Source organism: Muricoccus pecuniae (assembly GCF_014199205.1).
Lineage (GTDB): Bacteria > Pseudomonadota > Alphaproteobacteria > Acetobacterales > Acetobacteraceae > Roseomonas > Roseomonas pecuniae.
The window spans coordinates 1-56,783 of the sequence record NZ_JACIJD010000001.1 but is presented as its reverse complement, the minus strand read 5'-3'; the positions used below and the strand labels follow the sequence as shown (position 1 = coordinate 56,783).

Sequence of the window (56,783 nt, the reverse complement as noted above, 5' to 3'; positions counted from 1 at the left end):
CGGCCACTTCGTGATCTCCGAGCAGGCATCGATGAGGGACTGCACCATGGGGTGGTAGCCGGCGAAGGCCTCGCGCATCTCGTCCTGGCTGCTCTCCACCCAGGCGCGGCTCATGTCCCACTCGGCCTGGGGAACGCCGGTGACGTAGTAGTACTCGTCCTGCCTCTCGGTGACGTAGTAGACCATCATGTGCCGGTCCTCGGACCACCACTTCACGCACTGGTCGAACCTGAAGCCGTACTTCGCCAGCCGCTCGGCCGGGAAGACGGCGCGGTGGGCCACCCAGCCGGTGTAGCGCGGCGCCTCCGCGCCCAGCATGTGCTCGCGGATGACGGAGTTCACGCCATCGGCGCCGATCACGATGTCGGCCTCCGCCACCGTGCCGTCGGCGAAGGTGAGCACCACCTCGCGGCCGCGATCCTCGATCGCCGTCAGGCGCTTGTCGTAAAGGATGGAGCCAGTGGGCACCGCATCGACCATCAGCTGGTGGAAGTCGCCGCGGTGGACGGTGAGATAGGCGGCGCCATAGGCCTTGCGCGCGTAGTCGCCCAGCGGGATCTGCGAGAGGATCGCCGCGTCGCTCCCGTTGCGGCTGTACCAGTAGTCCGGATGCGAGCCCATCGCCTCCATCGCCGGCTCCAGCCCGAGGCGGCGCATGATCTTCATCACGTTCGGCCCGACATGGATTCCGGCGCCCAGGCGCGAGAAGGCGGGCGCCTGCTCGTAGAGCACGGCGTCGAACCCTTCCTGCCGCAGCAGCAGCGCGGCGGAAATCCCGCCCAGCCCGGCTCCCACGATCGCGATGCGCGGCTTGCTCATGATGCGGTCCTCTCGGCGGCTCGCGTTATTTAACTGCACGTTCAGTTAGAAGGAAGCGCTATCGCTCGTTGTCCGCGAGCGCGCGATGGCTCGCGGAAGGTCGGCCCAGGGCGCGCGGCCCGGCGCGAAGTTGGCGCGGATGAAGCGCAGGAGTTCCTCGACCTGCCGGTCGCTCAGGCTCTCGCGGAAGCCGGGCATCTCCCCATGGCCGGGCAGCGACGGGCGGATGCCGTCCAGCACCACGCGGAGCAGGTTGTCCGGCCGGTCGCTGTGGATGCTGCTGTTCAGCGCGAGCGCCACCTCCGGCCCCTCCTGCGCGCCGCCGCCGTGGCAGGCGCCGCAGGCGCCGGCGAAGAGGCGCGCACCCTCGCTCAGCCCGCCGCGCGGCGCGGTCGAGGCAACGAGCGCCGCCGCGTCCCCTGCTTCGGAAACGGGGTTCAGCGAGGCGAGGTAATTCGCCATGGCGCGGATATCCGCCTCCGGCAGCGCCCGGAGTTCCGCCACGACGGGCGCCATGGACCCCGCCGCCACGCCGTGCCGCGCCGAATGGCCGTTGCGGAGGTATTCGTAGAAGTCCCCCTCGGTCCAGGGCAGCGGCGCCTGGGAGAGCGCGTTCAGCGCGGGCGCCTCCCACCCCTCCACCATCGCGCCCGCGAATGCCGCGGAGGCCCGCTCCGCCCCCAGCGCGTTGCGCGGCGTGTGGCAGGCCCCGCAATGGCCGAGCGCGTTGACGAGGTAGTTGCCGCGGTTCCACTCCGCCGTGCGAAGGGGGTCCGGCTCCATCGACCCGGGACGGTGGAAGAGCAGGTTCCACCCCGCCATCAGCGGGCGGAGGTTGTAGGGAAAGGCGAGCCTCGTCTCCGGCACCTCGGAACGCATGGGCGCCTGCGCCATGAGCCAGGCGTAGAGGGCCAGCAGGTCCTCATCCGTCATCTTCGTGTAGGCGGTGTAGGGAAAGGCGGGATAGAGATGCCGCCCGTCCCGCGCGATGCCCTCGCGCATGGCGCGCTGGAACGCGGCGAAGGACCAGGCGCCGATCCCGGTCGCGGCATCCGGCGTGATGTTGGTGGACCAGATCCGGCCGAAGGGCGTGTCCAGCGCGACGCCGCCGGCATTCGTCGCGCCTCCCGGCGCGGTGTGGCAGCCCGCGCAATTGCCCGCCGCCGCCAGCAGCCGCCCACGCTCGATCTGCGCGGCGGAGAACACGTCCGCACCGGGCGGCCTGACCGGTGCGATGGATGAGGCCCAGCCCACCGCCGCGCCCGCCGCCACGACAAGCCCGCCCGCCAGCGCGCCGAGGCCCCCGAACCACCGGCGCCGCTTGCGCCCTTTCTCCGCCTGCACCACCGGCTGCAGCCCGGCGCGGATCACCTCCGGCGTGAAGGGCGCGCTGCGGAAGCGCACGCCCGTCGCGTCGAAGATCGCGTTGGCGATGGCGGCCGCGCCCGGGACCGAGGCGGATTCTCCCGCGCCTAGCGGCGGCTCCTCCGGCCGCGGCATGAGCAGCACCTCGACCTCCGGCACCTCCCGGAAGTCGAGGATGGGGTAGCCGCCCCACTCCTTCGCCGCCACCAGCCCGTCCTCGATCGGTACGCGCTCCTTCAGCGCGCGGCTGGTGGTCTGGATGACGTTGCCATGCACCTGGTGGCGCACGCCGGCCGGGTTGATCATCAGCCCGGCATCGTGGCCGGTGACGATGCGCGTGGCCGTGACCTCGCCCGTGCGGCGGTTCACCTCCACCTCGGCCACCCAGGCCGCCCAGGCCGCGCCGACGCCCGGGAACTTGCCGTGGACGTAGAGGGCGTAGGCGAAGCCCTGCCCGCGCAGGATATCGCCCTCCCCCCGCATGCGCGGCCCCGTGCGCGGCTCCCATCCCGCGCGTTCGGCCACGGCGCGCACCAGCTCGGCCGCCCGGGGGTCCTTGAGGTAGCGCAGCCGGTACTCCACGGGGTCCACCCGCGCTTCCGCCGCGCACTCGTCGATCCAGGACTCGTGGGCGAAGGTGCTGGGCAGGGCGGAGACGCCGCGGAACCAGGAGGCCCGGAGGATCGGCGGCATGTCCTCCACCGCGATCCGCATGGCGGGATAGTCGTAGGGTGGGATCGCCGTGCGGTCCCCCATCTGGAGAACGGCGGGCTCCGGCTTCACCTTTCCCGTCAGCAGCAGGCCGAGAAGCGGCGCGTCGTTCGAGGGATAGCGCGAGACGAAGTCATAGGCCGAGACGCCGCCCGAAGCGTCCAGCCCGCCATCGACGTCGATGAGCTGCGCCGCGCCCTTGGGCTCCCACAGATGCTCCTGCTCGCGCGTCAGCTGCACGCGCACCGGCCGCCCCACGGCGCGGGAGAGGAGCGCGGCGTCCCCGCACACGTCGTCGGCGCAGTTGCGGCCGTAGCAGCCGGCCGCCTCCATGCGCGTGACCTCGATCCGCGCTTCCGGCATGTCCATCAGCTGTGCCAGCGCGCCGCGCAGCATGTGCGGGTTCTGCGTGCCCGACCACAGCCGCAGCCGCCCCTCCGCGAAATCCGCCACGGCGCAGGACGGGCCGATGGAGGCGTGCATCTGATAGGGCCAGGAATAGCTGCGCGTCATGCGCTTCGCCGCGCCCTGGAGCGCCGTGTCCACCTCGCCCGTGTTCTTCAACTCGCGGCGGGTGGAGGGGTTCAGGCGCAGCGCCGTCTCCACATCCTCCAGCCCGGCCGGGGCGGAGAAGGCCTTCCAGGCCAGTCGCAGCTCGCGGGCGGCGCGCGCCGCCTCCTCCTCCCGCTCCGCGACCACGCCGACGAAGTCGCCGGCCACCACGACTTCCACGAGGCCGGGGATGTGGGAGACGGAGGAGCGGTCCACCGAGAGAAGGCTGCTGCCCACGAAGGCGCCGCCGTCCAGCCCGGCATAGGGCGGGCGCACCACGCGGCCATGCAGCATCCCGGGCACGCGCATGTCGTGCACGAAGACGAGGCCGCCCGTCGCCTTGGCCGGGATGTCCACCCGCGGCGCCGGCTGGCCGACGATGCGGTAGTCCTCGGCCCGCTTCAGCGGCGCCGCCCCGCTCAGCGGCACCACCTCCCGCGCGCCGCGCAGCAGCTCGGCATAGGAAAGAAGCCGGCCGTCCGGTGCCGAGACGACGCCCCCGGAGACGGACAGCCCCTCCGTGCCCAGCCGCGCGGCGGCCAGCGCCAGCAGGGCCCGGCGCGCCTCCGCCGCCGCCGCGCGGAGCGGCAGGGCGGAGACCTGGATCGTCTCGCTGGCGATGGTGGGCCCCTGGTCCGGCGCGCGATCCGTATCGCCCAGCACCATCGTCACCGCATCGAGCGGGACGTCCAGCTCCTCCGCCACGATCTGCGCCAGCGCGGTGCGGATCCCCGTGCCGAGATCGACATGGCCGTTGAAGGCGGCCACGCTGCCGTCGTCGAAGACGGCGATGAAGACGTCCCTCTCGTCCCGCTCGTTCGCGCCCGGCGGCGTGCCCGGCAGGGGCGCGCGCGGGCGCGTGATGGCGAGAACCCCCTCTTCCCGCAGCACCTCCTGGCGCGTCAGGCCACGCCCGGCGCGGGGGGTCACGCGGCCCGCTCCGCAACGGCGCGGCGCACGGCGGCCAGGATCTCCAGATGCGTGCCGCAGCGGCAAAGATTATGGGCCAGCGCCTCCCGGATCTGCGCCTCGCTCGGCGCGGGATCCCGCTCCAGCAGCGCGACCGTCGTCATGATCATCCCGTTCAGGCAGTAGCCGCACTGCGCGCCCTGCTCGGCGATGAAGGCGGCCTGCACGGGATGCGGCGCCTCGATGCTTCCCAGCCCCTCCAGCGTCACCACGCGCCGCCCCTCGGCGCGGGACAGCGGCAGCACGCAGGAGCGCACCGCGCGCCCGTCCAGCAGCACGGTGCAGGCGCCGCACTCGCCCAGGCCGCAGCCGTATTTCGGCCCGTTCAGCGACAGGTCGTTCCGCAGCACGTTCAGCAGCGGGGCGGAGGGGTCCAGATGCAGCGCCTCGCGCCGCCCGTTCACCTCCAGCACGATCTCCCGCGCGGCCGGCATCACACCGCCAGGTACTGCGTGCGCGCGGCCTCGTCGGCACGCAATTCGGCCATGCTGCCGGACCAGACGACCCGGCCTTTCTCCACCACCGTCGCGCTGTCGGCCACGCCGCCGGCGAAGTGGAGGTTCTGCTCGGCCAGGAGGATGGTCAGCCCCTCCCCCTTCAGCGCGAGGATGGCGTTCGCCATGCCCTCCACGATCACGGGGGCGAGCCCCTCGCTCGGCTCGTCCAGCAGGATCAGGCGCGGGTTGCCCATCAGCGTGCGCGCGATGGCGAGCATCTGCTGCTCGCCCCCGCTCATCCGCCCGCCCGGCCGGTCCCGCATGCGGCCGAGATTGGGGAAGAGCTCGAAGAGCCGCTCGGGAGTCCAGGGCCGCACGCCGTCGCGCGCGGGCTGGCGCCCGACCTCCAGGTTCTCCATCACCGTCAGGTCGGCGAAGACGCGGCGGTCCTCCGGCACGTAGCCCAGGCCGCGGCGGGCGATGCGGTGCGGCTCCTCCCCCGCGATCTCATGACCGCCGAACAGGATGTGCCCGCTCGTCGGGCGGACGAGCCCGATGACGGATTTCATCGTCGTGCTCTTGCCCGCGCCGTTCCGGCCGAGCAGCACGCGCACCTCCCCCGCGCCGATCTCCAGCCCCATGTCCTGCAGGATGTGGGCGCGGCCGTAATACGTGTTCAGCCCCTCGACCCGCAGCATCCTAGTGCCCCCCGCTCGTCGCGCCGGTGCCGAGATAGATTTCGCGCACCGCCGGGTTGGCGCGGATGGAGGCGCCGTCTCCCTCCGCGATCAGCGTGCCGCGGTTGAGCACGAGGATGCGGTCGGACACGTCGAAGACCACGTCCATGTCGTGCTCGGTGAAGAGCACGGCGACGCCCCGCTCGGTGGCGAGACGGCGGGTGAGCTGCATCAGCGCCACGCGCTCCGCGGGCGCCATGCCGGCGGTGGGCTCGTCCATCAGCAGGAGGCGCGGCTCGTTGCCGAGGGCGATCGCCAGCTCCAGCCGCTTCAGGTCGCCATAGGCGAGTACGCCCGTCGCGCGCTCCGCCTGCGCCGCCAGTCCCACTCCGGCGAGGAGGGCATCGGCCTCCGCCGCGTGGCGCCCGGCCACGGGGCGCCAGAAGGACCAGACCTCCCCTTTGTGGGAGAGCAGCGCCATCTGCACGTTCTCCCGCACCGTCATGGAACCGAAGGTGGCGGTGATCTGAAAGGTGCGGCCGACGCCGTGCCGCGCGATGGCGCGCGGGCCGAGGCCGGTGATCGGGACGCCGCCCAGCAGCACGGACCCCGCATCGGGCACGAGCTGCCCGCCCACCATGTTGAAGAGGGTGGACTTGCCAGCCCCGTTCGGCCCGATGAGCGCCAGCATCTCGCCCGGCGCGACGGCGAAGGAGACGTCCCCCACCGCCCGCACGCCGCCGAAGGACTTGCTCAGCCCCTGCACGACGAGGACGCTCATGCCTCCCGCCCCCGCAGCCAGAGGCGGCGCGCGGCGCCCGCGATACCCTCGGGGAAGGCGGTGACGAGCAGCACGATCACCGCTCCGAGCACCAGCCGCCAGAGATCGGTGGAGCGCACGAGGATGTCGGCCAGCCCGGTATAGACCAGCGCGCCGATGATCGGCCCCGCCACGGTCTGCAACCCGCCGAGCAGCACCATCAGCAGCGCCTCCACCGAGTGCGGGATGGAGATGTAGGTCGGGAAGATGCCGCCCTTGCCGTAGGAGAAGAGCGCCCCCGACAACCCACAGGCGGCGCCGGCGATCACCAGCGCGACCATGCGCAGCCGCGCCACGTCCAGCCCGATGGCGCGCGCGCGCGTGGCCGAATCCCGCGCCGCCCGCAGCGCGTAGCCGTAGGGCGCGTAGAGCGCGCGCCGCAGCAGCAGTGCCACCGCGACCGCCAGGGCCAGCGCGATCCAGTAGAAGACGCGCGGGCTGCGCGCCCAGTCCGGCGGCCAGAGGCCGAGCAGCCCGTTGTCGCCCCCCGTCACCTCCACCCACTGGAAGGACACGGCCCAGACGATCTGCGCGAAGGCGAGGGTGAGCATGGAGAGATAGACGCCGGAGAGCCGCACCACGAACCAGCCGAACAGCGCCGCGACGATCCCCGCGGCAAGCGGCGCCGCCAGCAGCCCGACGGGCATGGGCGCGCCCAGCCACTGCATCAGCAGCCCCGCCGCATAGGCGCCGATGCCGAACCAGGCGGCGTGGCCGAAGCTCGCCATCCCGCCCGGCCCCATCATGAAGTGCAGCGATGTGGCGAAGATGACGGCGACGCAGGCATCCGTCAGCACGGTGAGGTAGTAGTCGCCGACAACAAAGGGCGCGACGGCCGCGACCAGCAGCGCCAACGCGCCGAGCAGGCGCAGCTCGCGCGGTGCGGCGCGCACGACGGGCGCGGCCACCGTCGCCTCCCGCGCCTCGGCCTGGGGCCGGCCGAGCAGCCCGTTGGGCCGGAAGACGAGCACCACCGCCATCACGAGGAAGATCAGCACGAGGGTGATCTTCGGCACGAGCACGATGCCGAAGGCCTGGATGACGCCGATCAGCAGGCTCGCCAGGAAGGCGCCCGTCAGGCTCCCCAGCCCGCCGACGACCACGACCACGAAGGCATCGGTGATGACGGAGAGATCAATGTTGAGGTTGGCCGAGGCGTTCGGCAGGGAGAGCGCGCCGCCCAGCCCGGCCAGCCCCGCGCCGAGCGCGAAGACGGAGGTGAAGAGCGTGCGCTGGTTCACGCCCAGCGCCGCCACCATCTCCCGGTCGAGCGTCGCCGCGCGCACCAGCGTGCCCCAGCGCGTGCGGTTCATCAGCAGCCAGAGCAGGCCGAGCACCACGGGCCCGACGAGGATGAGGAAGAGGTCGTAGGCGGGGAAGCGGTTGCCCATGATCTCGACGAAGCCACGCAGCCAGCGCGGCCGCGGCAGGGGCAGCTCCACCGCGCCCCATATCCACAGCGTCACGTCCTGCAGCACCAGCACCACGCCGAAGGTGGCGAGGAGCTGGAACAGCTCCGGCGCGCGGTAGACGCGGCGGAGCACCGCGACCTCCAGCACCACCCCGATCAGCGCGGTGGCGAGGACCGTCAGGAGGATGCCGAGGACGAACCACTCGGGCTCCCGCGGCAGCCGCGTGATGATGCTCCAGCCGATATAGGCGCCGAGCATCATCAGCGAGCCGTGGGAGAAGTTCACGATCCGGGTGACGCCGAAGATGATCGTCAGCCCGGAGGCGACGAGGAAGAGCGACGAGGCCCCGGCGAGGCCCGTCAGCAGCTGCGGGACGATGCTGTCCATGAACTCGCCGGGGTCTCTCTCAGGTCGCGCTGGCGGGGCGCATGCCGCGCACCACTTCGTCTGCGGGCAGCAGGTCCTTCCCGTCGATGTAGCGCCAGTCCACCATCACGCCCTCGTTCCGGCGCAGCGCGGTCTTGCCGACATAGACGCCGAGCGTGCCCTGGTGGTCGATGGCACGGTAGGTCGCCCCCCCCGCGGGCGTCTCGAAGACGGCGCCGCGGAAGCCGTCCACCATCCTCTCGGTCTCGGTCGATCCCGCCTTGGCGATGCCGGCCGCGATGGAGTTGATGAGGGAGTAGCCGACCAGTGAGCCGCACATCGGTTTCGCGTTGAACTTCGCGCGGTAGGCGGCGGCATAGGCCTTGTGCGCCGGCGTGTCGATCGCCTCGCCCGGATAGCCGGTGACAGTCCATCCCTCCGGCGCCTCGTCGCCCAGGGGATCGAGGTATTCGGGCTCGCCCGTCAGCATGGAGACCACGGCGCGGCGCTCGAACAGCCCGCGCGTGTTGCCCTGGCGCACGAAGTTCGTCAGGTCCGGCCCGAAGAGCACGTTGAAGATTGCCTCCGGCCGCGCGCCCTCCAGCGCCTGCACCGTCGCGCCCGCATCCACGCGGCCGAGGGCCGGCCACTGCTCCGCCACGAACTGCACGTCTGGCCGCTTGGCCGAGAGGATCTGCCGGAACCACTTCACCGCGGACTGGCCGTACTCGTAGTTCGGCGAGACGGTGACCCAGCGCTTCGCCGGTAGCTTCGCCGCCTCCTCCGCCAGGATCGAGGCCTGCATGTAGGTGGAGGGACGCAGGCGGAAGGTGTAGCGGTTGCCCTTGTCCCACACCATCGCGTCCGTCAGCGGCTCCCCGCCGATGTAGAGGCGCTTGTTCTGCGCGGCATACTCGCTCAGCGCGAGCCCGACATTGGAGAGGAAGGCACCGGCGAGGACGTCTACCTTCTGGTCGTTGAACAGCTCGCCCGCGAGCCTCACCGCGTCCTGCGGGCGCCCGGCATCGTCGCGCGTGATCAGCTCCAGCGGCCGCCCGAGGACGCCGCCCTTGGAATTGATCGTCTCCACCGCGAGCTGCATCGCGTTGCGGTAAGGCAGGGTGAAGGCGGGCTGCGAGGTGTAGCTGTTGATCTCGCCGATGCGGATCGGCGCGTTCCCCTGGGCGCTCCCCTGGGCCCGCAGGAGGCCGGGCAGGGCGAGGGCACCGGACGCGCCGAGGATGAGGCGCCGTGTCACTTCCATGTTGCTACTCCTGGTGGGATGTCAGGGAAGCCCGGCCCGCATCACTCGGCGGCGAGCGAGAACTGGTCGAGCACCTTGCCGTCCATCGTCACGTGCTCGCCATCCAGCCGCACGGTGCAGCGGCGCAGCGGGATGTCGATGTGGCAGGGCGTGTTGCGCGTGCCGCCGGCCTCGGTGTTCGGGCCGAGCGAGAAGAGAAAGTTGCCGGCGAAGGCGCGGGCATCCATGCCGATGGTCTGCTCGCGGTCGTAGAGGGAGAGCACGGACCAGCGCGCGCGGTCCTGCAGCCCCCAGCCGATATGCGAGATGGCGTAGGCCTCGGGATCCTTGAAGCTCTCGATGTAGTCGAGCAGCAGCTCGGCATCGAGCCCGCCCTCGATCTTCACGGCGTAGCCGTCCCTCACCGTGAGGGTGATCTTCTCGGAGGCATAGGACTTCTGCGGCAGCAGGATGTCGCCGCGGTCGATCACGATGGTGCCGTTGGACTTGCCCTCGTTCGGCCAGGTCGCGAGGAAGCCGCTGGGCCAGTGGTCCCAGCGCCCGGGGGCATCGACGAAGCCGTACTCCTCCAGCAGCGGGTAGTCGCCCAGCGCGCAGCGGAGGTCGGTGCCGGCGGCGGAGGTGACGTGCATCTCCTTCGCGGCCTTCAGCTTCTCGGCCGCCGCCTTCACGCGCAGCTTGTCCTCCATTGTCGGCACCAGCCGCGCCAGCACCTCCGGCGGCTCGACGGCGAGCAGCATGCGCGTGCCGGATTCCAGGATCTCGCCCTGCTCCGGCGAGAAGAGCAGCAGCATGAGGTCGAGCACGAGGTCGCTCGCCTTCAGCGCGGCCATGCCCGCGGGATTCCCCGTCAGCGGCGTGTCGCCGACGAAGGCGAGCGCGTCGCGGCTGAGCGAGGCCTCGCCGTTCATCGCCGGCAGGTCTAGGCGGTTGACGATCGCGCCCATGCCGCTCGCGGCCACCATGGCGGTGGAAAGGGTCTGCGGATGCGTGCTCGGCCCCGTCAGCACCGTCACCACCTCGCCCCGCTTCAGCTGCGAGAGGGTGAGGACCTTCTTCCAGGCCTCGATCATGTCCGCGTCGCTGATGGCCATGGCCAACCCCTTCCGCTTGCTTCTCGCCCGAACTAACTGAGCGTACAGTTACGAACGGCGCGGCCGAAAGCGGAAATCCGCCTCACGAACCGGCGATCCTGTCGCACCCGCACCGCCCCTCGCCCATGCCGCATGCATCTGGCAGAGGTGGTGACCATTTCCTGCACAATTCCGGAAGGCCCGATGGACCAGCACTTCTACGAACCCCGCCTCGGCCACGGACTTCCCCATGATCCTTTCAAGGCGATCGTCGCGCCGCGGCCCATCGGCTGGATCAGTACGGTGGATGCGGAGGGGCGCGTGAACCTCGCGCCCTACAGCTTCTTCAACGCCTTCAACTCCAACCCGCCGATCGTCGGCTTCGCGAGCGAGGGGCGCAAGGACAGCCTGCGGAACGTGGAGGCCACGGGCGAGTTCGTCTGCAACCTCGCCACGCGCCCGCTGGCCGAGGTGATGAACCGCAGCAGCGCGCCGCTGCCGTACGGCGAGTCCGAGATGACCTTCGCCGGCATCGAGGCCGCGCCCTCGCGCCTCGTGAGGCCGCCGCGCGTCGCGAACACGCCGGCCGCGCTGGAATGCAGGCTGCTCCAGGTCGTGCCGTTGAAGAACCTCGATGGCGCGGCGCTGGAGACGCATCTCGTGCTCGGGCAGGTCGTCGGCGTGCATATCGACCGCGCCTATCTCCGCGACGGCATCTTCGACACCAAGGCCGCCCGCCCCATCGGCCGCTGCGGCTATCGCGGCGACTATGCCGAGATAGGCGAGATGTTCGAGATGATCCGCCCGACCCTCGGCTGAGCGCCGGGGGGACTCCCTCCCCGCCTCATGCCACGCCGAGCAGCCGGATCAGCGCCAGGCTGATCGTCCCGAGCACGAGCAGCGAGGCCACCGCCGCCGCGATCACCCGACCGCCCGAGCGCGCCACCGTGCGCACGTCCACGCCCAGGCCGAGGGCGGCCATGGAGAGAAGGGTGAGCGCCGTGGCCAGCGCCGCCGCCGGCGCCAGCGCCGCCTCCGGCACCATGCCGGCCGACCGCAGCAGGGCGAGGCCGAGGAAGCCGAGGATGAACCAGGGCACCAGCCGCGCGACCGAGGGACGCGGCGAGGGCCGCCCCGCCTCTCCCCGCAGCCGTGGCGCCAGCAGGGAGAGCACCACCACGACCGGCCCGAGCATGAGCACGCGCACCAGCTTCACCAGCGTCCCGACCTGCACGCTGAGCGCCGAGACGGGCGCGGTCGCCGCCAGCACCTGCGGCACGGCATAGACGGTGAGCCCCGCGAGCACCCCGTACTGCCCGGGGCTGAGGCCGAGGACGGGCACGAGGAGCGGCAGGCTCAGCACCACCGCGACGCCGAGCACGGCGGTGAAGGCGATGGAGGCCGCGACGTCCCGCCCGTCCGCCCCCACCACCGGCGCCACGGCCGCGATGGCCGAGTTGCCGCAGATCGAGTTGCCGCAGGCCACCAGCACCGCCATGCGCCAGGGCAGGCCGAAGAACCGGCACAGCCCGTAGCTCGAGAGAATCCCGACGGCGACCACCAGCGCGATCCCCGCCAGCATCGCCGGCCCGACCGCGAGAACCGTGGCCGTGCTCAGCGAGGCGCCTAGCAGCACCACAGCCGCCTCCAGCAGCACCTTCGCCGAGAAGTCGATCCCCGGCTTCCAGCGCGGCCCGGGCTGCCAGGCCGTGCGGATGGCGGCGCCGAGCAGGATGGCGAGCACCAGCGCCTCCACCCAGGCGCGGCCGAACAGCGCCGCCTCCAGCCGGGCCAGCCCGAGCGCCGCGAGGGTGACGAGGGCGCAGAGCAGGACCCCCGGCAGGAGCTGGGCGGCGCGGCGGGCGATCGGCATGGGGTCTCCTTCAACCGCCGCGAGGCTGGAGCGCGGCGGAAGGATGATCAAGCGGGCCGGGGACGGCGGGGCTTCCCGGCTCTATTTCGTGCCGAAGAGCCGGTCCCCGGCATCGCCGAGGCCGGGGCGGATATAGGCGTGCTCGTCCAGCGCGCGGTCCACGGCGCAGGCGAAGACGGGCACGTCCGGATGGGCGGCGGCGAGGACCTTCAGCCCCTCCGGCACCGCCAGCAGGCAGGCGAAGCGCAGGTTGGCGCAGCCCGCCGCCTTCAGCTTGCCGAGCGCCGCGGCCGCGGAATGGCCGGTGGCCAGCATCGGGTCCACCACGATCACCAGCCGCTCGGCCACGTCCTCGGGCAGCTTCAGGTAGTACTCCACCGGGCGCTGCGTCACGGGATCGCGGTAGAGGCCGATATGCCCCACCCGCGCGGAGGGAACGAGGTCCAGCATCCCCGAGGCGATGCCGTCGCCTGCCCGCAGGATGGAGACGATGCAGAGCTTCTTCCCCGCGATGGAGGGCGCCATCATCGGCTCCAGCGGGGTGTCGATGGGCACGCGCTCGATTGGCAGGTCGCGCGTCAGCTCATAGGCCATCAGCAGGCTGACCTCGCGGGCGAGGGAGCGGAACTCGCCCGTGGAGGTCTCCCGCCGCCGCATGATGGTCAGCTTGTGCTGCACCAGCGGATGGGAGAGCAGGGTGAGCCGGGGGTGGATCGCCTGGTCCATGGTCGCGCCGGATCTCCTCTGCCCGCCGCGCCCCGCAACGGGAGCGCCGCATCCCCATAGCGCGAAGCCCGGCCGGGGCGAAGGCCGCCAGGGTGCCAGCTCCGGGACGCCGGCCTCAGGCCGCTCCCGCCTCGGCCAGCTCCACCGCCCGGCCGAGATCCACCGAGAGCAGCCGCGACACGCCCCGCTCCTGCATCGTCACGCCGTAGAGCCGGTGCATCCGCGCCATGGTCAGGGGGTGGTGGGTGACGACGAGGAAGCGCGTCCCGCCCTCCGTCATCGCCTCCAGCAGGTTGCACAGGCGCTCGACATTGGCGTCGTCCAGCGGCGCGTCCACCTCGTCCAGCACGCAGACCGGGGCGGGCTGGCAGCGAAACACGGCGAAGATGAGGGAGAGCGCCGTCAGCGCCTGCTCCCCGCCGGAGAGAAGGGAGAGGGAGGAGAGCTTCTTCCCCGGCGGCTCCGCATAGATTTCCAGCCCGGCCTCCAGCACGTCGTCCGAGCCGACGAGGGCGAGATGCGCCCGCCCGCCGCCGAAGAGGCGGGTGAAGAGGGCACGGAACTCGCCGTCCACCCGCTCGAACACCGCGCGCAGCCGCTCCCGCCCCTCGCGGTTCAGGTGGCCGATGGAGCCGCGGAGCTTGGCGATGGCATGGCCGATCTCCTCCCGCTCGCGCTCCAGGTTAAGGAGGCGCTCCTCCACCTCGGCCATCTCCACCTCGGCGCGGAGGTTCACGGGGCCCATCTCCTCGCGCTCCCGGGCCAGGCGCTCGGCCTTGCGACGCGCCCTCTCCTCGGCGGCGTCGGAGAGATCCTCGGGCGGCTCGGGCAGCTCGGCATCGGGGCCGAGGCGCTCCATGATGCGGGTGGCCACCGCGCGGCCCTCGTCCTCCGCGCGGGCGGCGTTGCCGTCGGCCCGGGCCTGGGCCTCGCGCGCGGCGGCGAAGGCGGCGTCCGCTAGGCGCCGGGCCTCCGCGGCCTCCCGCGCCTCGGTCTCGGCGGCGAGCAGGGCGGCGGCGGCCCCGGCATGGGCGGCCTCCACCTCGGCCAGCATCCGCGCGGCGCTCGCCAACAGGGCGGCCGCTTCCTCCGGCGCGTCGGCGGCGGCGGCGGCCTCGATAGCGGCGGCCTCCTGCCGGGCCGTCAGCTCGATCAGCCGCGCCGAGGCATCGGCCCGGCGCCCGGCCCAGGAGGCGGCCTCGGCCTCCAGCGCGGCGCGGCGCTCCGAGAGCCGCTCCCCCTCCGCCTCCAGGGCGAGCCGTGCGGCGCGGGCCTCGGCCTCCTCGCGCCGGGCCTCGGCGAGGGCGGCGCGGGCGGCCCCGGCCTCCGCGCGGGCGATCTCGGGATCGGGGTTGTCCTTCGCGGCCTCCTCCACGGCCAGGCGCGCGGCTTCCACCTCGGCGCGCCCTTCGGCCAAGCGCGCGATCTGAGGCTCCAGCGCCGCCAGCCGCCCCTCGGCCGCCGCGGCGCGCGAGGCGAGGGCGGATTGCGCGCCGCGGGCGGCGTCCAGCCGGTTCTCCGCCGCCCGGCGCGCTTGGCGGGCGGCCTCCTCGGCGGCGCTCGCCCCGCGCAGGGCCGCCACGGCGGCGTCCCGCGCAGCGCGGGCGGCGGCGGCGTCCGGCACCGCGGCCTGGGCGGCCTTCGCGGCCTCCAGCGCCCGCTCGGCCTCCGCTCGCTCGGCCGCCGCGCGCTCCAGCGCGGGGGCGAGAGCGGAGAGGCGGCTATCGGCCAGCGCCGCGCTCGCGGCGAGGCGGGACGCCTCCCCCCGCGCCCGGGCCAGCCGCGCCTCGGCCTCCCGGCGCGCGTTGCGGGCCGCGTTCTCGGCGGCGGAGGCCCCTGCCTCGGCGGCCTTCGCGGCCTCGGCCTCGGTCCGCGCCGCCGTCAGCGCCACCTCGGCCGCGTCCCGCGCCGCTTCCCGCGCGCGCAGGCGGTTGCGCTGGCGCAGGCGCTCGGCCCCCGCGCTCGGGGCGCCGGGATTGGCCCCGTGCCCGTCCCAGCGCCAGAAGCCGCCGCTGCGGGCGACGAGCGCCTGGCCCGGCGCCAGCACGGCCTGCATGGCCGGGCCGCGCGCCTCGTCCTCCACCAGCCCGATCTGCGACAGCGCGCGGGCCAGTTCCGGCGGCGCCTGGACGAGGCCGGAGAGCGGCACCGCCCCCTCCGGCAGGGGCGGGGCGGCTTCCAGCGGCGGCAGGGCGCGCCAGTGGCGCGGCGCCTTCGGATCGGCCGGGCAGTCCAGCCCCTCGCCCAGGGCGGCGCCGAGCGCGGCCTCCAGCCCGGCGGGCACGGTGACGGAATCGAGGATCGGCACGGCACCGCCGCTCTCCCCCGCCCGCAGCAGGGCGGCGAGGCCCTGCGCCTCGGCGGCGGCGCGGGCGCGGGCGGCGCCGGCCTCGGATTCGGCGGTGCGGGCGCGGGAAAGGGCGGCGGCGGCCCCGGCGCGCGCGGTCTCGGCCTCCGTCAGCGCGTCGGCGGCGGCCTCGGCGGCGCGGGCGGCCTCGGCCTCCTCGCGGCGCGCGGCCTCCTGGCGCTCGGCGGGGATGCAGGCCGCGAGGGCCGCCTCGTGCTCCCGCTTCAGGCGCTCGTGGCCCTCGGCGGCGCGGCGGGCGCGCTCGGTGGCGGTGCGGGCGGCCTCGCGGGCGGCGGCCTCGTCGGCCTCGGCGGCGGCGGCGGCGCGCTTCGCCTCGGCCTCGGCGGCGGCGGCGGCGGCGCGGGCGGCCTCGGCGCGCTCGAAATCGGCGCGGGCGCGGGAGAGGGCGGCGTCGGCATTCGCCACCTCGGCCGCGGCGCTCGACAGCGCCTCGGGGAGGACATTCGCGGCCAGGGCCTTCGCCCGCTCCTCCTCCAGCCGCGCCGTTTCGGCGGCGAGGCGGCGGGTGGTGGCCTCGGCGGCGCGGCAGGCGTCCTGCAGCCGCTCGAAGGCGAGGGCGGCCTCCGAGGCGGCCTCGGCCTTCCGCTCGGCCTCGGCCTCGGCGGCGCGGGCCGCGTCCTCGGCCAGGGCGAGGCGGCCGGCGGCGGCCTCCGCCCGCGCGGGCAGGGCGGCGAGGGCGGCGGCGATCTCCCCGGCCTCGGCGTTCAGCCGCGCCTCGGCGGCCTCGGCATCGTGCACCACGGCGGCGGCATGGGCGTGGTCGGCCCCGATCTGGGCGAGGCGGCCGGTGGCGGCGTCCAGCGCGGCGCGGGCGCGGGCCTCGGCGGCGGCCAGCCCCTCGCCCTCCACCCGGCGGCGCTCCAGCGCGGTGCGGGCGGCGGCCTCGGCGGCGCGCGGGCCGGGCAGCGCCATCTCGGCGGCATGCGCCCGGCGGGTCGCGGTCTCGGCGGCGGCCTCGGCGGCCTTGGTAGCAGCGCGGGCGGCGTCCAGCGCGTGGCGGGAGGCGAGGAGCTGCCCCTCGGCGCGGGCGGCCAGGAGCGCCATCCACTCCGCCTCTGCGGCGCGGGTGAGGCCGGAGAGGTTGCGGTAGCGCGCGGCCTGCCTTGCCTGCTTCTTCAGGCTCTCCCGCTGCGTCTCCAACTGGGTGCGGAGGTCGTCGGCGCGGGTGAGGTTCGTCTCGGCCTGGCGGAGCTTCAGCTCGGCCTCGTGGCGGCGGGCGCGGAGGCCGGCGGTGCCGGCGGCCTCCTCCAGCACCGATCGCCGCTCCTCCGGCTTCGCGCCGATCAGCGCAGCGACGCGCCCCTGGCTGACCATGCCCGAGGCGCGCGCGCCCGAGCCGATATCGGCGAAGAGGGTGGCGACGTCGCGCCCGCGCGCCTCGCGCCCGTTGATGCGGTAGCCCGTGCCCGCGCCGCGCTCGATCTTGCGGGTGATCTCCAGCTCCGCCGCCTCGGCGTTCGGCGGCGGGGCGAGGCCGGCGGCCTCCTCCAGGCTCAGCGTCACCTCGGCCTGGTTGCGGCCGGGGCGGGAGGAGGTGCCGGCGAAGATGACGTCGTCCATCTCCCCGCCGCGCATGGCCCGGGCGTTGGTCTCGCCCATGGCCCAGCGCAGGGCCTCGACCACGTTGGACTTGCCGCAGCCATTCGGCCCGACGATCCCCGTCAGCCCCGGCATGACCTCCACGGTCGTGGCTTCCGCGAAGGACTTGAAGCCGGCGATGCGGAGGCGCGAGAGGGTGGCGGTGCGGGGCTGGCGGGTGCCGTCCCGCTCGTCTTCATCCCCGGCGTCCCCCTCCCCCGCATCCGCGAGGGAGGCGTCGGCGCGCGCCCGATCCCCGGGCGCAATCGCTGCGCCCGAGGGCGCAAGCTCTGCGCCTTCCTCGTGGCTCTCCAGGGGCTCGGCCCCGGGCAGGGTGGCGGGGTTGGTGTCCATCGGCTTCCGGGAATCAGCCGCCGGAGACGCCCGCCAGCTCGGCGAAGCGCTCGTAGCTCACCGCGCCCGCCTGGGGACGGCCGTTGAAGACGAAGGTGGGGGTGGAGGCGACGTTGTGCTCCTGCTGCCCCTTCATGCGGATCTCGAGGATCCCGCGCTGCAGCGTCTGGTCGGCCAGGGCGGCGTCCACCTGGGCGCGGCTCATCCCGGCCAGCGCCGCGACCTTGGCGATCTCTGCGACATGGTCGGCGCCGCGCGAGAAGGCCCAGCGGTCCTGCGAGGTGAAGAGGGCGCTGATGAAGCCCTCGTAGCGCTCCGCCGGCAGGGCGCGGGCGACGACGGCGGCGGCGAGCGCCACCTGGTCCAGCGGGAAGTCGCGCCAGACCATCCGGACCTTGCCCGTCTCCACCAGCTTCGACTTCACCTCGGGCCAGGTGCCGTTGTGGAAGGCGGCGCAGTGGGAGCAGGTGAGCGAGAAGTACTCGATCACCGTCACCGGCGCGTCCGGCCGGCCGGCGGAGCGCTCGCCCAGGCGGGGGTCCGTCCCCTGGGCGCGCAGGGCGGCGGGCATCAGCGCGGCCGCGGGCGCGGCGAGGAGAAGGCTGCGGCGGGGGGTGGTCATCGGTCCGCGGTTCCGTCCTGGTGGGGGCTGCATTCTAGCGGGCTCGATAGACGCCGCGCGCCAATCTTGCCAGGGCATCCCGCAACTCGGGGTTGCCAACCGTGTCCAGCGCGCCACGAACTGTATCCGGCAGGGGCGCCGCCGGGCGAGCGCGGGGGGCCGCCGCGGCCGAGGGCGCCTGTTGCACGAAGCGCAGGCTCTCCACCGTGACCGAGCCCAGCGCCGCGTTCACGCGACCGATGAGTTGGGGCGCGAGGTGCTGCAACTCCATCGCGACGGGGCCGGAGCAGCCGATAGTCAGCGTGCCGCCCGTCAGCCGCTTGGGCACCGTCACCGCCGCGATGGCCGGTCCGACGATCCCCGCCCAGTCCGCCATCAGCAGCGCACCGGCGGGGCTGCGCTTCTTGAAGGCGGGGCGGGTGAGGCGCGGGATGAAGCCGCCGAGCGGGCGCAGGCCGAGATCGGGGCGGCGGGGGTCGATCATGGCGGGCGGGGCGGCGGGTGCCTCCGCTTCCTTATTATGGGCAGCGGGCTGACGGCGACGCGGCGAGGCGGCGCGCGCCGGGGAGCCCTGCTGCCCCAGGGACGCGTCATGCCCAGGTGGCACGCTACGCTCCGGGGGAGGGCTACGCTCCGGGCGCGCGCTACGCCCCGGGGGCGTGATACGCCCCGGGGGGCTGGACTCGCCGCCCGTCCCGCCCTCCCCTGCCCGCGCTTTGCCCGACGCCATCCCCGATCCTCCGCCCGCCGGCCCGCTCCTGGGCTGGTACGACCGCCACCGCCGCACGCTGCCCTGGCGCGTCTACGCGCCACCGGGCGAGGCGCGCGGCGAGCGCGATCCATACCGCATCTGGCTCTCGGAAGTGATGCTCCAGCAGACGACGGTCGCGACCGTCGGCCCGCGCTACGCCCGCTTCCTCGCCCGCTTCCCGGATGTGCGCGCCCTGGCCGGGGCGCCCTGGGAGGAGGTGGCGGCGGAATGGGCGGGGCTCGGCTACTACGCCCGCGCCCGGAACCTCCACGCGGCGGCGAGGGCGGTCGTGGCGCGCGGCGGCTTCCCCGACACGGAGGCGGGGTTGCGGGAGCTGCCGGGCATCGGCGCCTATACCGCCGCCGCCGTGGCCGCCATCGCCTTCGACCGCCCCACCGTGCCCGTGGACGGCAATGTGGAGCGGGTGGTCTCGCGCCTTCTGGCCATCCGCGAGCCGCTGCCCGGCGCCCGCCGCCTCATCGCCCCCGCCGCCGCGCGCTTCATGGAGCAGAAGGAGGCGCGCGCCCGCCCCGGCGACTTCGTGCAGGCGCTGTTCGACCTCGGCGCCACGATCTGCACCCCGCGCCGGCCGGCCTGCGCCCTCTGCCCCTGGCGCGGGGACTGCGCCGCCCAGCGGCTGGGCATCCAGGAGACGCTGCCCGTGAAGGCGCCCAAGGCGGCGCGCGGGGAGCGGCACGGGCTGCACTTCCTCGCCCGCGATCCCGCCGGGCGGCTGCTGCTGCGGCACCGCCCGCCGGAAGGGCTGCTCGGCGGGATGCTGGAGATACCGGGAACGCCCTGGCGGGAGGGGGCGCCCTGGTCGCTGGAGGAGGCCCTGCCCCACGCTCCCCTGCCCGGCGCCCCCCTGCTTGGCGCCGGGTGGCGGCTCCGTCCGGGCACGGCCCGGCACGGCTTCACCCATATGGACCTCGACATGCGCCTGGCCGAGGCCGCCGTGCCGGAAAGCCCCGCTCCGCCCGGCATGGCATGGATGGAGCCGGAGGCCGCCCGCGCCGCCCTCCCCACCGCCATGCGCCGCCTGCTTCCCCTGGCCGAGCCGCCGCTTGCCGAGGGCGCGGGCGGCGTGGCAAGCGGTGGCACCGGGGCGCGAGGCGCCCGCAGGAAGGGAATCCAGGCATGAACGCCCCCCAATCTCTCGGCTCTCGGTCGCTCGCCGCGCGGCCGGCGCTCCGCTTCTGGTCGATGGCGCTGATGGGCTCGGCCGTGCTGGCGGCCTCGGCGCAGGTGAGCCTGCCCATGTGGCCCGTGCCCGCCACGCTCCAGACCCTTGCCGTGCTGCTGCTGGGCGCGCTGGGCGGGCCGCGCATGGGCGTGGCGGCCGTGATGCTCTACCTCGCCGAGGGCGCGGCGGGCCTGCCCGTCTTCGCCCATGGCACGGGCGGCCCGGCCGTCCTGATGGGTCCGACGGCGGGCTTCCTTCTCGGCTTCCTCGCCTCGGCCGGCATCGCGGGCCTGGCCGGGCGCGGCGCGGCGCGGCAGGCAGCCGTGCTGACCATCGCCCATCTCGCGGTCTTCATCCCGGGCGTGCTCTGGCTCTCCACCTTCGTGGGGCTGGAGAAGGCCTGGATCGCCGGCTTCCTTCTCTTCCTGCCGGGCACGGCGGTGAAGACGGCGCTGGCCTTCGCCACCCTGCGGGCGCTCCGCCGGGGCTGACCCCCGCCGCATTGCCGGGCTTCCTGCCGCCCGCCCCGGGACACCGGGGCGGGCGGTTCTCGTTTCCGGGCCCTCTCGCCCACCCCGGTTCCAGCGGGCAACGAGGCGCCAGCGGAGCGGCCGCGTGCTTTCCGGCGCAAACCCTCCTGGCATGCCCACGGCGCCGCCGAGTGCTCCTCGAAGAGGGGGTGGATTCGTCGCCACTGCCCCCCGGGGGCCTGCCGGATCGCCAATCTCTTTTATAAAACGCCTGTCCCCAGAGCATTCCATTCCACCCGACGATGCATCGTGGAGCGAAACAGAACGACTTCGATTACACGTATTACGTGCATGATTGCCGAGCTGATCGGCCCGACTTCCGGACCTGCGCGAGAAACGTATCGTTTTGGAGAGAAACCGGGCTCTTACAGTCGAAATCTGTGATCGGCCCAAACGAACGCGACACGTAAGAAAACGTCGTCAAATCACGTTTAGGTGAAATCAAGAAATGTTGACCGCCCCGTTCCGGACGACTTAGGCCTTGCTCGCGATTTCGTGAGGAACTCCTGAATGACTCTCCGTGGCGTCTATGTCGGCAACTCCCCCACCGCGCTGCAGCAGTTCGAGAACTGGCTCGGCTCCGAGATCGAGACCGTGCACGGCGTCGTCGGCATGGCGAACTGGTCGGACTTCACCAACAGCGCGAACTGGATGACCAACACGCTCTGGAAGGGGATCAACGAGCGCGTGCACTGGTCCGTGCCGATCATGGTCACGGATGGCAGCGCCAGCCTCGCCCAGGCCGCCAGGGGCGCCTACGATTCCTACTACGCGACCGTGGCCAAGACCCTCCTCGCCTCCCGCGCCGGGGACAACGACCCCATCCATGTCCGCACGGGCTGGGAAGCGAATGGCGAGTGGTTCAAGTGGACCGCCGTCGGCCACGAGCAGGAGTTCATCGGCGCGTTCCGCCACTTCGCGGACACGTTCCACAACATCTCCAGCCGCTTCAAGATCGAGTGGAACATCAACTACGCCGATACCGGGATTAACCCCGCCACCATCTATCCCGGCGATTCCCATGTCGACGTGATCGGCATGGATTTCTACTGGACGCCCGAGTACCAGGGCTGGGATCCGAACAACGCCTTCAACGGCCTCAAGAACGCGCGTTACGGCCTGCAGTGGCTGGAGGACTTCGCCGCGCAGCACGGCAAGCCCACCTCCTACTCCGAGTGGGGCATCAACTCCGACAACGCCGGGCCCTATATCCAGAAGGTCAAGGAGTGGTTCCAGACCCACAACGTGGCGCTGGAGAGCTACTGGGACGTCACGATGGACAAGGTCACGGGCCTGTCCACGACGAATTCGATGCCGAATGCGAGCGCGGCCTTCAAGGCGGCCTTCAGCACGCCCCTGAACGGTGTCTCCTCCGGCGGCACCACAACCGCTCCCTCCGCGCCAACCCCGGTCACCGTGACCACGGGCGACACGAAGACGAGCGCGGCGCCGGGCAACACCGTCTGGGGCGGCTCGGGCAACGACGCCCTCACCGGCACGGACGGCAACAACGCCTTCTCCTCGGGCAGCGGCAATGACTGGATGGCCGGCGGCAGGGGTGACGACACCTATCTCGACCTCAATCTCGGCGACCAGGCCTATGAGAAGGCGGGCGAGGGCGTGGACACGATCACGACCTGGCTCGACCGGTTCACCCTGCCCGACAACGTCGAGAACCTGACGATCACCGGCACGAGCTGGACGACGGCAACGGGCAACGGGCTGTCCAACATCATCATCGGCAACGGCAGCGCCAACATCATCGACGGGCGCGGCGGCAACGACCTGCTCACGGGCGGCGGGGGCAGGGACACCTTCGTCATCACTAAGGGGATGGGCCATGACACCATCACCGACTTCCGCCCTCAGGCCTGGGGCGGCGATGCCGACAAGCTCTCCTTCAAGGGCTTCGGCAACGGCGCAAAGATGACGAATATCGGCAACGAGTTCACCATCGTCTCGTCCGACGGATCGGTGGACCACTTCACGCTGAAGGGCATCAACTCGATCAGCAGCAGCGACTACGCCTTCAGCTGACCGGCGCTGCCCCGCCCGCCGCTTCCGGCGGGCGGGGTTCCTAATCCAGCACCCCCGCCTCCACCCCCAGCCGCGCGGCATGGCCGCGCAGCGCCTGGGCCAGCGGGGCCGGCACTGGCACCCCCTCCGCCTCCGCCTCCGCGATCAGCCGCGCCGCCCGGTCGCCGGGGAGGCGGACGGGGGCACCGGGATCGATGGGCGGGCTGGCGCGGACGGCATCCGCCAGGAAGTCCATCTGGCCGAGGAAGGCCTCCCGCCCCGCGAAGGCCCCGGGATCGATGAGCTGGAGGAACACGTTGGCGCCCCAGCGCGTCGACCCCTCCCGCCGGCCATGCCCGGCCAGCCCGCCCGTCAGCGCCTCCACCATCAGGGCGAGGCCGAAGCCCTTGTGCCCGGCATCGGTGCCGCCGAGCAGCATGAGGCTGCCGCGCCCCTCCCCGCCCTCCACCACCGAGGGATCGCGGCTCGGCCGTCCCTCGCTGTCCAGCACCCAGGGGTTCTCGAACATCCTCCCCGCCGCCGCCCGCTCCCGCGTCTGGGAGAGGGAGGTGATGGAGGATGAGATGTCCACCAGTACCGGGCTCTCGCTCGTGGGGAAGCCGATGGCGAAGGGATTGGGGCTGAACAGCCCCTCCTTCCCGCCGAAGGGGGCCACGATCTTCGTATGCGGCCCGGACGAGGCGATGATCGCCAGGTAGCCCCGGTCCGTCGCGGCCTTCGCGATGGCGGCGAGGCAGCCGATATGGTGACTCTTCCGCATGGCCAGGGTGAAGGTGCCGTGCCCGGGCAGGCGCTCGAAGCCCAGCGCCAGGGCGCGCTCCATGAGCCAGAGGCCGGGGCGGTAGCCGCCGTCCCAGACCACCGTGCCGCCGGTGTCGCGCAGGGTCTCCGGCTCGCCCCCTCCCTCCATCAGCCCGCGCTCGAGCTGGTCGAGGTAGGCGCCGAGTTGGGCGAGGCCATGGGTGCTGCGCCCCATCATGTCCGTCAGCACGAGCAGCCGCCCCACCGCCTCGGCCTTCTCGACCTCCATTCCAGCGGCGGAGAAGAGCGCGGCGGCGAGGCGGGAGAGCTGGTCGTGAGGGCGGCGGATCGCGGGGGCGGTCATGCGGAGGATCCCGGGCAGGAGGCCGCGCATCGCGGGCGGCGGGCCGGCGAGGCGCGGGGGGTTCCGGTGGCGAGGGTGACGGCCCCGCGCGGGAGCCGCCGGGCAGGAGGCATCGGGCCAGGGGCGCCGTGAGGGCGCCCCGCCCGAGGGGTGGCGCTAGTCCAGCCGCACGTTGTTGGCGCGGATCAGCCGCGTGTAGGTCTCGGTCTGGGCCGTCAGCCACTGGCGGAAGGCGTCCGGCCCCTCCGTGCGGGGCTCCGCGCCCAGATCGGCCAGCCGCGCCGCGATGGGCGGGAGGGCAACGATCGCCCGGAGCTCCCGGTGCAGGCGCTCTACCAGCGGGCGCGGCGTGTTGCCCTGCACCATGATCCCCTGCCAGGTGCCGGCATCGGCCGCCGGCCAGCCCAGTTCGCGGAAGGTAGGCACGTTGGGCAGGGTGGAGAGGCGGTGCGTGCCCGTCACGGCCACCGCCCGCATTTGGTTGTTCACCGCATAGGGCTGCGCCTGGGTGGCGCCGGCGATTGTGAGGTCAGCCTCCCCCGAGACGACGGCCGTCAGCGCCGGCGCGCCGCCGCGGTAGGGGACGTGCGTCATCTCCTTCCCCCAGGCATCGGCCAGTTCGATGAGGGTGAGGTGGGAGGCGGTGCCGACCCCCGAATTGCCGCCGTTCAGCGGCCTCGGCGAGGACTTGGCGAAGGCGGCCAGCCCGGCGGCGTCCTGCACCGGCAGGGCATTCGCCACGCCCAGGATGTAGGGCGCGTAGATCAGCATGGTGACGGGCGCCAGGTCCTTCGCATTGTCGAAGGGCAGGCGCGGGAAGAGCGCGGGGTTGGTCGCGATGGTCGTCACGTCCATCAGCAGCAGCGTGTGGCCGTCCGGCGGGCTCTTGGCGACGACGTCGGCGCCGATATTGCCGCCCGCCCCCGCCCGGTTCTCGACCACCACGTTCTGCCCGAGCGCGCGGGTCAGCTCCGGCGCGATGAGGCGGGCGAGGATGTCGCTCGTGCCGCCGGGCGCGTTGGGCACGATGATGCGAAGGGTGTGGTCGAAGTTCTGGGCATGCACCGCGGGCGCCGCGAGGGCGGCAGTGGCGGCGAGGCCGGTGCGGAGGAGGTCGCGGCGCTTCATCTCGTCTGTTTCCCTCATGCGTGGCGGCCCTTCGTGGAGCCTTTGGCACGGACCGGCGTAACGGGCCGGACCGATGCCTGTCCAAGCTTGAATGCGGATCGTTCGATACGCAAACTGGATCAATGTTCGAACTGGGCCAGCTCCGCTGCTTCGTGGCCGTGGCGGAGGATCTGCATTTCCGCCGCGCCGCCGCCCGGCTGAACATGACCCAGCCGCCGCTCAGCCGGCAGATCCAGCTGCTGGAGCACGAGCTCGGCTTCCTCCTCCTCCTCCGCAGCAGCCGCGCGGTGCGGCTGACCCCCGCGGGGCGCGTCTTCCTGGAGCAGGCGCGGCGCATCCTCCGCATGGCCGAGGATGCGGCGGGGGAAGCGCTGCGCGTCGCGCGCGGGGAGATCGGGAGCCTCACCCTCGGCTTCACCGCCGCCTCCGGCTACGCGGTGCTCCCGCGCCTCGTCGCCCTTCTCCGCAAGGGGGCGCCGGGCATCGAGCTGAACCTGCGGGAGATGGTGACGGGAGACCAGCTCGCGGCCCTGCGCGCCGGCACGCTCGATGCCGGGCTGCTGCGCCCGCCCGCCACCGGCCCCGGGCTGCGCGCCGCGCGGCTGGAGCGCGAGCCGCTGCTCGTGGCCCTGCCATCCGACCACCCCCTGGCCAGCGGAGGCCCGGTTGATCCCGCCGTGCTGGACGGGCAGCCCCTCATCACCTACCCGCCCGTCGAGGGCCGCTACCTGCACGACCTCGTTCTAGCCGTGCTCCGCCTCTCCGGGGCGGCGCCGGGGCGCGTGCAGCATGTCAGCCAGACGCACTCGATCCTCGCCCTGGTGGGCGCGGGGATCGGCCTCGCCCTCGTGCCGCGCGCGGCGGAGCGGCTGCTGCCGCTGGGGGTGGTGCTGCGCCCCCTCCTCGGCCCGCCCCCCGTGGCGGAACTGCTCCTGGCCTGGACGGAGGCGGAGAACCCGGCGCGGGACGCGGTGCTGTCCCTGCTGCGGCGGGAATGGCCGGGGCTGGCGCCGGAGACGGCGGGCGCTGCCGCGCGCTGAACCATCCGAGGCCTGGGCCGTTCCTGCCCGTACTCCCCCACAACGCGAAGCCTTGCCATGACCGACGATCCGTCATCCTCCCGCCGCGACATCTTCCTGGGCGTGGCCGCCGGTGGCCTCGCCACCGCCATGGCCGCCCCCGCCCTCGGCCAGGGAGCGCCTGCCGGCACCGCGGCGCCCGCCGGGAGCGCGCCGGCCCTGACCAACCCGCTGGAGCGCTTCCCCAAGCCTCCCTTCCAGATGCAGTCCCAGCCCTGGCCGGCGCTGCAGGCGAAGATGACGCCCGTGCCGGACTGCGGCGAGACGAGCTACCGGGGCTCGGGCCGCCTCGCCGGGCGCCGCGCCCTCATCACCGGCGGCGATTCCGGCATCGGTCGCGCCGCCGCCATCGCCTATGCGCGGGAGGGGGCGGACGTCGCCATCAACTATCTCCCGGCCGAGCAGCCGGATGCCGAGGACGTGGCGCGCCACATCCGCGATGCCGGCCGCAAGGCGGTGCTGATCCCGGGCGACCTCCGCGACGAGGCCTTCTGCGCCCGCCTTGTGGAGCAGGCGCGCGCGGAGCTCGGCGGCCTGGACATCCTGGTCAGCAACGCCGCCTACCAGCACGCGCAGACGGCGCTGGCCGACATCACGACCGAGCAGCTCGACCAGACCATGAAGACGAATGTCTACGCCATGTTCTGGATCACCAAGGCCGCGCTGCCGCATCTGCCCGCCGGCAGCGCCATCATCGTGACCTCCTCGATCAACGCCGACCGCCCCTCGCAGCAGATCCTGGACTACGCCTGCACCAAGGCCGCCAACGAGGCCTTCGTGAAGGGCCTGGCTAAGCAGGTGATCGAGAAGGGCATCCGCGTGAACGGCGTGGCGCCCGGCCCCTTCTGGACCCCGCTCCAGGTCGGCGGCGGCCAGACCGAGGAGGGGCTGAAGAGCTTCGGCGGCGACACGCCCCTGAAGCGCCCGGGCCAGCCGGTTGAGCTGGCCTCTGTCTATGTGGAGCTGGCCGCCTCCACCTCCAGCTACACCACCGGCCAGATCTACGGGCAGACCGGCGGCGTCGGCTGGCCCTGACCCGTCCCGGCCGGGAGCGGGTCACCCCGCTCCCGTGCCCGCCTCAGCGCAGGGGCGGCGCGAACATCAGCCCGCCCTGGGAGGCCAGGCGGTTCTGGCCGCGGTCGATGCCCAGCGGCGCCAAGTTGCGCTCCCAGATCTCCGCGTAGTTGCCGACCTGGGTGATGGCGTTGAACGCCCAGGCATTGTCCACGCCCAGCGCCGCCCCGAGCTCCCCCTGGGTGCCGAGCAGGCGCTGCACGGCGGGGTCGGTGGCCCCCCGCCGCTTCTCCTCCGCATTCGCGCCCGTCACCCCGGCCTCCTCGGCCGCGAGCAGGGCCGAGCCGGTCCAGCGCACGAGGTCGAACCAGCGCTCGTCGCCCTTGCGGACCATGGCGCCCACCGGCTCGGAGCTGATGCGCTCGGGCAGGATCGCCAGCCCCTTGTCGGGCTGGGTGGCGCGGAAGGCGCCGAGATAGGAGGCATCGTTCGCCCAGGCGTCGCAGCGCCCGGCGAGGAAGGCGTTCGCGGCCTCCGACACCCCACCGAAGAGCACGGGGGTGAAGTTGAGGTTGTTGGCGCGGAAGTAGCCGGCGACGTCCAGCTCGGTCGTCGTGCCCTGGAGCAGGCAGACCGTGGCCCCGTCCAGCCCCTTGGCCGAGCTCACCCCGGCATCGCCGCGCACGACGAAGGCGGTGCCGTCATGGAAGTTGATCCAGGCCATGTTCAGCCCGAGCGAGGCCTCGCGGGTGAGCGTCCAGCTCGTGTTGCGGACCAGCAGGTCCACCTCCCCCGACTGCAGCGCCGTGAAGCGCGCCTGGGGCGAGAGGGGGACGAAGCGGACGAGCTTCGCGTCGCCCAGGGCGGCGGCGGCCACCGCGCGGCAGGTATCGGCGTCCAGGCCCCGCATCTCCCCCTGGCTGTCGGGCAGGGAGAAGCCGGGCGATTCGCCCGACACGCCGCAGAGCAGCAGGCGCCGGCCGCGCACCGCTTCCAGCGTGGCGGACCGGCTGCCGCCCGGCGCGGCGCCCGGCGGCGGGGTCTGGGTGGATGAGGGGGCCGGGACGAGGGCGCCGAGCAGGGCGGCGGCCGCGCAGAGAACGGGGAGAAGAGATCGCGGGCGGGACATGGGGGGAGCTCCACTGGGTGGAGCAGCAACGCCGGTCCGGCGAGGTCGGTTGGAGCCCCGCCCGGGCTAGCTGCCCGGCGCCAGCTCCGCGCGCAACTCGTCGATCACCCGCAGCGTCCCGTCCCGCCGCTCGATGTGCCAGAAGGTCCAGCCGTTGCAGGAGGGCGCCTCCTGCACGGCGGCGCCGACCTGGTGGATGCTGCCGGCGACCCGCCCGCAGCGCAGCGTCGCGTCCGCGCCGACTTCCGCCTGCCAGCGGCGATGGCGGTCCCAGAGCTTCGTGCCGGGCGGCACGAGCCCGCGCTCCACCAGCGCGCCGAAGGGAATGCGGGGCTGCTCGCGCTTGGCCGGCAGGGCGAGGGCGATGCTCTCGGGCAGCGGCTCGACCGCCGCCAGCCGCGCCTCGGCGGCGTCCGCATAGGCGTCCTCGCGCTCCAGACCGATGTAGCGGCGCCCCAGGCGCTTCGCGACAGCGGCGGTGGTGCCGGTGCCGAGGAAGGGATCGAGGATCACCTCCCCCGGCGCGGTGCAGGAGAGGATCACGCGGTGCAGCAGCGCCTCGGGCTTCTGCGTCGGGTGCAGCTTGCGCCCGTCCTCCCCGCGCAGGCGCTCGCCGCCGGTGCAGAGCGGGATGAGCCAGTCGCTCCGCATCTGCTTGTCGTCGTTCATCGCCTTCATGGCGGCATAGTTGAAGCGGTAGCGGCTCTCCTCCCCCCGCGCGGCCCAGATGAGGGTCTCGTGCGCGTTGGTGAAGCGGCGGCCGCGGAAGTTCGGCATCGGGTTGGACTTGCGCCAGACCACGTCGTTCAGGATCCAGAAGCCGAGGTCCTGCAGGGCGACGCCGAGGCGGAAGATGTTGTGGTAGGCGCCCATCACCCAGATCGTGCCGTCGCGGCGCAGCACGCGGCGGCACTCGGTGAGCCATTCCCGGGTGAAGCGGTCATAGGCGGCGAGGTCGTCGAAGCGGTCCCACTCCTCGTCCACCGCGTCCACCAGGCTGTCGTCGGGGCGGCGCAGCGCGCCCTTGAGCTGGAGGTTGTAGGGCGGGTCCGCGAAGACCGCATGGACGGAGGCCGGTGGAAGGCGGCGCAGGCTCTCGATGCAGTCGCCGCGCAGCACGCTGTCCAGCGGCAGGTCCAGACCCGTCGTTCCTACGCGCACTGCATCCCCCGGCAAATCGCTGGCCGCGGCGCCGCGCCCCCGCGTCGCACCGGGCCGAGCCCCCTTCGCACCATGCTCATGGCCGAGTCGCCCGGTCAAGTTTCGGGTCAAGGGAAGGCCAGAACGGCTTGATCGACGGGGCTGAATCCGCGCCGGTGATGGGGTGTCGGGCCGAGCCGGGCCAGGGCCTCCCGATGCGCCGGCGTCGGGTATCCGGCATGGCGGGCGAAGCCGTAATCCGGCCAGCGCGCGCCGAGCCGCGCCATGGCCCGGTCCCGCACCACCTTCGCCATGATCGAGGCCGCGGCGATGGAGAAGGAGAGCCCGTCGCCACCCACCACGCAGCGCACGGCGCAGCCGAGCCGCGGCGGCGCGTTGCCGTCCACCAGGGCCAGCGACGGCACGACGGGCAGGCGGGAGACGGCGCGGAGCATGGCCAGATGCGTCGCGCGCAGGATGTTCAGCCGCCCGATCTCGGCGGCGCTGGCTGCGCCGATGCCGATCAGCGCCGCGCCCTCCTCCCGGGCGCGCAGCAGCGCGTCATGCGCCGCGTCCCGCCGGGCGGCGTCCAGGCGCTTGCTGTCGTCCAGCAGGGCGGCGAGGCCGGCGGGCGGAGGGTTGGGGAAGATCACGGCGGCGGCCAGCACGGGGCCGGCGAGCGGGCCTCGCCCGGCCTCGTCCACCCCCGCCACGGGGCCGGGATGGGCGGCCTCCAGTGCGAAGTCGGGCCGTGCCAGGGAGGGCGAGGAGGGCCGGGATGCCGGGCGGCGCGCCATCTACAGGATCAGCCCCCCATCCACCACCAGCGTCTGCCCCGTGATCATCGCGCCCGCGCAGCCGAGGAACAGGATGGCCTCCGCGATGTCCTCGGGCAAGCAGCGGCGGCCCATGGGGCAGTTCTCGATCGACTGCGCCCGCTGCGCCTCGGTCCACTCGATCCCCCAGGTGCTGTCCACCGCCCCCGGGGCCACGGCGTTCACCCGGACCTCCGGGCCGAGTCCGCGAGCGAGGTGCTTCGTCAGCGCCACCACCCCCGCCTTGCTCGCGGCATAGGCCATGGAGGAGCCGCGCCCGGAGAGCCCGGCGACGGAGGCGATGTTCACCACCGCCCCGCGCGAAACCCGCAGCGCGGGGACGGCGGCGCGGGTGGTGCGGAACAGGCCGACGAGATTCGTGTCCAGCACCGCGTCCCAGAGATCGTCGGTAATCTCCTCCAGCGCGCGGCCTGGGATGCTGCGGGTGGCGCCGGGCGTGCCGGCATTGTTCACCAGCAGGTCCAGCCGGCCGAGACCCGCGACGGCCGCCTCCACCATCGCCGCCTCCCCTCCCCCGCCGATGGCGCCGGGGGCCTCGACGATGCGGGCGCCGGTGGCGCGCAGGGAAGCGGCGGCCTCGGCACCGCGGGGATCGCCGGGCAGGAAGTTCAGCGCGACGGCGCAGCCATTCGAGGCCAGCTCCCGCGCGGTGGCGAGGCCGATGCCGGACGCCGCGCCGGTGACGAGCGCGGCGCGGCCTTCCAGGTCGTAGCGGGGCATGGGCGTTCCTCCTCCCGCGAGGATCGCCGGGGAAAGGGGCGGGTGGAAGGGGTCAGAGCCCCCGCTCGACGAACACGTCCCCCGGCCCGACCAGCCCTTCCGCCCCCCCGCGCAGCGCGGCGCGGGCCGAGGCGTCCCCCCGCAGCACGGCGTCGAGGAAGGTGACGGAGAGGGCGGCGGCGCGGGCGTGGTAGGTGGGATCGGCGTAGCGCCCCCCCGCCTCCGCCTCGTCGGCGAAGGAGGCGTGCATGGCGCCCTCCAGCACGGCCAGGGCGCCGGGATTGGTGGACTGCTCGAAGGGCACGCGGCGGGCGGGGGCGCGGATGCCCTCGATGAAGCCGTGATCCTCCGTGCCGGTGACGTGGAGGATGGGCACGGCATAGCCGCCATAGGCCAGGCGCGGCGGCAGGCCGATCGCCGGGATGGGCGAGAGGGCGACCCCCGCCTTCAGCCGGGGATCGGGCAGGCCGAGGCCGCGGTCCCCGCCCGGCAGGCGCTCGCCCAGCATGTGCTGCACCGTCCAGGCGCCGAAGGAGTGGCCGGCGATGGCCAGCCGCGCGGGATCGGTGCGGGAGGGGAGGTTGCCCAGGGCGAACTTCACGTCCAGCAGCCGGTCCAGCGCGGCCTGCACGTTCAGCGCCCCCGCGGCCAGCCCCACCATCCGGTCCCCGCCGCCGCGCCAGAGGCTGTCGTCGGAGCCGATGTGCTGGAGATGGATCGCGAGGTAGCCGGCCCCCGCCAGGGCGCGGCCGAGATAGGCCAGCCCCTCGCGCGAGCCGCCGAGGCCGTGGGAGACGATGACGGCCGGCGCCGGACCCGTGCCGGCGGGCTCGCGGATCAGCACGGGGATGTCGCGGGCGCGGGCGGGATCGCGCAGCGTGAGGCGGGATTCGGTGATGCGGGCCTCCATCGGCCTGGTGGTGGCCGAGGGGGCAGCGGCACAGCCCGGGGCGGCGAGGAAGGGCAGCAGGGCGGGCGCCGCGAGCAGCGCCCGGCGCGCTAGAGGGGGATGTCGTAGGTCCGCCAGGGCGTCAGCTTCGCCACGCGGTCGTAGACCGCGCGGGCGCGGCTGTTGCTCTCTGCGGTGATCCAACGGATGACGCTCCAGCCGCGACGGCGGCCTTCCTCGGCAAGGGCCTCGATCAGCGCGTCGGCCACGCGCCTTCCCCTCATCTGGGGATCCACGAAGAGGTCGTCCAGATAGCCGCCCGTGGTCGCCGAGAGCGGGCGGGCGAAGGCGCGGTAATGGGCGAGGCCTACCGCGCGCCCCTCCGCATCCTCGGCCACGAGGCCGTTCGTCTCATGGGCGGGGTCGTGCAGCCAGGACCAGACGCGGTCCCGCATCTCCGGCGTCTGCGCGACGCCGTAGAACTCGGCATAGCCGGCATAGAGCCGGTTCCAGTCCTCGCGGTGGCGCTCCGCCAGCGGGACGATGCGGAAATCCGTCATGGCACCTCCTTCAACGCGAAGCTGATCCGCCCCGCCGCCTTCAGCGCCAGCAGCAGCGAGGCCGTGTGCATGGCCTGGGGCAGCAGCCCGTGGCCCATCGCGTCCACCACGCGCGAGAGGGGCCACAACTCCACCGTGATGTCCTCCCCCACCTCATGCGCGGTGGGATGGGTGAGGGTGGCGTTGAGGGCCAGCACGGTGTGGGCGCGGTTGCGGTGCGTGGCGGTGTTCGGGCTGAGGGAGCCGAGGTACCGGAATTCCGGCGCGGTGTGGCCGGTCTCCTCCCGCAGCTCCCGCGCGGCGGCGACGGCGGGGTCGGCATCGGCCGCGTCCACCGCGCCCGCCGGCAGCTCCAGCGTCCAGGCCTGGGCGCCGTGGCGGTACTGGCGCACGAGGACCAGCTCGTCCGCCGGCGTGATCGCGACCACATGCACCCAGTCCGGATAGGACAGGGTATAGAAGGGATCGAGCACGTTGCCCTTGGAATCCCGCACCGCATCGGCGGTGACGTTGATCCAGCGGTCGCGCAGCGCGGTGCGGGAGGAGAGGACCTCCCACAGGGGCGGCGTGCCGCTCACTCCGCCGCCACCTTCGGATGGTCCTGGTAGGCTTCCAGCGGCGCGCAGGTGCAGGCGAGGTTGCGGTCCCCGTACACGTTGTCCACGCGCTTGACCGGCGGCCAGTACTTCGCCGCCGCGATCCAGGGCAGCGGGAAGGCCGCCTCCTGCCGCGTATAGGGGTGGGACCAGGTCTCGGCCGTCACCTCCTCCGCGGTGTGGGGGGCGTTCTTCAGCGGGTTGTCGGCCTTGTCTGCCCTGCCCTGCTCCACCGCGCGGATCTCGGCGCGGATGGCGATCATGGCCTCGACGAAGCGGTCCAGCTCCTCCTGCGGCTCGCTCTCCGTGGGCTCCACCATCAGCGTGCCGGCGACGGGCCAGGACATCGTGGGGGCGTGGAAGCCGTAGTCCTGCAGACGCTTGGCGATGTCCTCCACGAGCACGCCGCCGCCCTGCTGGAAGCCGCGGCAATCGAGGATGCACTCATGCGCCACCATGCCCTTTCCGCCGCGGTAGAGGACGGGGAAGTGGCCGTCGAGGCGCCTGGCCACGTAGTTGGCGTTGAGGATCGCCACTTGCGTCGCCCGCGTCAGCCCCGCGCCGCCCATCATGCGGATATAGGCGTAGGAGATCGGCAGGATGGAGGCGCTGCCGAAGGGCGCGGCGGACACCGGGCCGAAGCCCGTCTCCGGCCCCGCTTCCGCGACCAGCGGATGGTTGGGCAGGTGCGGCGCGAGATGCGCGGCCACGCCGATCGGGCCGACGCCCGGCCCGCCGCCGCCATGCGGGATGCAGAAGGTCTTGTGCAGGTTGAGGTGGCACACATCGGCGCCGATCGCGGCCGGGCTGGTGAGGCCGAGCTGCGCGTTCATGTTCGCGCCGTCCATGTAGACCTGCCCGCCCGCCGCGTGCACGGCGTCGCAGATCTCGCGGATCCCCTCCTCGAACACGCCGTGCGTGCTGGGATAGGTGATCATCAGCGCCGACAGCTTCCCGCCGTGCTGCTCGATCTTCGCGCGGAGATCGCCGAGGTCGACATTCCCCTCGCGGTCGCAGCCCACCACCACCACGCGCATCCCGGCCATCACGGCGGAGGCCGGGTTGGTGCCGTGGGCGGAGGAGGGGATGAGGCAGATGTCGCGATGCCCCTCGCCGCGCGCCCTGTGGAAGGCGCGGATGGCGAGCAGCCCGGCATACTCCCCCTGGCTGCCCGCATTCGGCTGCAGCGAGACCGCCGCGAAGCCGGTGCAGGCGCAGAGCCAGCTCTCCAGCCGGCGGATCATCTCGATATAGCCGCGCGCCTGGTTCACGGGGGCGAAGGGGTGGATGTCGGAGAAGCCGGGGAAGGTGACGGGGATCATCTCCGCCGTCGCGTTCAGCTTCATCGTGCAGGAACCGAGCGGGATCATGCTGCGGTTCAGCGCGACGTCCCGGTCCTCCAGCCGCTTGAGGTAGCGCAGCATCGCGTGCTCGGAATGATGCGCGCGGAAGACGGCGGCGGTGAGGAAGGGCGTGCGGCGCGCGAGCGCCTCGGGCATCCGCGCGGGGGCGGAGAGCTCGGCCAGCCCCACCCGCTCATGCCCTGCCGCCTCGCAGAGCGCGGCGTCGAGCGCGATCACGTCCTGCCGCGTCACCGTCTCGTCCAGGGCGATGACGACGAGGCCCGGCTCGGCGCGGCGCAGGTTGTAGCCGGCGCGCAGCGCGGCCTCCATCAACGCCCCGGCGCGCTCGCCGGCCTCCACCGCCACCGTGTCGAAGAAGAGGTCGTGGCGGAGGGTGAAGCCCGCGCGCAGCGCGGCATCGGCCAGCAGGGTGGCGAGCAGATGCGTGCGGCGGGCGATGCGGGTAAGCCCCTCCGGCCCGTGCCAGACGGCGTACATGCTCGCCATCACGGCCAGCAGCACCTGCGCCGTGCAGATGTTGCTTGTCGCCTTCTCCCGCCGGATGTGCTGCTCGCGGGTCTGGAGCGCGAGGCGCATGGCGGGGCGCCCGGCGGCATCGACGGAAACGCCGACGAGGCGGCCGGGCATCAGGCGCTTGAGGCCGTCCTTCACCGCCATGTAGGCGGCGTGCGGGCCGCCATAGCCCATGGGCACGCCGAAGCGCTGCGTGCTGCCCACCACGACATCCGCGCCCATCTCGCCGGGCGGGGTGAGGAGGGTCAGCGCCAGGATGTCCGCGGCCACGATCGCCAGCGCGCCGGCCCCGTGCGCGGCGGCGATGGCGGGGGCGATGTCGCGCAGCTCGCCCGTGGTGCCGGGATAGGAGAGGACGACGGCGAAGGGCTTCAGCGCGGCAAGATCGGCCGCGTCGTCCGTGACATGCACCGCGATGCCCAGCGGCTCCGCGCGGGTGCGGAGCACGGCCAGGGTCTGCGGGTGCAGGTCGGGCGCGGCGACGAGGGCGGTGGACTTGCCCTTGTGCGCGGCGAGCGCCAGCGCCATGGCCTCCGCCACCGCCGTCGCCTCATCCAGCAGGGAGGCGTTGGCGACGGGCAGGCCGGTGAGGTCCGCCACCATCGTCTGGAAGTTCAGCAGGGCTTCCAGCCGCCCCTGGGCGAGCTCCGCCTGATAGGGCGTGTAGGCCGTGTACCAGCCGGGATTCTCGAGCACGTTGCGCAGGATCACCGGCGGGGTGTGCGTGCCGTGATAGCCGCAGCCGATCAGCGACTTCACCCGCGCGTTCCTCTCGGACAGCGCGCGCAGCTCGGCGATGGCGGCGTGCTCGCCCACCGGCGGGGGCAGCGCGTCCAGGTGGCTGTCGCGGATGCCGGCGGGCACGGTGAGGGCGGCGAGCGCCTCCAGGCTCTCCGCGCCCACGGTGCGCAGCATGTCGGCGATCTGGCCTTCGCTCGGCCCGATATGGCGGGCGGCGAAGCCGGCGCTGTCCTCCAGCGCCGCGAGTTGGTCGAGCGCGCTCACCCTTCGGACTCCACGTGCTTCTCGTAGGCGTCGGCGTCCATCAGCGCCTCGATGTCCGCCTTGTCCCGGGGCGTGATGGTGAAGAACCAGCCCTCCCCCATGGCATCGCTGTTCACAAGGGCGGGGTTGTCCACCAGCGCCGCATTGGCGGCGGCGACGGTGCCGGCGATGGGGGCGTAGACGTCGGAGGCGGCCTTCACGCTCTCCACCACGGCCACCGCCTCCCCGGCCTCGACCTCGCGGCCGGGATCGGGAAGCTCGACGAAGACCACGTCGCCCAACGCGCTCTGCGCGTGGTCGGAGATGCCGATGGTCGCCACGTCGCCGTCCAGTCGGACCCATTCATGGCTCTTGGCGAAACGGGTCTGGCTCATGCTGCGATGATTCCTGCGGCGCGCTTGTAGCGGTGGGGAAGGAAAGGGGTGGGGGCGGTGCGGGCGGGGATGGCCCGGCCGCGCACCATCAGTTGGAGAGCCGTGCCATCCGCCGCATGGGCGCGGGCGACGAGGCCCATGGCGACCGGCGCCCCGAGGGAGGGGCCGAAGCCGCCCGAGGTCACCTCGCCCACGGGCAGGCCGGCGATGGCGATCTCCGTATGCGCCCGGGCGGGCTGGCGGCCATCCGGCAGGATGCCGACGCGGAGCCGCTTGGGGCCGTTGTCCAGTTCCTCCCGCACGCGCTCGGCGCCGGGGAAGTCCCAGGCGATCCGGCGGCGCTTGCCCAGGCTGAAGGTGAGCGCGGCCTCGACCGGGGAGGTCGTCTCGTCGATGTCCTGGCCGTAGAGGGGGAGCCCGGCCTCCAGCCGCAGGCTGTCCCGCGCGCCCAGCCCGGCAGGGGCGGCGCCGCGGGCCAGCAGGGCGCGGGCCACGGCTTCGGCGCCCTCGGCGGGGACACCGATCTCGAAGCCGTCCTCCCCGGTGTAGCCGGAGCGGGTGATCAGCGCGGGAACTCCCGCCACGGGGCTCTCCAGCACGCCCATGAAGGGCATGGCGGCGACACTCCCCTCGGCGAGCGGGGCGAGGATCGCCTCCGCCCCGGGCCCCTGCAGGGCCAGCAGAGCGCGGTCCGGCCGGGGCACGATGGTGACGCCGGGAGGCAGGGCGGCGCCGATCGCCTCCACGTCCACCGCCTTGCGGGAGGCGTTGAGCACGAGGAACAGCCGGTCGCCGAGATTGGCGACCATGAAGTCGTCGATGATGCCGCCGGCCTCGTTCAGCAGCAGGGCGTAGCGCTGGCGGCCCGGGCGGAGGGCCTGGACCTCGGCGGGGGTCACGCGCTCCAGCGCGGCCGCGGCGCCGTCCCCGCGCAGCTCCGCCTGGCCCATATGCGAGACGTCGAAGAGGGCGGCGCCGCTGCGGCAGGCCAGGTGCTCGGCCATGATGCCGGCGGGGTACTGGACCGGCATCGCATAGCCCGCGAAGCCCACCATGCGCCCGCCCAGCTCGCGGTGCAGCCCGGCCAGCGGCGTTTCAAGAAGCGTCTCGGTATCGGCCACGCATCCCCCAGGGCCGCGACGGCGGCCGGTTCAGGTCGTGGCCCCCCTCTGTCCCGTGACCTGAGAGATTCGGATGGCCGGGGCCGTCCTTACTCCGTCGGTGCCATGCTCCCACCGACGGATCGGCCGGAACACGGGCTTTCCAGAGGCCCCTTCTCCGCGCGGTCCTTCTGCCTGAGCGTTTCCGGGGGCCGGTTGCGCCTTCGGCGGGGGCGGCCAGGGCAGCCCCTCTCTCCCGCGCGGGATCAGCGGGTGGGCCAGTGGTGCCCGAACCGGCGGCCCGATGCAACCATCACCGCACGGCCGGCAGGGAGCGGGCGGAAGGGCTTTCCCGCCACCTCGCCCGCCGTCCATGCGAGATCCCGCGCTCACCGAGGTCGCCGTGATGTCCGGGGGAGCAGTGTCAGCGGGCGTGGTGGTGCTATTCAGGCTGGGGAGGCGGCTCCACGCCCGCGCACCCGCAAGCAACATCGAACGGGGAAACGCTCATGCGCCATCAACCCGGCAGCGATAGCCGGCCCTTCCCGGCCAGGGCCATCACGTGCCGCCCCAGCCTCCGCAGCGCCGGTCGCCGCGTGTCCGGGGGATTGATGGAGGCGGCGCAGCATGCCTGACGCGCTGCCGCCCGCCCTGGGCACCATCGAGCCGATCCTCCCCGCGCTGCGCGACCTGCTGGGCGAGCGCCTCTCCACCGGCCAGGCCGTGCGGGAACAGCACGGGCGCGGAGAGGGCGTGCCGGACCTCTTCCCGCCCGACGCCGTCGCCTTCCCCGGGAGCAACGAGGAGGTGGCCGCCATCGCCCGCCTCTGCCACGCGCAGCGCGTGCCGATCGTCCCCTTCGGCACGGGCACCTCGCTGGAGGGGCATGTCACCGCGCTGCGCGGGGGGCTCTGCGTCGACCTCACCCGCATGGACCGCGTGCTGGGGGTCTCGCCGGAGGCGCTGGACTGCCGCGTGCAGGCGGGCGTGACGCGGCGGCGGCTGAATGCCGAGCTGCGCTCCCACGGGATGTTCTTCCCGATCGACCCGGGCGCGGACGCCTCCATCGGCGGCATGGCGGCCACCCGCGCCTCCGGCACCGCCGCCGTGCGCTACGGCACGATGCGCGAGAACGTGCTCGGCCTGACGGTGGTGACGCCGGACGGCCGCATCGTCCGCACGGGGTCGCGCGCGCGGAAATCCTCCACGGGGCTGGACCTCACGCGCCTCTATGTCGGCTCGGAAGGAACGCTCGGCCTCATCACCGAGGTGCAGCTCCGCCTGCAGGGCCTGCCCGAGGCCGTCTCGGCGGCCGTGTGCCAGTTCCCCGACATCCGGGCGGCGCTCGGCGCCACCGTCGCCGTGCTGCAGGCCGGCATTCCCGTCGCGCGCATCGAGTTTGTCAACGCGCTGCAGATGCGCATGTGCATCCGCTACTCGAAGCTGGACGAGATGGCGGAGCTACCTACGCTCTTCCTCGAGTTCCAGGGCGGCCCCGCCGCGGTGGCCGAGCAGGTCGAGGCGGTGGGGGCGGTCTGCGAGGAGATGGGTGGCAGCGGCTTTCTCTGGGCCAACCGGCCGGAGGAGCGCTCCCGCCTCTGGAAGGCGCGGCACGACAACTACTACGCCACCCTGCACTACCTCCCGGGCAAGAGTGTCATGGGCACGGATGCCTGCGTGCCGGTCTCGGCGCTGGCGGAGTGCATCCTGGAGACGGAGGCGGACGTGGCCGCCACCGGGCTGCTCGCGCCACTCGTCGGGCATGTCGGGGACGGGAACTTCCATCTCGGCATCATCTTCGACCCGACCGACCCGGAGCAGCGCGCGCGCGCCGATGGCCTCGCGCGCCGCACGGGGGAGCGCGCCATCCGCATGGGCGGCACCTGCTCGGGCGAGCACGGCATCGGCATGCACAAGCTCGACCTCGCCGCCGAGGAGCACGGCGAGGCGCTGGCCCTTATGTGGGCGGTGAAGAACGCCCTCGACCCCTTGGGCATCATGAACCCGGGCAAGCTGCTCAAGCCCCTGCCTAACCAGGCGTGAACAGCGAAGGGGCGGCGGGGGCAGGCCCAGGGCCGGGAAGGCCTGATCCCCGCCGCCCTCCGCTCGTTCAGGCCAGCGCGCCGTCGCCGGGCAGCAGGGTGGTGCCATGGGTGCCGAACCGCAGCCCAACTTGGTCCCCAGCCCGGTGGGCGACCCCGGCCGACGGTGCGACCACGAACAGCTCGCCGGCGGAGGTGTCCACGGTGTACTCGAAGACGCCGCCGAGGTAGGCGGCCTTGGAAACGGTGCCGCGCAGCATCGCGCCCGGCTCCCCGGCCGGCACCAGCGCGATCGCCTCGGGCCGCAGGGCCAGCCTCACCGCCCCGTCCGCCAGCCCGCGCCGCGGCAGCACCACGCGGGCCTCGCCCAGCAGAACCTCCGCCCGCTGCTCGTCCAGCCCGCGCAGCGTGGCGGGGAGGAGATTCGCCTCGCCCACGAAGCCCGCGACGAACTCGCTCACCGGCGCGTCGTACAGCTCCCGCGGGGAGCCTTCCTGCGCGATCACGGCGCGGTTCATGACGATCACCTTGTCCGAGATCGCCAGCGCCTCCGCCTGGTCATGGGTGACATAGACCACCGTGAGGCCGAGCCGCTGCTGCAAGTCGCGGATCTCCTCCCGCATCCTGCGCCGCAGCCGGGCGTCGAGGTTCGAGAGGGGCTCGTCGAACAGGAGCACGGAGGGCTCCAGCACCAGCGCGCGGGCCACCGCCACGCGCTGCTGCTGGCCGCCCGACAACTCGGAAGGAAGCCTCGCCTCGAAGCCCGCGAGCCCGACGCCCTCCAGCGCCGCGCGCGCCGCGGCCTCGGCCTCGCGCCTCGGCCTGCGGGAGACGGTCAGGCCGTAGAGCACGTTCTCCAGCACCGTCATGTGCGGGAAAAGCGCGTAGGACTGGAACACCATGGAGACGTCGCGCTCGGCAGGCGGCAGGCCCGAGACGTCGCGCCCGCCGATCAGCACGCGCCCCTCGCTCGGGTATTCGAGCCCGGCGATCATGCGCAGCGTTGTCGTCTTGCCGCAGCCGGAGGGACCGAGCAGCGTGCACAGCGTTCCCGCCGGCACGGTGAAGGACACGTCCCGCACCGCCACGGCGCCCGCGCCGAAGCATTTCCACACGCGCTCGAAGCGCACCTCCGCCGCGCGGCTCATGCCACCGCTCCCCCTCTTCCGATCGCGGCCGGCGCCACGGCGGCGCGGCGGCCGATCCGCCGCCGCCCGACCAGCAGCTGCGCCAGCCCGAGCATCAGGACCATCAGCGCGATCAGCACCACCGCGACCGCGATGGCCAGCCCATAATCGCCGTTGATGACGCGGTTCACGATGAACACCGTCGCCAGCTCCGTATCGGCGGTCACGAGGAAGATGACGGCGGAGATGGTCGTCATGGCTCGCACGAAGGCATAGACCAGCCCCGCCACGATGGCCGGCCGCAGCAGCGGCAGCACGATGCGGCGGAACGCATCGCCCCCGCCCCCGCCGAGCGTGTGCGAGGCCTCGTCCAGCGAGGGGTCGATCTGCGCCATGGCCGCCATGCCGGAGCGCAGCCCCACCGGCAGGTTCCGGAACACGAAGCAGGCCACGATGATCGCGCCCGTCCCCGCCAGCTCCAGGGGCGGCAGGTTGAAGGCGCGGAGATAGGCCACCCCGATCACCGTGCCCGGCACGGCGAAGGAGAGCATGGTGGCGAATTCCAGCACCCCGCGCCCGGCGAAGCGCGCGCGGGAGAAGAGCCAGGCCGACACGATTCCCAGCGCCGCCGTGACCGGCGCCGAGATGGCCGCGAGGGTCACGGTGGTGATCACGCTGTTCCAGGCCAGCCCCGTGAGCTGCCCGCCGCTGATCTCGAAGGCCTTGATCATGTGGCGCAGCGTGGGCGTGTAGTCGCGCCCCCAGACCTCCACGAAGCCGCCCGAAATGGCGAGCACGTAGAGCGCCAGCGTCAGCACCGCCCAGGGCAGCGCCACGGCGAGGCAGAGCCGCCGCACGCCCGCCGGGAGCGGCGGCGCCAGCCCGCCATCCCCCTTGCCGCCGATGGAGACGTAGGACTTCCGCCCCGTCAGCCGGCGCTGAAGGCCGAAGACGCCGAGCGCGAGGACCAGCAGCACGAGGGAGAGGGTGGCCGCCCGCCCCGCATCGGCCTGCGCACCCACCACGGCGAAGAAGATCTCGGTCGCCAGCACGCCGAACTGCCCGCCGAGCACGATCGGGTTGCCGAAATCCGCCATGCTCTCCACGAAGCCGAGAAGGAAGGCGTTCGCGATGCCGGGTGCCAGCAGGGGCAGCGTCACCCGGCGGAAGGTCTCGCCCGGCCCGGCGCGCAGGGTGGAGGAGGCCTCCTCCAGCGTCGGCGACAGCCCCTCCACCACCCCGATGAGCACGAGGAAGGCGATCGGCGTGAAGGCGAAGAGCTGTGCCAGCAGCACGCCCGGCAGGCCGTAGATCCAGCGCCCCAGCTCCAGCCCGAAGAGCGAGGAAGCGGCGAGGGAGACGAGGCCGGACCGCCCGAAAATGAGGATCAGCCCGAGGCCGAGGATGAAGGGCGGCGTGACGATGGGCAGCACCGTCAGCCAGCGCAGCGGGCGCGCCAGCCGCAGCCGCCCGCGCACCACCAGCAGCGCGAAGGCGAGGCCGAGCGCCGTCGTCCCCGCCCCCACCAGCACGCCCAGCAGCAGCGTGTTCCACACCACCCCGCAGCGCGGCGCGCCCGCGAGGCAGCCGAGGCTCCAGAGCCGGGCATCCGCGAGCCGCCCGATCACCGCGCCGCCCGCCAGCGCGCCGGAGGCGTCGCGGAACGCGTCCACCAGCAGCAGGGCCAGCGGCAGCGCCGTGAACAACCCGATCGAGCCCGCGACCACCACCGCTACCGCCGCGGTGAAGGCGTCTCCACGGAAGGCGCCGCGCCCGGCCAGCCCGGCCGCCAGCAGCACCGCCAGCGCGGCGGGCACCACAGCCCCGCCCCAGCCGATGCCGAACTGCCGGTCCTCCATCGGGCCGAACAGTCCTTCCATCCAGGGCGCCGACCATCCCTGCACGCCGATCGCGTAGCCCTGCGCCAGGAGCAGCAGCAGCCCCGCCCCGCCGGCGAGCAGGAACAGCCCGGCCCGCGCCGCGCGCGGCAGGGGCAGCAGCGCCGCCACCAGGCCCAGGGCGGGCGCCAGCAGCGCCGGCAGCAGCCACCAGCGCCCCTGCGCCAGCACCTGCCCCGCGGCCGGGGCGAAGTCGGGGTCGGACAGCCAGGACAGGCCGGCGAGCGGCGCTGCGGCGATCCCGTCCTGCGTCAGGTACCAGGGAAGAAGCAGCGCCGCCGCGAGGGCGGCCAGGCTGCTCCAGAAGCCGGCGGCGCGCATGGCGGGGTCAGCGCGGCAGCGTGTTCACCTCGCGGTCCCACCGCTCGATCAGCCGGCGCCGCTCCGCCGAGGCGCCGTACTTCGCGAAGTCGTAGTCGATGAGGCGGATCTGCGACATCTGCGGCGCCTCGGGCGGCAGCGGCGTGGCGCGGTTCGACGGCGTCTGGAACTGCTTCGCCTCGGCCCCCAGCCCCTGCGCCGCGGGCGTCAGCGCCCAGTCGTAGAAGCGCTGCGCGTTCCGCAGGTTCCGCGCGCCGCGGATGATCGACATGGAGCCCACCTCGTAGCCCGAGCCCTCGCAGGGAACGGCGCTGCCCACGGGGAAGCCGCCGAGCCGCTCGGTCACCGCGTCGTGCACGAAGGAGATGGACACGCCCGTCTCGCCGCGCGCGACCGACTTGATCGGTCCCGTTCCCTGGCGGGGATAGGCGTTGATGTTGCGGTGCAGCGCCTTGAGGTAGTCGAAGGCCGGCTCCTCGCCCATGATCTGCACGATGGTCGCGATCATCACATAGGCCGTGCCGGAGGATTGCGGGTTGGCCATCTGGATCTCGTTGCGGAAGCGCGGCTCCAGCAGGTCCCGCCAGCAGGCGGGCGGCGCGATGCCGCGGCGGGCCAGCAGCTCCGTGTTGAAGCCGAAGCCCAGCGCGCCGGCATAGATGCCCACGGTGCGGTAGCGGCTGTCCCGCGCCTGCTTCTGCGCCCAGTCATGCAGCTCGTCGAGCACAGCCGGCCGGTACTCGGCCGAGAGGTTCTCCTCCGCCGCCTGCAGATGCGGGTCGCCCGTACCGCCGAACCAGAGGTCGCCGCGGGGGTTCTGCGCCTCGGCACGGATCTGCGCGAGCACCTCGCCCGAGCCCTTCTGCGAGACGGAAACGCGGATTCCCGTCTCCCGCTGGAACGCATTCGCGGCCGCCTGGCACCACTCGACCTGCACGGAGCAGTAGAGGTTCAGCGAGCCCTGCGCGCGCGACTCTGCGGGAAGGGCAAGGAGCACCGCCGCGAAGGCGGCGGCCTGGACGACGCGGAACAGCATGTGACGCATTCCCTCCCGGAACAACTGCACGACAGTTTTATTACAGGCATGTTGCACCTCCGCCTATCCGCACCCGGGTATGCCCTTGCGGATCGGCCCCGCTCTCGCGGGGCCTCGGCGTGATCCGGCCCTAGCCGCCCGGACGGTCGCGCGAGGGGTCGGCGCTCACCCAGTAGGTGCCCTCGAAAGGGAGGGCGGAGAAGCGCCGGTTGATCTCGTCCAGCGTTGCGGCGGGGTCGAGCTCCGGGAAGAGCTCCGGCCGGACCCAGCGCGCCATGGCCTCCAGCGCGACGATGTTGATGGCCGCGCCGTTGAACGGGTTCCACAGCCCGTGCGCCCGGCCGGACCGCACGGCGGGCAGGTAGGCCAGCTCGGGGGCCTTCAGCGCCTCGGCGAGGCTCCGGCGCGCCTCCTCGGCCGGGGCGCCGGTGCCGAGGGCGATGCCCAGCCTCTCCCCGGGACGGTACAGGCCGGTGCCGATATAGACCTCGGGCTGCATCAGCAGGACCTGCTCCATCCCGACCTGCCCACCGCCCGGGCCGGGCAGGGCATCGCGCGCGACGTTGCGGGCGCCGAGCAGGTTGAGCAGCTCGCCCGTGCTGCGCCCCGGTCCCTCCACCCAGCAGCAGGGCCAGCGCACGGGAAAGGCCTGCATCAGCACCCCCGGCCCGGGCGGTGCGGCGGCCACGCGCGCGCGGATGAGGGCCAGCCGCTCCTCGTAGAAGCGGATATAGGCCCCGGCCGCCTCCTCGCGCCCGAGGGCCTCGCCCAGGAGGCGCAAGGTGGGGAGCGTGTTGGCCAGCGGGTTGATGAAGGTGTCGATGAAGATCACCGGCACCCCTGCGGCGGCCAGGACCTGCACGTTGCGCCGCGTCTCCTCCGACGCGTTCTGCCAGGCGCTGAGCACGACGAGGTCCGGGCGGAGGCCGAGCGCGCGCTCCACCGAGAAGCCCTGGCCGACGCCGGCGGTGATCTCGGGCACGCGCGCCAGCCCGGGGAAACGGAGGCGGAGAGCGGCATCCCCCATGGGATCGACGCTGCGCAGGTCCCCTCCCGTCCCGGCCAGGATGGAGGGCGGATCGGGGTGGATGAGGGCGAGATTGAGGAGCTGGAATCCCTCCCCGAGCAGCACCGCGCGCGGGGGCGAGGCGATCGTCACCCGGCGGCCCAGCAGGTCCGTGACCTCCCGGGGCCAGGAGGCCTTGGGTCCTCCCTGAGCCGCCGCGTTCCGGGCGACAGAGAGGAAACCGGCACCGAGCCCGGCCAGCCCGCTCAGGAGCGCGCGACGCGAGGGCGGCCCGGATGGCGCGACAGGGGCCGTGGCATTCGGCGTGGCGGGCGGCGACGGCACGGAGAGCGGCACGGGCCGGGGCTCGGCTTGGCTGCCCAGGGACACTGGCTGCCCTGCCCCTCCGGCGTCGCGGTCGGGCCAGGAGCCCTGTGGCAGAATTGTCATAAGTTAGTCCCTGGCGATCCGTGGCATCCGGCAGCACGGCACCGCATATTGCGACTGATTATCACTTACCGTAAAGGCCCCCAGCATCGATGGTCCGCCCGTGACCCTGCCCCTGGAGACCTTCATGCGCCCCGCCGCCCGGCACCCCGCCCGCCTCGCCATGCTCCTGCTGAGCGCCACGGCCCTCCCCTCCCCCGCCCTGTCCCAGCCGGCGGGCGAGGCAGTCGCGGTGCCGGAGGTCGATGTCACCGGGAATGCCGAGCGCGCGCTCGATCCCGTGCGCGGCTTCGTCGCGCGCCAGGAGATCAGCGGCACCAAGACCGACACGCCCCTGGTCGAGAACCCGCAATCCATCTCCGTCGTCCCCCGCGACCAGATCGACGCGCGCCAGGCGCAGACGCTGGGCGAGGCGCTGCGCTACACCGCGGGCGTGCGCGGCGAGAACTACGGCACGGACAGCCGCACCGATTGGTTCCAGATCCGCGGCTTCAACGCGCAGGACAACGGCATTTTCCTCAACGGCCTGCGCTACAACACCGGCTATGCCGGCAGCATGTTCGAGACCTACGGCCTCGAGCGCTACGAGGTGCTGCGCGGCCCGACCTCCGTCCTCTACGGCCAGATCGCGCCGGGCGGGCTGGTGAACATGGTGCAGCGCCGCCCGACCGAGACGCCGCAGGGCGAGGTGCGGCTGACCGCGGGCAGCTACGGGCGCACGCAGGTCCAGGGCACCTCCAGCGGGCCGCTCACGGCGGACGGCGTGTGGTCCTACAGCCTCACCGGCCTCGGGCGGGCGAGCCAGACGGCCGTGTCGGAGGTGCATGACGACCGCGCCTTCATCGCCCCCGCCCTCACCTGGCGCCCGGATGCGAACACCTCGGTGACGGTGCTCGGCTACTACCAGGCGGACCGAACCTCGGGGAACCAGTTCCTCCCCTACGACGCCACGGTGCGCCGCACGCCCTTCGGCCGCATCAGCCGCGACCTCTTCACCGGGGAGAAGGACTACGACCGCTTCGACCGTACGCAGTACGGGCTCGGCTACGAGTTCAGCCACCGCTTCGACAAGGTCTTCTCCTTCCAGCAGAACCTGCGCTACGCCCATACGGACATCGCCTGGAGGCAGGTCTATGGCGGCGGCCTGCAGGCCGATCAGCGCACGCTGAACCGCTTCGCCTACCGCGCCGACATCGACGTCGCGACCTTCCAGGTGGACAACCAGCTCCGCGCGGATTTCCGCACCGGGCCCGCCAGCCACACGGTGCTGGGCGGCTTCGACTACAGCCAGGTGAACTACCGCAACGCGCAGTACTTCGCCCTCGCCTCGGGGCTGGACGTGTTCCAGCCCGTCTACGGCAGCCCGGTCCCGGCGCTGACCACGCCCTATGACAACGTGCGGCAGGTGAACAGCCAGTACGGCCTCTACCTCCAGGACCAAATCCGCCTAGACCGCCTGGTGCTGCTCGCCGGCATCCGGCAGGACTGGGCCCTCTCCGACGTGGACGACCGCGACGCCGGGGGCGCCCGCCGCTACCAGAACGACAGCGCCTTCACCTGGCGCGCGGGCGCGCTCTACCTTTTCGACAACGGCCTCGCCCCCTACGCCTCCTACGCCCGCTCCTTCCAGCCGCAGATCGGCACGGACGGCCGCGGCTTCGCCTGGGACCCGCTGGAAGGCGAGCAGTACGAGGCCGGGCTGAAGTTCCAGCCGCCGGGGATGCGCAGCTTCGTGCAGGCCAGCGCCTTTCACCTGACGCAGAAGAACACCCTCACCCCCGATCCGCTGAGCCCCATCAACCAAGTGGCCGTCGGCGAGGTGCGCGTGCGCGGGCTGGAGCTGGAGGCGGTGGCGGAGCTGGGCAACGGCGTCAGCCTCGTCGGTTCCTACACCTTGCTCGACCCCGAGATCACCCGGAGCAACACGGCGGGCGAGGTAGGGAACCGCCCGGCGGGCGTGGCGCGCCACAATGCCGGGCTCTACGGCGAGTACAGCTTCGTCCACGCCAGCGGCCCGCTCTCGGGGCTGACGCTGGGCGCGGGCGTTCGCTACCTCGGCAACACGACCACGGCGAACTCTGCCCCCAATGTGGTGCCCTCCACCACGCTGTTCGACGCCACGATCCGCTACGAGCTGGAGAAGCTCGCGCCCAGCCTCAAGGGCCTCACCCTCGCCGTGCACGGCAGCAATCTCGCGGACACGCGCTATGTCAGCCGCTGCTCCGGCGACACGGGTTGCTTCTACGGCAACCGCCTGAACGTGCTCGGCAGCATCTCCTACCGCTGGTGAGCCCGGCCGCCCCGCCACTGGCGCGGGGCGCCACCGGGGCCGGGCTCCGAGCCCGGCCTCACCCCGGGGCGTGCAGCGCGGCCAGGTGCTCGGCCAGGATCGCGCGCTGCTCCGCCTCCGGGCGCAGCACGCAGGTCGGGCATTTCTGCCCGTCGCTGAAGGTGTAGTAGCGGCAGCAGCCGCCGCGCTGGAGGAACCAGCGCTCGGCGATGAGGCGGGCCGTCTCGGGAGCATGAAGGGCGACGTGCAGGAAGCCCGAGCGCCCGTTGTTGAGCGGCGAGCCGGGCCGGCGCGTGACACCGATCGCCCTGCCCCGCTGCGCCTCGTCCTCCCCCAGCACCTCGCCCACGCGCAGGAATGCGAGGCACGCCATGTCGGCGACGATGCGCCACAGCGCGCCCGCCGAGAGGCCGCTCGCCCGGTGCAGCGCGGGGATCACGGGCGAGAGGAGCGCGATCGCGAGGTCGTGGATCGCGAGGCGCAGCGCTTCCTCCCCCTCCGGCGCAGTGGTGCGGCAACCCGGATCGACGAGGAGATGCAGCCGCACGGCGCGCCCGGAACGCCCGGCATGCTGCCAGTCATGGAACTCGGCCCGCAGCGCGGCCCCATTGCCGTGCAGCAGGGGAACGACCCCGTGCAGGGCGGCCATGGCAGCGACGGGATGGAGGAGCGCCAGGGCGAGATGGCTGAGGAAGAAGGCCGCGCCCGCCTTCCGGTCCATGCCCGGATGGGCCTCCGCTTCCATGTCCAGGAAGGCACCGAGGCAGGCACCGGGGTGGACGATGAGATCCGACAGGCTGCACCGCCCGGGAGCCGCATCGCGCAGGCCGAGGTTGAGGTCCCCGAAGCGCTGGAGGAGCGCTGGATGCAGGGCGGCGAGGGGCGGACCTTCCAGGCCAGCAACCTCACCGGTCGGGCGCGGCTGCGCCCCGCTCGCACTCTGCAAATCACCTGAAGGCAACGGCAACCCGCCATCCAATGGGGTGGAGCGCAGCCGGCACCCGGGAGAGAGGCCCGAATGGCCCCCTCTACCAGGGGCGCCGCGCTGCCCGATGTTATCTTCAAATGCGATGCGTTTGCAATTACCGGCTGGAAGGTTCTCAGGTGCTGAACAGCGCCTCTATCGCGAGGACGGCCCATTTCAGCCCGATGACGGCCATCTGCTGGCACTGCTTCAGGTGCCGCCAGGAACCGGTCCCGGTTCACCCCCATCATCTCCAGCGAGACGCCGACAATCCCGGTTCGAAGCAGTGGAAGTTATCCGAACACCCGCCGCTGCTCGCCGAAGACCAGGAAGTTTTGTCTGACAATATGTCATCCTTGACTTCACCGCACCTTCTCCTCAACCATCGGCAAAAGCCCGGCGAGAGGGCGTGAGGAGACGTTCGTGACCAGACACGATGCGGCTTGCCCGCCGTCGCGCGGCTTCGGCCGCCCCAGATGAGCGCGCGCCTCCCCTCGGATGCGGCGCCCGCTTCGGGCCGGAGGCTTGAGGCAGTCGCGGACCGTGACGAGGCTCGCCCCCTTGCCCGGCAGGCCGCCGAGGCCGCCCTCGCGCAGGGCCGGCAGGAGGACGCGGTCGTCAGCAAGGTGCAGACCTGCCTCCTCGACGTGATCGGCGCGGCGCTGGAATCGCGGCACCTTCCCTGGGGCGACCAGGCCGTGCGGATCGCGAGCCCCTCTCCAGGGGGCGTCCGGATCATCGGGGCCTCGCGTCGCACGACGCCGGGGGATGCTGCCTTCGCCAACGCCGCTCTCGCCCACGGGCTGGTGCGGGAGGACATGCACGCGGCCTCCATCAGCCATCTCGGCGTGGTCGTCATCCCGGCCCTTCTCTCCCTCGCGCAGACGCGCCGGGTGGACGGCGGCACCTTCGTCGCGGCAGTCGTCGCGGGCTACGAGGTCGGGGCGCGGATCGGCGCCGCCCTGTTCACCACCGAGCTCGCACGCCTCTTCCGCCCGACGGGCATCACGGGGCCGATCGGGGCTGCCGCCGGCGCGGCCCGGCTTCTGGGGCTCGATCCCGCCCGCGCCACCAGCGCGATCGCCCTCGCCGCGAATGCGACAGGTGGCCTGAACGAGTGGCCGGCGGTCGGAGGGAACGAGATGTTCTTCCATCCGGGCTTCGCCGCGCGGAACGCCGTCACGGCGGCCCAGCTCGCGGAGTTCGGCGCCGAGGCGTCGGAGACCGCACTGGACGGGCCGGCGGGCCTTTTCGCGGCGATGCGCCGGGATGGGACGCGGCCGCGGGTCTCGTTCTTCGGCGGTCGCCCGGAGATCCTGGCCGTCTACAACAAGCCTGTCCCGGCCTGCAATTTCGCGCAGACGGCGTGCCAGGTCGCGCTCCGCCTCTCGCGGGAGCACGCCGTGCGGGCGGAGGAACTGCGCGGCGTCCGCATCCGCGTGCCCCGTGCCGCCGCCCGCTATCCCGGCTGCGACAGCACCGGCCCCTTCGACCGGTTGCTCCAGGCGAAGATGAGCATCCCCTTCGGCGTGGCCGCCACCCTCTGCCGTGGCGTGATCGAGGAGGCGAACTACACCCTCCCGGTCAGCCCCGATGTCGCGCGCCTGATCGGCCTCACCTCGCTGAAGGAGGACGAGGCGCTGACGGCCGCTTTCCCGGCCCGTCAGGGCGCGGCCATCGAATTGCTGCTGGACGGCCGGACCCTGGCCGGAAGGCTGGACGACGTCGTCGCGGCGACGCCCGGCGAGGTGCGCGCGCGCTGCGAACGGGCGGCGACCGATGCCCTGGGTGCGAAGGCGGCACAAGGCATCCTCGACTTCGTGGACGGGCTGCCGGAGGCCGCGGATGTGGGTGCGATCGGGGAACTGTTCGCCGCAGCGGAGGAGGTGGCATGAACGCCGGGATCGAAGGTTTCCTGCAGGCCCTGAATGCGGGGCTGCTGCTCGGCGCGCATTACGGGCTGATGTGCGTCGGGCTGAGCCTCATCTTCGGCGTCATGCGCGTCATCAACTTCGCCCATGGCGACTTCATGATGGCCGGGATGTACGTCGCCTTCCACCTCTTCGCGCTGCTCGGCCTCGGCGCGGTCTTCGGCTCGGCGGCGGGGCCCTTCATCGCGGCCCTGCTGGCCGCGCCGGTGCTTTTCCTCCTCGGCTATCTCGCGCAGCGCCTGCTCGTCTCGCGCGTGACCGGAACGCGGGTGGGCGCGCTGGAGGGCGAGGGGCATTACGCCCAGCTCATCCTGACCCTCGGCCTGTCCCTCATCCTACAGAGCGGCGGGCAGATCCTCTTCGGCAGCGTCCCCGTCTCCATTCCGAGCGACATCTCGTCGGAAGCCTGGGAGATCGACCTCGCGGGCGGCGACGTCGTCGTCTTCGTCAACCAGGCGCGTGCCTGGGGCGCGGCGATCGCCGTGGCGCTCGTGGCCCTGCTCGTGCTCGTCATCACGCGCTCCCGGCTGGGCAAGTCCCTGCGCGCCGCGGCCGACAACGTCCAGGCCGCCCTCTACATGGGCATCGACGTGGACCGCGCGCACCGCATCACCTTCGGGCTCGGCATCGCCATAACCGCGGTGGCGGGCGGGCTGCTCGCCTCCAGCTACCCGTTCACGCCCTATGTCGGGCTCGAATACGTCATCATCATGTATGCTGGCGTGGTGCTGGGCGGGCTCGGCTCCACGGTCGGCGCCTTCTGGGGCGGGCTGCTGATCGGCGTGATCCAGCAGTGCTCCGCGCTGCTGCTGCCGACGCAGCTGCAGAACACCGCCATCTTCGTCGTCTTCCTCCTGGTGGTCTTCCTGCGGCCGCAGGGGCTGCTCGGCCGCGTGTCGGAAAGGACCTGAGCGCCGTGTTCCGCCCGCTCTCACCCGGACGCATGATCTGGCCCATCCTCGCCTTCTGTGCGGCCTACGCGCTGCTCGGGCTCTTCGTCACCAACTCCTACCACCAGCTCACCCTCACGCTCGTGCCGATCTGGGCGATCTTCGGCCTGTCCTGGAACCTCCTGTCGGGGATGACGGGGCTGATCTCCTTCGGCCACGCGGCCTTCTTCGGCCTCGGCGCCTACACGGTCGCGCTGCTCTTCGTGAAGCTCGGGCTGACGCCATGGCTCGGCATCCCCGTCGCCGGGCTGGTGGGCGGGCTGTCGGGCCTGCTGATCGGCCTGCCCACCTTCCGGCTCCGCGGGCACTACTTCGCCCTCGCGATGCTGGCCTATCCGCTGGCCCTGCTGAACGTCTTCCTCTGGCTCGGCTACCAGGAAGTGTCGCTGCCCCTGGTGCGGGAGCGCGGCTGGGCCTTCATGCAGTTCGCCGACCACCGGGTCTACATCTATCTCGCCCTCGCCCTGCTCCTCGTCACGATGGTCGCGATGCGCCTGGTCGAGCGGTCGCGCTACGGCATGGCGCTGATGGCGATCAAGCAGAACGAGGCCGCGGCCGAGGCGCTCGGCATCGACTCCCGCCGCCTCAAGCTCCTCACCATCACCCTCAGCGGCGCGCTGGCCGGCGCCATCGGCGGCTTCCACGCGGTGATCCTGCTGGTGGTCACGCCGGAGGCGGTGTTCGGCATGCTGATCTCCGCCCAGGCGCTGACGGTCGCCATGTTCGGCGGCGTCGGCACGGTCTGGGGCCCGGTGATCGGCGCCCTCGTCCTGATCCCGCTCGGCGAGACGCTGCACGCGCAGTTCGGCGCGGTGCTGCCGGGCATCCAGGGCGTCGTGTTCGGCACCGCCATCATCGCCGTCATCCTCCTGGCGCCAGAAGGCCTCTACTGGAAGGCGCACGACCTCCTGCGCGGCAGGCAGGCGCCGCAGCCCGAGGACGCCCCGGCGCCGCGGCAGCCCTCCCCCTCCGGGGGTCCGGCACGGGTCGCGCCCGCGGAGGACGCACCGCTCATCCTGCGGGCCGAGGGAATCTCGCGCGCCTTCGGCGGGGTGAAGGCGGTGCGGGACGTCACCTTCTCCGTCCGGCAGGGCGAGATCCTCGGCGTGATCGGGCCCAACGGCGCGGGGAAGACCACCCTGTTCAACCTGCTCAACGGTTTCGTACGCCCCGATGCGGGGCGCGTGCTGCTGAACGGGCAGGACGTCACGAACCTGCCGCCGAACCGGCTCGCGCGCCTCGGCGTGGGGCGCACCTTCCAGGTCGTGCGGCCCTTCGCGCGCATGTCGGTGGCCGACAACGTCATGAGCGGCGCGCAGGTCCACGCCGGGAGCATCGACGAGGCGCGCGAGTTGGCGCGGGGGGCCATGCGGCGCGTCGGGCTGGAAACCATGGCCGACGCGCGGGCGGGAACGCTGAGCAACCTCGATCTCCGGCTGATGGAACTCGCCCGCGCCCTGGCCGGGCAGCCCCGCCTGCTGCTGCTGGACGAGACCTTCGCCGGCCTGGGCGGGGCGGAGGTGGACCAGCTCCTGCCCGTGATCCGCGGCATCGCCGCGGAGGGCACCACGGTGGTGATCATCGAGCACACGCTCCACGCCATGGTGCGCCTGGTGGATCGCTTCGTCGTCCTCGACCACGGCGCCGTCCTGGCTGAAGGGCTGCCGGAGGAGGTCACCGGCAACCGCGCCGTCATCGAGGCCTATCTCGGCAGCAAGTGGAGCGCCCATGCTGGAGCTTGATGATCTGCATGCCGGCTATGGCGGCGCCCCGGTGCTGAAGGGCGTGAGCCTCCGCGTGCAGGAGGGCGAGTTCGTGGCCGTGGTGGGCCCGAACGGCGCCGGCAAGACGACCCTGTTCAAGACCATCTCCGGCACGGTGGCGGCGCGCACAGGACGCATCCGCTTCCGGGGCGAGGACCTGTCCTCGGTGCCGGCCGCGCGGCGCCCCCATCTCGGCATCGCCCATGTCCCGGAGGGCCGGCAGCTCTTCCCCTCGCTGACCGTCATGGAGAACCTGGAGATGGGCGCCACCACGGCGGCCGGGCGGCGCGACTGGGCGGAGAACCTGGCCCGGGTGCTGGACTGGTTCCCGATCCTGAAGGAGCGCCGCAACCAGCTCGCCGGAACGCTCTCGGGCGGGCAGCAGCAGATGGTGGCGGTGGGGCGCGGCCTCGCCTCCTCCCCGCACCTGCTGATGCTGGACGAGCCCTCCATGGGCCTCGCGCCCGCCGTGGCGGAGTTCATCTTCGAGCGCCTGGCGGAGATCCGCCGGCAGGCCGGGCTGACGATCCTGCTCGTGGAGCAGCGGGTGGCCGAGGCGCTGGACTCCGCCGATCGCGGCTACGTGCTGGAGGCCGGGCGGATCGCGCTCGAAGGCCCGCAGGAGACGCTCCGGCGGGACGACCGCGTGCGCCAGGCCTATCTCGGGATGTGATCGAACGGGCAGCCGGAGAACCGGCGCCAGGATGGAGGGACGAAGCATGGACGATATCAGGAAGATGGTCGCGCCCGGCCGGCGGGCGCTGCTGGCCGGTGCGGCGACGCTGGCCGGGACGGCGGCGGGCCTCGGCCCGGCGCGCGCGCAGGCTCCCGCAGGCGGGACGGTCAAGGTAGGGCTGCTCGTGCCGCTCTCGGGCCTATACGCCCGCTTCGGCCAGCTCATGCGGATGGGCGCGGAGCTCGGCGTCCGCCACGTCAACGAGCAGGGAGGCGTCCCCGCGCTCGGCGGCGCGAAGCTGGAGCTGCTGCTCTTCGACGCCGGCGATTCCACGGAGAAGGCGAAGAACGCCGCGCAGCGCATGGTGGCCGACCACCCGGACCTCGTCGCCTGCTCCGGCGCCTATCTCTCATCCTTCACCCTCTCGGCGACCGAGGTGACCGAGCGCGCCGAGCTGCCCATGCTCACGCTGAGCTACTCCGACCTCATCACCTCGCGCGGCTTCCGCTACGTCTTCCAGACCTCCGCGCGCGCGGGCGACCAGGCGAAGGGCGCGCTGCCCATCATGCTCGACCTCGCCCAGCAGGCCACGGGGAAGCGGCCGGAGACGGTCGCGATCCTGACGGACAACACCGCCTCCTCGCTCTCCTTCGTCCAGCCCGTGCGGGACGGGGCGGCGGGCTTCGGCCTGCGGATCGTGATGGACGAGACCTTCACCCCGCCCCTCTCGGATGCGACGCAGCTCATCCAGAAGGTTCGCACCGCGCGGCCGGACATGATGGTGATGCCGATCACCGTCATCTCGGATGTGAAGCTGCTCGTCGAGAAGATGAACGAGTTCGGCCTCGGCCGCGGCCGGGTGCCGACCATCGGCGCCGGCATCGCCATGGCGCAGTCCGACCTCCTCCAGAACATCCGCCCGGCACAGCTGGAAGGCTTCATCACCGTGGTCGGCAACTGGGACGCCAAGGGCCAGGAAGCGATGATCGAGGAGTTCAAGCGCGCCTCCGGCGAGCCCTGGATGGGCCAGAACAGCATCGCGACCTATGGCGACATCTGGATCATGCGGGACGCCTTGCAGAAGGCTGGCCGCGCCGACCGGCGGGCCGTGGCGGAGGCCCTTCGCAGCATCGACATCACCGAGGGCGCGGCGCTCTACTACCCCGGCCGCCGCGTGAAGTTCGATGCGACCGGCCTGCGCGAGAACGCGCCGCCCGTCGTGGTGCAGTGGCAGAACAACCGGCCGGTGACGGTCTACCCCCGGGACTCGGCCACGGCCGAGCTCTTCTGGCTCAAGCGCTGACGCCGGCCCGGGAGCGCGCGGACATGCGGATCGCCATCACCGGCGCGGGCAGCGGCATCGGCGCTGCCACCGCGCGCCTCCTCATCGGGCGGGGCCATCAGGTGGCCTGCCTCGACCGCGACCTGCCCGCGGCTCGGCGCGTGGCCGGGGACGGCCATCCCGCCATCGCCGTGGACGTCGCGGAGGAGGAGGCGGTGGTGCGCGCCTTCGGGGAGGTGCGCGCCGCGTTCGGTGGCCTCGACGCGCTGGCGACCTGCGCCGGCATCTACGAGACCACGACCTTCGACGACACCACGGTGGCCATGTTCCGGCGCGTGCACGACGTGAACGTCATCGGCACCTTCCTCTGCCTGCGGGAGGCGGCGGCGATGATGGAGCCCGGCGCGCGCATCTGCACCGTGGCCAGCGTCGCCGGCCTGCGCGGCGGCGGGCTGGCGGGCACCGTCGCCTATGCCACCAGCAAGGGCGCGGTGCTCGCGATGACGAAGAACGCGGCGCGCGTGCTCGGGCCACGGGGGATCGCGGTGAACACCATCGCCCCCGGCATGATCGACACGCCCTTCGCCGCCGGCCCGCTGGGCGACCCGGCCATCCGCGCGCGGATCGAGGGCATGACCTCCTTCGGCCGCCTCGGCACACCGGAGGAGATCGCGCCCGCCATCGCCTGGCTGCTCTCGCCGGAGGCGTCCTACGTGCACGGCGCCACCCTCGTCGCCGATGGCGGCATGGTCATGTACTGACCCCCTGGAGGAAGCGGCATGAGGATCGGGATCGAGGAGGCGCGGCACCTCGCCGTGCGGGGGCTGCGCGGCCTGGGCCTGCCCGACCAGGACGCGGCGCGCGTGGCCGAGCACCTGCTGGACTGCGAGCTGCGCGGCCTCGGCTATGCGGGGCTCGCGCGGGTGCTGAGCATCGCGGAGCGCTTCGCCGACCGGCCCTATCAGGGCCGCCCGATCGCCGTGGTCTCGGAAACGCCGGTCTCGGCGCGGATCGATGGCGGCGACAATGTCGGCTACCTCGTCGCCCATGAGGCGACGCGGGTCGCGATCGGCAAGGCCGGGGCGAGCGGCATCGCCATCGTGGGCGCCAACAACACCTGGTACACCGGGATGCTGTCCTTCTACGCGGAGATGGCGGCGTCCGCCGACCTCGCGGTGATGATCGCCTCCAACGCCACGCCCTGGGTCGCGCCGGCCGGCGGCACGGAGCCGCGCTTCGGCACCAACCCGATCTGCTTCGGCTTTCCCGGCGAGGCCGGGCCGGCGATCTGGGACATCGGCATCTCCGACATCATCCACGCTCAGGCCGTCATGGCCCGCCGGCTGGGGCAGGCGCTGCCGGAAGGAACGGCCTTCGATGCGGAGGGTCGCCCGACCACCGATCCCGTGGCCGCGCTCGGCGGGGCCTTCGCGGCCTGGGGCGGCCATCGCGGCAGCGGCCTCGGGATCGTCGTGCAGATCCTCGGCATGATGGCCGGGTCGCCTGCGATGCCGGACCATCTCACCGATTTCGGATTCCTCATCATCGCCTTCAGGCCGGACCTGCTGGGGCCGCTCGACCTCTTCAAGGGTAAGGTCTCGGCCTATGCCGACCTCATCCGCGCCACGCGGCCCGTGGAGGGCGGCCCCGTAGTGCGCATGCCCTTCGACCGCTCCGCGGCCCTGCGCGCCGCATGCCTGGCCGAGGGCTCGATCGAGATTCCCGATCCCGTCCTCGACGCCGTGCGCGCCCTCGCCGGCCCGCCAGCCGGCGGTTTCCAATCGAAGTGCGACGGTGACTTGGTCATGGAGCGCTACCTGGTGCAGGGGAGGTGAGGGCGGTCAGGAACGCCTCCTGGGGCGTTCGGTAGTCCAGGCACTTGCGCGGCGTGGCGTTCAGGCGGGTGGCGAGCTGTAATACCAACCGCCTCAGAGTTTGACCTGTGCCCAGGAGCGGCGCGTGATGGTGGCGATCTGGTCTGGCGTGCGCATCAGCGTGGACCAGGCGTGGC

At 72.9% G+C, this 56,783-nt stretch carries 46 protein-coding genes and 2 riboswitches (1 of these 48 running past the window's edge); of the genes, 16 read left to right on the top strand and 30 right to left on the bottom strand.

All coding sequences use genetic code 11. From position 1 onward, the window contains the following. The 8 genes in view from FHS87_RS00230 to FHS87_RS00195 are tightly spaced (at most 45 nt apart) and all read right to left on the bottom strand, a layout consistent with a single transcriptional unit that may run on beyond the window. On the bottom strand, window positions 1-819 hold the 5' portion of the coding sequence (locus FHS87_RS00230; protein WP_184512629.1) for an FAD-dependent monooxygenase. It extends 333 nt beyond the left edge of the window; 819 of the gene's 1,152 nt are visible here — the first part of the coding sequence; its start codon is at window positions 817-819; its stop codon lies off the left edge, out of view. A gap of 45 nt (window positions 820-864) precedes the next feature. Further along, entirely contained in the window at window positions 865-4,377 is a 3,513-nt protein-coding gene (locus tag FHS87_RS00225; protein ID WP_184512627.1) for a molybdopterin cofactor-binding domain-containing protein, read from the bottom strand. After that, window positions 4,374-4,850 carry a (2Fe-2S)-binding protein gene (locus tag FHS87_RS00220; protein ID WP_184512625.1) on the bottom strand — a complete coding sequence of 159 codons (477 nt, stop codon included), beginning with the start codon at window positions 4,848-4,850 and terminating at the stop codon, window positions 4,374-4,376. Before FHS87_RS00220 ends, FHS87_RS00225 begins: the two co-directional genes overlap by 4 nt. Beyond that, complete coding sequence (locus tag FHS87_RS00215) at window positions 4,850-5,551, bottom strand: ABC transporter ATP-binding protein (RefSeq protein WP_184512623.1); 702 nt, start codon at window positions 5,549-5,551, stop codon at window positions 4,850-4,852. The genes FHS87_RS00220 and FHS87_RS00215 overlap by 1 nt, the downstream gene beginning before the upstream one ends. 1 nt (window position 5,552) lies before the next feature. After that, window positions 5,553-6,311 carry an ABC transporter ATP-binding protein gene (locus tag FHS87_RS00210; protein WP_184512621.1) on the bottom strand — a complete coding sequence of 253 codons (759 nt, stop codon included), beginning with the start codon at window positions 6,309-6,311 and terminating at the stop codon, window positions 5,553-5,555. Next, the gene (locus tag FHS87_RS00205) at window positions 6,308-8,149 is read right to left on the bottom strand and encodes an ABC transporter permease (RefSeq protein WP_184512619.1); all 1,842 of its coding nucleotides are present in this window, start codon (window positions 8,147-8,149) and stop codon (window positions 6,308-6,310) included. The genes FHS87_RS00210 and FHS87_RS00205 overlap by 4 nt, the downstream gene beginning before the upstream one ends. Before the next feature lie 19 nt (window positions 8,150-8,168). Beyond that, window positions 8,169-9,392: an ABC transporter substrate-binding protein gene (locus FHS87_RS00200; protein ID WP_184512617.1), complete on the bottom strand. Its 1,224-nt coding sequence runs from the start codon at window positions 9,390-9,392 to the stop codon at window positions 8,169-8,171. Window positions 9,393-9,433: 41 nt separating this feature from the next. Next, window positions 9,434-10,486: a M29 family metallopeptidase gene (locus tag FHS87_RS00195; RefSeq protein WP_184512615.1), complete on the bottom strand. Its 1,053-nt coding sequence runs from the start codon at window positions 10,484-10,486 to the stop codon at window positions 9,434-9,436. A 183-nt stretch (window positions 10,487-10,669) separates the two neighbouring features. Between FHS87_RS00195 and FHS87_RS00190 the strand changes: the two genes are divergently transcribed. Beyond that, a complete protein-coding gene (locus tag FHS87_RS00190; protein WP_184512613.1) occupies window positions 10,670-11,284 on the top strand; it encodes a flavin reductase family protein in 615 nt (204 codons plus the stop codon). A 25-nt stretch (window positions 11,285-11,309) separates the two neighbouring features. Here the strand turns inward: FHS87_RS00190 and FHS87_RS00185 are convergent, their stop codons facing one another. The 5 genes from FHS87_RS00185 to FHS87_RS00165 all read right to left on the bottom strand — a co-directional run bounded on the left by FHS87_RS00185 (window position 11,310) and on the right by FHS87_RS00165 (window position 18,593). After that, window positions 11,310-12,338, bottom strand: coding sequence for a YeiH family protein (locus FHS87_RS00185; protein WP_184512610.1), 1,029 nt, complete (start codon window positions 12,336-12,338; stop codon window positions 11,310-11,312). Between the two features lie 81 nt (window positions 12,339-12,419). Beyond that, on the bottom strand, window positions 12,420-13,064 hold the full coding sequence (gene upp, locus FHS87_RS00180; protein ID WP_184512608.1) for a uracil phosphoribosyltransferase: 645 nt from the start codon (window positions 13,062-13,064) through the stop codon (window positions 12,420-12,422). Window positions 13,065-13,179: 115 nt separating this feature from the next. Beyond that, the gene (locus FHS87_RS00175; protein ID WP_184512606.1) at window positions 13,180-17,364 is read right to left on the bottom strand and encodes a chromosome segregation SMC family protein; all 4,185 of its coding nucleotides are present in this window, start codon (window positions 17,362-17,364) and stop codon (window positions 13,180-13,182) included. Window positions 17,365-17,377: 13 nt separating this feature from the next. Then, on the bottom strand, window positions 17,378-17,986 hold the full coding sequence (locus FHS87_RS00170) for a DsbA family protein (protein ID WP_184512604.1): 609 nt from the start codon (window positions 17,984-17,986) through the stop codon (window positions 17,378-17,380). 34 nt (window positions 17,987-18,020) lie between these two features. Next, window positions 18,021-18,593 (bottom strand): DUF721 domain-containing protein, encoded by a 573-nt coding sequence (locus tag FHS87_RS00165; RefSeq protein WP_312861825.1) that lies wholly within the window; start codon window positions 18,591-18,593, stop codon window positions 18,021-18,023. Window positions 18,594-18,702: 109 nt separating this feature from the next. On the opposite strand from FHS87_RS00165, the gene FHS87_RS00160 reads away from it, so the two are divergent. From FHS87_RS00160 to FHS87_RS00150, 3 genes are all read left to right on the top strand, one after another. Next, window positions 18,703-19,878 carry an A/G-specific adenine glycosylase gene (locus FHS87_RS00160; RefSeq protein WP_221299338.1) on the top strand — a complete coding sequence of 392 codons (1,176 nt, stop codon included), beginning with the start codon at window positions 18,703-18,705 and terminating at the stop codon, window positions 19,876-19,878. Further along, window positions 19,875-20,411 (top strand): biotin transporter BioY, encoded by a 537-nt coding sequence (locus tag FHS87_RS00155; RefSeq protein ID WP_184512602.1) that lies wholly within the window; start codon window positions 19,875-19,877, stop codon window positions 20,409-20,411. Before FHS87_RS00160 ends, FHS87_RS00155 begins: the two co-directional genes overlap by 4 nt. 549 nt (window positions 20,412-20,960) lie before the next feature. Then, window positions 20,961-22,487 carry a glycosyl hydrolase gene (locus tag FHS87_RS00150; RefSeq protein WP_184512600.1) on the top strand — a complete coding sequence of 509 codons (1,527 nt, stop codon included), beginning with the start codon at window positions 20,961-20,963 and terminating at the stop codon, window positions 22,485-22,487. A 40-nt stretch (window positions 22,488-22,527) separates the two neighbouring features. Here FHS87_RS00150 and FHS87_RS00145 read toward each other — a convergent pair whose 3' ends face one another. Together FHS87_RS00145 and FHS87_RS00140 are read right to left on the bottom strand one after the other, a co-directional pair. Further along, window positions 22,528-23,592, bottom strand: coding sequence for an Ldh family oxidoreductase (locus tag FHS87_RS00145; RefSeq protein ID WP_184512598.1), 1,065 nt, complete (start codon window positions 23,590-23,592; stop codon window positions 22,528-22,530). Between the two features lie 156 nt (window positions 23,593-23,748). Further along, window positions 23,749-24,720 carry a Bug family tripartite tricarboxylate transporter substrate binding protein gene (locus FHS87_RS00140; protein ID WP_184512597.1) on the bottom strand — a complete coding sequence of 324 codons (972 nt, stop codon included), beginning with the start codon at window positions 24,718-24,720 and terminating at the stop codon, window positions 23,749-23,751. Window positions 24,721-24,842: 122 nt separating this feature from the next. On the opposite strand from FHS87_RS00140, the gene FHS87_RS00135 reads away from it, so the two are divergent. Together FHS87_RS00135 and FHS87_RS00130 are read left to right on the top strand one after the other, a co-directional pair. Next, complete coding sequence (locus FHS87_RS00135; protein WP_184512595.1) at window positions 24,843-25,760, top strand: LysR substrate-binding domain-containing protein; 918 nt, start codon at window positions 24,843-24,845, stop codon at window positions 25,758-25,760. A 57-nt stretch (window positions 25,761-25,817) separates the two neighbouring features. Next, a complete protein-coding gene (locus FHS87_RS00130; protein WP_184512593.1) occupies window positions 25,818-26,834 on the top strand; it encodes an SDR family oxidoreductase in 1,017 nt (338 codons plus the stop codon). Between the two features lie 43 nt (window positions 26,835-26,877). Here the strand turns inward: FHS87_RS00130 and FHS87_RS00125 are convergent, their stop codons facing one another. The 10 genes from FHS87_RS00125 to gcvT all read right to left on the bottom strand — a co-directional run bounded on the left by FHS87_RS00125 (window position 26,878) and on the right by gcvT (window position 37,060). Next, window positions 26,878-27,942, bottom strand: a complete 1,065-nt coding sequence (locus tag FHS87_RS00125; RefSeq protein WP_184512591.1) for an amino acid ABC transporter substrate-binding protein — start codon at window positions 27,940-27,942, stop codon at window positions 26,878-26,880. 66 nt (window positions 27,943-28,008) lie between these two features. Further along, on the bottom strand, window positions 28,009-29,103 hold the full coding sequence (locus FHS87_RS00120) for a site-specific DNA-methyltransferase (RefSeq protein WP_312861823.1): 1,095 nt from the start codon (window positions 29,101-29,103) through the stop codon (window positions 28,009-28,011). 107 nt (window positions 29,104-29,210) lie between these two features. Then, a complete protein-coding gene (locus tag FHS87_RS00115) occupies window positions 29,211-29,879 on the bottom strand; it encodes a ribonuclease HII (protein ID WP_184512589.1) in 669 nt (222 codons plus the stop codon). Continuing rightward, window positions 29,880-30,638 carry an SDR family NAD(P)-dependent oxidoreductase gene (locus FHS87_RS00110; protein WP_184512587.1) on the bottom strand — a complete coding sequence of 253 codons (759 nt, stop codon included), beginning with the start codon at window positions 30,636-30,638 and terminating at the stop codon, window positions 29,880-29,882. Between the two features lie 52 nt (window positions 30,639-30,690). Continuing rightward, complete coding sequence (locus FHS87_RS00105; protein WP_246417702.1) at window positions 30,691-31,548, bottom strand: alpha/beta hydrolase family protein; 858 nt, start codon at window positions 31,546-31,548, stop codon at window positions 30,691-30,693. A gap of 89 nt (window positions 31,549-31,637) precedes the next feature. After that, window positions 31,638-32,087: a GNAT family N-acetyltransferase gene (locus tag FHS87_RS00100; RefSeq protein WP_184512585.1), complete on the bottom strand. Its 450-nt coding sequence runs from the start codon at window positions 32,085-32,087 to the stop codon at window positions 31,638-31,640. Continuing rightward, a complete protein-coding gene (locus tag FHS87_RS00095; RefSeq protein ID WP_312861822.1) occupies window positions 32,084-32,665 on the bottom strand; it encodes an NUDIX hydrolase in 582 nt (193 codons plus the stop codon). The genes FHS87_RS00100 and FHS87_RS00095 overlap by 4 nt, the downstream gene beginning before the upstream one ends. Continuing rightward, the gene (gene gcvP / locus FHS87_RS00090; protein WP_184512583.1) at window positions 32,662-35,565 is read right to left on the bottom strand and encodes an aminomethyl-transferring glycine dehydrogenase; all 2,904 of its coding nucleotides are present in this window, start codon (window positions 35,563-35,565) and stop codon (window positions 32,662-32,664) included. The genes FHS87_RS00095 and gcvP overlap by 4 nt, the downstream gene beginning before the upstream one ends. After that, window positions 35,562-35,939, bottom strand: a complete 378-nt coding sequence (gene gcvH, locus FHS87_RS00085) for a glycine cleavage system protein GcvH (RefSeq protein ID WP_184512581.1) — start codon at window positions 35,937-35,939, stop codon at window positions 35,562-35,564. Before gcvH ends, gcvP begins: the two co-directional genes overlap by 4 nt. Then, on the bottom strand, window positions 35,936-37,060 hold the full coding sequence (gene gcvT / locus FHS87_RS00080) for a glycine cleavage system aminomethyltransferase GcvT (protein ID WP_184512579.1): 1,125 nt from the start codon (window positions 37,058-37,060) through the stop codon (window positions 35,936-35,938). Before gcvT ends, gcvH begins: the two co-directional genes overlap by 4 nt. Before the next feature lie 45 nt (window positions 37,061-37,105). After that, a riboswitch (glycine riboswitch) is annotated at window positions 37,106-37,209 on the bottom strand. A gap of 3 nt (window positions 37,210-37,212) precedes the next feature. Next, window positions 37,213-37,308, bottom strand: a riboswitch (glycine riboswitch). Window positions 37,309-37,666: 358 nt separating this feature from the next. On the opposite strand from gcvT, the gene FHS87_RS00075 reads away from it, so the two are divergent. Then, window positions 37,667-39,082 (top strand): FAD-binding oxidoreductase, encoded by a 1,416-nt coding sequence (locus FHS87_RS00075; protein ID WP_184512577.1) that lies wholly within the window; start codon window positions 37,667-37,669, stop codon window positions 39,080-39,082. A gap of 67 nt (window positions 39,083-39,149) precedes the next feature. Here the strand turns inward: FHS87_RS00075 and FHS87_RS00070 are convergent, their stop codons facing one another. From FHS87_RS00070 to FHS87_RS00055, 4 genes are all read right to left on the bottom strand, one after another. Continuing rightward, window positions 39,150-40,229, bottom strand: a complete 1,080-nt coding sequence (locus FHS87_RS00070) for an ABC transporter ATP-binding protein (protein WP_184512575.1) — start codon at window positions 40,227-40,229, stop codon at window positions 39,150-39,152. After that, entirely contained in the window at window positions 40,226-42,427 is a 2,202-nt protein-coding gene (locus FHS87_RS00065; protein ID WP_184512573.1) for an ABC transporter permease, read from the bottom strand. Before FHS87_RS00065 ends, FHS87_RS00070 begins: the two co-directional genes overlap by 4 nt. A gap of 7 nt (window positions 42,428-42,434) precedes the next feature. Then, window positions 42,435-43,463: an ABC transporter substrate-binding protein gene (locus FHS87_RS00060; protein WP_246417701.1), complete on the bottom strand. Its 1,029-nt coding sequence runs from the start codon at window positions 43,461-43,463 to the stop codon at window positions 42,435-42,437. 130 nt (window positions 43,464-43,593) lie between these two features. Continuing rightward, a complete protein-coding gene (locus FHS87_RS00055; protein ID WP_184512569.1) occupies window positions 43,594-44,919 on the bottom strand; it encodes an ABC transporter substrate-binding protein in 1,326 nt (441 codons plus the stop codon). A 100-nt stretch (window positions 44,920-45,019) separates the two neighbouring features. Between FHS87_RS00055 and FHS87_RS00050 the strand changes: the two genes are divergently transcribed. Next, window positions 45,020-47,206, top strand: a complete 2,187-nt coding sequence (locus FHS87_RS00050; protein ID WP_312861821.1) for a TonB-dependent siderophore receptor — start codon at window positions 45,020-45,022, stop codon at window positions 47,204-47,206. 58 nt (window positions 47,207-47,264) lie between these two features. On the opposite strand, the gene FHS87_RS00045 is transcribed toward FHS87_RS00050, so the two are convergent. Then, complete coding sequence (locus FHS87_RS00045) at window positions 47,265-47,927, bottom strand: ferric iron reductase (protein ID WP_184512567.1); 663 nt, start codon at window positions 47,925-47,927, stop codon at window positions 47,265-47,267. Here FHS87_RS00045 and FHS87_RS00040 point away from each other — a divergent pair. The 8 genes from FHS87_RS00040 (at window position 47,889) to FHS87_RS00005 (ending at window position 56,607) form a co-directional block, all read left to right on the top strand. Continuing rightward, on the top strand, window positions 47,889-48,161 hold the full coding sequence (locus FHS87_RS00040) for a hypothetical protein (RefSeq protein ID WP_184512565.1): 273 nt from the start codon (window positions 47,889-47,891) through the stop codon (window positions 48,159-48,161). The two genes, FHS87_RS00045 and FHS87_RS00040, sit on opposite strands and share 39 nt — an antisense overlap. A 485-nt stretch (window positions 48,162-48,646) precedes the next feature. Next, the gene (locus FHS87_RS00035) at window positions 48,647-50,065 is read left to right on the top strand and encodes an MmgE/PrpD family protein (RefSeq protein WP_184512563.1); all 1,419 of its coding nucleotides are present in this window, start codon (window positions 48,647-48,649) and stop codon (window positions 50,063-50,065) included. After that, window positions 50,062-51,012, top strand: a complete 951-nt coding sequence (locus FHS87_RS00030; protein WP_221299336.1) for a branched-chain amino acid ABC transporter permease — start codon at window positions 50,062-50,064, stop codon at window positions 51,010-51,012. The genes FHS87_RS00035 and FHS87_RS00030 overlap by 4 nt, the downstream gene beginning before the upstream one ends. Before the next feature lie 5 nt (window positions 51,013-51,017). Further along, window positions 51,018-52,793, top strand: coding sequence for a branched-chain amino acid ABC transporter ATP-binding protein/permease (locus tag FHS87_RS00025; protein ID WP_221299334.1), 1,776 nt, complete (start codon window positions 51,018-51,020; stop codon window positions 52,791-52,793). Beyond that, window positions 52,780-53,487 carry an ABC transporter ATP-binding protein gene (locus FHS87_RS00020; RefSeq protein WP_184512561.1) on the top strand — a complete coding sequence of 236 codons (708 nt, stop codon included), beginning with the start codon at window positions 52,780-52,782 and terminating at the stop codon, window positions 53,485-53,487. Before FHS87_RS00025 ends, FHS87_RS00020 begins: the two co-directional genes overlap by 14 nt. A gap of 46 nt (window positions 53,488-53,533) precedes the next feature. Next, on the top strand, window positions 53,534-54,793 hold the full coding sequence (locus FHS87_RS00015; protein ID WP_184512559.1) for an ABC transporter substrate-binding protein: 1,260 nt from the start codon (window positions 53,534-53,536) through the stop codon (window positions 54,791-54,793). A gap of 23 nt (window positions 54,794-54,816) precedes the next feature. Continuing rightward, on the top strand, window positions 54,817-55,533 hold the full coding sequence (locus FHS87_RS00010; RefSeq protein WP_184512557.1) for an SDR family NAD(P)-dependent oxidoreductase: 717 nt from the start codon (window positions 54,817-54,819) through the stop codon (window positions 55,531-55,533). Window positions 55,534-55,551: 18 nt separating this feature from the next. Continuing rightward, window positions 55,552-56,607: an Ldh family oxidoreductase gene (locus FHS87_RS00005; RefSeq protein WP_184512555.1), complete on the top strand. Its 1,056-nt coding sequence runs from the start codon at window positions 55,552-55,554 to the stop codon at window positions 56,605-56,607. The last annotated feature ends 176 nt before the right edge of the window (window positions 56,608-56,783 follow it).

Excerpts from the sequence above, each read along its gene's own strand:
- FHS87_RS00075 (WP_184512577.1), top strand. The coding sequence starts at position 37,667 with ATGCCTGACGCGCTGCCGCCCGCCCTGGGCACCATCGAGCCGATCCTC.
- FHS87_RS00125 (WP_184512591.1), bottom strand. The coding sequence starts at position 27,942 with ATGTCCCGCCCGCGATCTCTTCTCCCCGTTCTCTGCGCGGCCGCCGCC.
- FHS87_RS00220 (WP_184512625.1), bottom strand. The coding sequence starts at position 4,850 with ATGCCGGCCGCGCGGGAGATCGTGCTGGAGGTGAACGGGCGGCGCGAG.
- FHS87_RS00185 (WP_184512610.1), bottom strand. The coding sequence starts at position 12,338 with ATGCCGATCGCCCGCCGCGCCGCCCAGCTCCTGCCGGGGGTCCTGCTC.
- FHS87_RS00060 (WP_246417701.1), bottom strand. The coding sequence starts at position 43,463 with ATGCTGTTCCGCGTCGTCCAGGCCGCCGCCTTCGCGGCGGTGCTCCTT.
- FHS87_RS00070 (WP_184512575.1), bottom strand. The coding sequence starts at position 40,229 with ATGAGCCGCGCGGCGGAGGTGCGCTTCGAGCGCGTGTGGAAATGCTTC.
- FHS87_RS00200 (WP_184512617.1), bottom strand. The coding sequence starts at position 9,392 with ATGGAAGTGACACGGCGCCTCATCCTCGGCGCGTCCGGTGCCCTCGCC.
- FHS87_RS00030 (WP_221299336.1), top strand. The coding sequence starts at position 50,062 with ATGAACGCCGGGATCGAAGGTTTCCTGCAGGCCCTGAATGCGGGGCTG.
- FHS87_RS00105 (WP_246417702.1), bottom strand. The coding sequence starts at position 31,548 with ATGGAGGCCCGCATCACCGAATCCCGCCTCACGCTGCGCGATCCCGCC.
- FHS87_RS00020 (WP_184512561.1), top strand. The coding sequence starts at position 52,780 with ATGCTGGAGCTTGATGATCTGCATGCCGGCTATGGCGGCGCCCCGGTG.
- FHS87_RS00110 (WP_184512587.1), bottom strand. The coding sequence starts at position 30,638 with ATGCCCCGCTACGACCTGGAAGGCCGCGCCGCGCTCGTCACCGGCGCG.
- FHS87_RS00175 (WP_184512606.1), bottom strand. The coding sequence starts at position 17,364 with ATGGACACCAACCCCGCCACCCTGCCCGGGGCCGAGCCCCTGGAGAGC.
- FHS87_RS00115 (WP_184512589.1), bottom strand. The coding sequence starts at position 29,879 with ATGGCGCGCCGCCCGGCATCCCGGCCCTCCTCGCCCTCCCTGGCACGG.
- FHS87_RS00100 (WP_184512585.1), bottom strand. The coding sequence starts at position 32,087 with ATGACGGATTTCCGCATCGTCCCGCTGGCGGAGCGCCACCGCGAGGAC.
- upp (WP_184512608.1), bottom strand. The coding sequence starts at position 13,064 with ATGGACCAGGCGATCCACCCCCGGCTCACCCTGCTCTCCCATCCGCTG.
- FHS87_RS00065 (WP_184512573.1), bottom strand. The coding sequence starts at position 42,427 with ATGCGCGCCGCCGGCTTCTGGAGCAGCCTGGCCGCCCTCGCGGCGGCG.
- FHS87_RS00135 (WP_184512595.1), top strand. The coding sequence starts at position 24,843 with ATGTTCGAACTGGGCCAGCTCCGCTGCTTCGTGGCCGTGGCGGAGGAT.
- FHS87_RS00145 (WP_184512598.1), bottom strand. The coding sequence starts at position 23,592 with ATGACCGCCCCCGCGATCCGCCGCCCTCACGACCAGCTCTCCCGCCTC.
- FHS87_RS00040 (WP_184512565.1), top strand. The coding sequence starts at position 47,889 with ATGGCTGAGGAAGAAGGCCGCGCCCGCCTTCCGGTCCATGCCCGGATG.
- FHS87_RS00140 (WP_184512597.1), bottom strand. The coding sequence starts at position 24,720 with ATGAAGCGCCGCGACCTCCTCCGCACCGGCCTCGCCGCCACTGCCGCC.
- FHS87_RS00015 (WP_184512559.1), top strand. The coding sequence starts at position 53,534 with ATGGACGATATCAGGAAGATGGTCGCGCCCGGCCGGCGGGCGCTGCTG.
- FHS87_RS00010 (WP_184512557.1), top strand. The coding sequence starts at position 54,817 with ATGCGGATCGCCATCACCGGCGCGGGCAGCGGCATCGGCGCTGCCACC.
- FHS87_RS00205 (WP_184512619.1), bottom strand. The coding sequence starts at position 8,149 with ATGGACAGCATCGTCCCGCAGCTGCTGACGGGCCTCGCCGGGGCCTCG.
- FHS87_RS00035 (WP_184512563.1), top strand. The coding sequence starts at position 48,647 with ATGAGCGCGCGCCTCCCCTCGGATGCGGCGCCCGCTTCGGGCCGGAGG.
- FHS87_RS00155 (WP_184512602.1), top strand. The coding sequence starts at position 19,875 with ATGAACGCCCCCCAATCTCTCGGCTCTCGGTCGCTCGCCGCGCGGCCG.
- FHS87_RS00005 (WP_184512555.1), top strand. The coding sequence starts at position 55,552 with ATGAGGATCGGGATCGAGGAGGCGCGGCACCTCGCCGTGCGGGGGCTG.
- FHS87_RS00150 (WP_184512600.1), top strand. The coding sequence starts at position 20,961 with ATGACTCTCCGTGGCGTCTATGTCGGCAACTCCCCCACCGCGCTGCAG.
- FHS87_RS00190 (WP_184512613.1), top strand. The coding sequence starts at position 10,670 with ATGGACCAGCACTTCTACGAACCCCGCCTCGGCCACGGACTTCCCCAT.
- FHS87_RS00130 (WP_184512593.1), top strand. The coding sequence starts at position 25,818 with ATGACCGACGATCCGTCATCCTCCCGCCGCGACATCTTCCTGGGCGTG.
- FHS87_RS00045 (WP_184512567.1), bottom strand. The coding sequence starts at position 47,927 with ATGGACCGGAAGGCGGGCGCGGCCTTCTTCCTCAGCCATCTCGCCCTG.
- FHS87_RS00195 (WP_184512615.1), bottom strand. The coding sequence starts at position 10,486 with ATGGCCATCAGCGACGCGGACATGATCGAGGCCTGGAAGAAGGTCCTC.
- FHS87_RS00210 (WP_184512621.1), bottom strand. The coding sequence starts at position 6,311 with ATGAGCGTCCTCGTCGTGCAGGGGCTGAGCAAGTCCTTCGGCGGCGTG.
- FHS87_RS00170 (WP_184512604.1), bottom strand. The coding sequence starts at position 17,986 with ATGACCACCCCCCGCCGCAGCCTTCTCCTCGCCGCGCCCGCGGCCGCG.
- gcvH (WP_184512581.1), bottom strand. The coding sequence starts at position 35,939 with ATGAGCCAGACCCGTTTCGCCAAGAGCCATGAATGGGTCCGACTGGAC.
- FHS87_RS00055 (WP_184512569.1), bottom strand. The coding sequence starts at position 44,919 with ATGACAATTCTGCCACAGGGCTCCTGGCCCGACCGCGACGCCGGAGGG.
- FHS87_RS00215 (WP_184512623.1), bottom strand. The coding sequence starts at position 5,551 with ATGCTGCGGGTCGAGGGGCTGAACACGTATTACGGCCGCGCCCACATC.